Consider the following 57,671-nt stretch of genomic DNA (forward strand, 5'->3'; position numbering starts at 1 on the left):
CTCTACTACTTATAGTGCCCCACTAAAAGTATCGCAAGATTGAATATTGCCACTCTCTAAACCACGGGTAAACCACTGAACGCGCTGTTGACTGGTACCATGAGTGAAATTATCAGGTACGACTGCCCCACCACTGGCACGCGCCAAGCGATCATCACCGATTTGACCGGCAGCATTGATGGCTTCATCGATATCACCGGCTTCTAAAAACTGCACGCGCTCTTGATTACGCTGTGCCCAAACGCCCGCAAAACAATCCGCCTGTAGCTCTTGTAATACTGACAGCTTATTGGCCTGTGCGCGCGTAACTTGACGACCGGCTTCATTTACTTGTTGGGTAATACCGAGCAAGGTCTGTACATGATGACCAACCTCATGAGAGATCACATACGCTTGGGCAAAATCTCCGGCCTTCCCTTGGTTTTCGCTATCACCTGAGCCTTGCTCATCGCCTGTAATGCCTAAGTTTTGGCGCATCTCTACAAAAAACGACGTATCCAAATAAACCGTTTGATCACCCGGGCAATAAAAAGGTCCGGTTGCTGCACTGGCGCTACCACAAGCGGAGCTGACTTGCCCATTAAATAGAATCAAGGACGGTTCTTTATAAGTGCTGCCGGCCTCATTGAATATCTGATGCCAAACTTCTTCCGTATCCGCCAAGACTACTTTGACAAACCTTGTATCACGGTCGTCACTGGTCGCAGGCTCAGTAGAGGTATTGCTGCCACCACCTGCAACCACTTGACCGGTCTGTAGTGCAGTCATTGGGTTGACCCCAAACACCAACCATAAGATACCGGCGATGATAATCCCGCCGATACCGCCACCGATCATCTTGCCGCCACCACTACTTGTGCGCACATTAGAGCTGCCGCGTCTGCCTTGCCATTTCATAATATCTCTCCTAAAAAATACCATAGTCATCGCTATGCGTATCGTCGTTAGTCTTGTTATATAGTTATGGATATTTAATAATTTTAAGCTCAGTCCCTTGATTGCCTATTTTATTTAGCTATTTTTCATTTTTCATTTAGCCATTAACCGTGAAAAACGAGGTCAAACAACGCTTCTTATGCTGCTATTGTTTTGTTGCTAAGACTTCGTTTATTACTACTTTTATAGACGGTTTTTATTGATAGCTTTTACGAATACTACCGCTATTTATACCCTGCTAATATTCATCATTCAATGACTGTATTTGATGATAATTGTACTGACAATAGGCCATAAATGGGTATAAACTAGCACCTTAGTCATGACAGAAAACCTTTTATAGGGAAACCCTTAAATCGTACTGATGTCATTGATTATACGTCGATTAATTTGGCTTGTTGTATTAAAAGTTATATTAAGTAGACCATGTAAACCCCTATTTACAATTTTATTGTTACTTAATTGTACAAGCTCTTTCCATGCAGAAAGAAATCATATAGAATGCGTGGAAGCTGAGTAGCTGCGATTAATACTAGTTGAATTCTGAGACATCTCGGATATTCAACCTTTTTTGCTGCTACTGATCATTTCATTTTCCCGGAGAAAACCTTATGAACTTAAAATTACTTGCTCTAGCTGGTATCATGACTGCAACTATGGGCCTTACTGCCTGTGACAGCAACAAAGAAAACGCTGCTGAAGATTTATCTGACGCACAAGAAGAAGTGCAAGATGCTTCTGAACAGTTAGACGAAGCTGCTGCTGAAGGCGAAGCTGTTCCTGCTGATGCAGAAGCTGCTGTTGCTGACGCTGAAGCTGACATCGCTGATGCACAAGCTGCTACTGCTACTGACGAAATCGATGCTGAAGTACCTGTAGACGGTACTACTACTAGCGTTGACGTAGCTAGCGAAACTCCTGCAGTAGACGCAGCTGACGAAGTTGTAGTTGAGCAACCAGCTCAGTAATTTTTATTTTTCATAATAAAAAGTACTGCAGTAAAAAAAAGAGAGCTTATGCTCTCTTTTTTTATGTCTGTTATTTAGGATTTTATTAGCGCTTCAAAGGTTAGGTAGAAAATGCGTTAGGCTATGGTGCTACATAACATTGACTACCCTATCTTGTAAATCATTTGCTTGATAAATCTAAAAAGCCAATAGAATGACTTTCATCATCGCTATTGGCTCAACAGAGTAACTTATTACCAAGTCTTACTCATCAAATAAACGTTCATCAACCTGCTGACGAAATTTTTGACCGGTTTTAAAGGTAACCACACGGCGCGCAGACACCGCAACAGGCTCACCTGTCTTTGGATTACGACCGGGACGGCTATTTTTATCTTTCAGCTCGAAGTTGCCAAAGCCTGAAAGCTTGACCTCTTTGCCATCAATCAAACTCTCTGACAATTCATCGAAAAAGTTCTCCACCAAACAGCGGCCTTCTTGGCGTGTCAGGTTAAGATGACTCATCAAATGCTCAATCATGTCAGATTTGGTTAAGGTGCTCACAGTACGACTCCTATGCTATGTCGTGATGTCGAATATCATGGTTTAGCGGTATGAGGATTAATGTTAGCTATTATAAAGGTTTTTTGCCGTCATTTTAATAAAGTCTGCAATAAAATCCTTTATTAATAACCACTTAACTTAATTTATGCCTAAAACTTTCTATCAGCTAATCTTTTTCATCAATAGCAAAGCGCCATAGCCTCGCTTATGAGGAGGCTATGGAGGATTTTATATTTTTAGGATTAGATATTAGCTGTCACGCAACTGAGCAGCGTGCTGTTCGGTTAGAGCTTGCACTACCTTATCGGTCGCTGTCTTTACCGCTTCATCAGAGAGTGTCTGTGTTCTGTCTTGCCATATCAGCGCAAAAGCTAATGAGCGTTGACCCGCTGGCACTTTATCACCTTGATACACATCAAATAGCCACATATCTGTCAATAACTCACCGGCTGCGGCGCGTATCGTCGCCTCTAACGTCTGTAAGCTAATATCGCTATCGACTAAGATGGCAATATCACGGCGTACTTGCGGGAATTTGCTTGGAGTGGTGATGGCATGCTGTTCACGTACAAGGGTTAATAATGGCGCAAGTGATAATTGAGCCACCCATGTAGCTGGCAGATCCAACTGTTTAGCGGTATTAGGATGCAATTGACCCAACCAACCGACATACTGATCATCGATATAGAGCTTGGCACTTTGACCCGGATGTAAGAAAGCAAGCTTACTACGCTCATAGCGGATACGCGCACTATCCACTTGCGCAGGTAATAACTGCTCAATATCATGCTTCAAATCATAGAAGTCTAATGCCCGGTTTTGATACGCTTGCTCGTCCCAAACATCGCCGACTGCGACCAATGCAATACTTGGCGTTTGTACCAATTCGCTAATGCTTTGACCGACAAAACTAAGACCAGTTTCAAAGAAACGCACGCGCGGCTGCTGACGATTGAGATTGTATTGCACACAAGGCAATAAGCTTGACAGCAAAGTACGGCGCATTACCGCTAAGTCGCTAGAGATAGGATTGGCCAGTGCCAACACTTCTCCTAGTGCTTTATCATCGAGTAATGCTTCTATCTTTGCATCACTAAAGCTAAAGCTAATCGCTTCCATATAGCCATTATCGACCAATGCCAGCTTCATTTGATGCGTTAGGTCTGCGGTATCGTCATAATCCATGCTGACTTGCAAATGCGGCAAGACACTTGGAATATTGTCATAGCCATAGATACGCGCAATTTCTTCGATTAAATCCTCGCGGATACTCATATCAAAGCGATACGATGGCGGCGTGCAAATCAGGCTATCTGCTTGCTGCGCTACCTCAAAGCCCAATTGATTCAAGATACGTACCATGACTGCTGGTTCAATCTCAATACCGATGACATCACGGACTTTAGTGATTGGCAACATAATAGGCGCACGTGCTGGCAGGTTTTCAGTACTTTCTGCTCTTACTATTTGCCCTGCTTGACCGCCAGTAACGCTAGTAATCAAATCACAAGCGCGTGCCAGTGCTAGCTCTGGCAATTCAAAATCGACACCACGCTCGAAACGTTGTGAGGCATCAGTATGCAGACCAAAACGGCGTGCACGTGCAGCGATTGCCAATGGGTTAAAGAAAGCGCTTTCTAAGACGATATTGGTGGTGCTATCAGTAACGCTACTGCGTTGACCGCCCATGATACCCGCGAGCGCAAGTGCGCCTTTATCATCAGCAATGACCAATTCATCACCCGTTAGAGTAATGGTTTGCTCATTTAATAAGGTAATGGTCTCGCTAGGCTCTGCCAAACGCACAACGATATCGCCAACAATGGTATCGGCATCAAACGCATGTAGCGGCTGACCCAATTCCATCAACACATAGTTGGTCACATCAACCAAAAAGTTATGCGAGCGTAATCCTGACTGGACTAGCGCATCTTGCATCCACTTTGGGGTGTCGATGCTACGATCAATATTACTGATTGATTGTAAAAGATAGCGTGGGCACGCCTCAACCGCACTGACTGTCACCGCTGGCGTTGCGCTGTTATCAGTAGCTGCTACATTGGCAGGAATCTCAGGCTGCTGCATCGGCAAATCGTTAATGACTGATATCTCGCGCGCAATACCGCGTACGCTAAAGCAATCACCACGGTTTGGGGTGATAGAGATATCCAGTATCTGATTGTCTAAACCTAAATACTCACGGATATCCATACCAATCGGTGCATCAGCTGGCAATTCAAGCAGACCATCGATGCTATCGGTTAAATCAATTTCAGACGCGCCGCAAAGCATACCGTTAGAGTCGACACCGCGTAGGTTACCGTTTTTAATTTCAAAACCTGCACCATTATCAGAAGGCAAAATGGCACCAACGGTCGCAACAGGCGCTTTCATACCGACCGTTACATTGGGCGCACCGCAAACGATTTGTAACGGTTCAGATGCACCAATATTCACCTGCGTAACGCGCAGTTTATCGGCATCTGGATGCTGCTTAACACTGATGACTTCACCAACAACCACACCACTAAAGGCACGGGCAACCGCGAAGCGATCATCAATCTCAAGCCCTGCCATGGTGAGTTGTTCGGCCAATTGCTCACTGCTATTGTTGGGATTTACCCATTGACGTAGCCACTGTTCGCTAATTTTCATAAATATCTCGGATCAGAATTTTATAATAAAGATTTTGAATTAAAGGTTGGACTATTAACCTGTCATATTAACAAGGAGCACTTTTGATATAAACAAAGAGCACTCTAGCCAAACTGTTTTAAGAAGCGTACGTCGTTTTGGAAAAACAAGCGCAAATCGTCGATACCGTAATACAACATCGCAAAGCGTTCAATACCCATGCCAAAAGCAAAGCCGGTGTATTTATCGCTATCAATACCGCAGTTGGTCAGCACTTGTGGGTGTACCATACCGCAGCCCATGACCTCAAGCCATTTGCCATTATCATCGAGGATATCGACTTCAGCAGAAGGCTCAGTAAATGGGAAGAATGACGGACGGAAACGCACGGTCAATTCTTTGGCAAAGAACGCTTCTAAGAACTCACTAATCAAGCCTTTTAGCTCAGCAAAGGTACTCGACTCGGTAACCATTAAACCTTCTAGCTGATGGAACATCGGCGAATGGGTTTGATCCGAGTCATTACGATAGACGCGACCGGGACAAATAATACGAATCGGCGGCTCATTTTTTTCCATGGTGCGAATTTGCACCGGACTGGTATGCGTACGTAATAAATAATGCGCATCAAAATAGAAGGTATCGTGCATCGCACGTGCTGGATGATGCGAGGGAATATTAAGTGCTTCAAAGTTATAGTAATCACTCTCAACTTCAGGGCCAGTAGCGACATTAAAACCCGCTTGAATGAAATACTGCTGCATACGCTGGGTAATCATCGTCACTGGATGCAAATGACCTTTTTGACCACCGCGAGCAGGCAAGGTGATATCAATGCTTTCGTTTGCAAGCTTAGCATTTAATGCCGCCACTTCTAGCTGCTGCTGCTGCGCGGTCAATGCATCTTGAATACGGCTACGGACTTGATGTAACCAGCCACCGTAAGTTTTTTTATCATCGCTGCTCAGTTTGCCCATCTGCTTTGACCAGCCAGTTAAGGGGCTCTTTTTACCCGTCAATTGCACGCGCAAATCTTGTAATAAGCGGACATCATTGGCTTGTAGGATTAAGGCTTCAGCGGTACTGGCAAACTCAATCAGCTGGGCTTCAGTTAGCTCGCTCAGTTCTGAGGATAAGGTCGGTAGCGCCGACAAATCGGTGGTGGCAGCAGGGGTAGTCATAAGACGCATTCTTCCTGATTTAAACGGACTATTAATTATAGTGATAGGTAATTGTAGGGATTTGACCAAATATTGCAAACCATTTACCCATTCATTTTAATATAAGGGCGTGTAATATGAATGGCTTGAATATTTAGACAATGAAAGGTGCAACTTTATAAAAAGCATGTTGCATCTTAGCGGTGATAAACTGACCATAAAATAATTTAATATAAAAAAAGCCACCGACCAGCGGTAGCTTTTATTAATATCGTACTATTAATCAATATTAGTCCTATCCATTCAAGCAATCAAAAAAGCTGAATACCTAAAGGACGGTTAATATTTAGGCCAATTCCGCTTTTGCTTTTTCAACCAAGGCGGTGAAAGTCGCTGCATCATGCATAGCGATGTCAGCAAGTACGCGACGATCGATTGCAATGTTAGCTTTTTTCATGCCATTGATAAAGCGGCTATAGCTTAAGCCGTTTAAGCGTGCACCAGCATTGATACGTGCAATCCAAAGACGACGGAAAGTACGTTTTTTGTTGCGACGGTCACGATAAGCATATTGACCAGCTTTGGTCACTGCCTGTACCGCTACGCGGTAAACACGTGAACGGGCACCGTAGTAGCCTTTTGCGCGCTTTAAGATTTTTTTGTGACGGCGATTTGCCTGTACACCACGTTTTACACGGGCCATAAATTACTCCAAGATATTTTTAATCATTATTAAACGAATCACGATGTCATTAAATAGTTGAATAATAGACATCGTTATCAGATTGCAAAGTCATATGTTTTTAATTCAGTCGCTATTTATTAAACAGCGCTTAATTAAAGATAAATGACGATAGCCTTATTAGATGTATGGGCACATACGACGAACTGCTGCTTCGTCAGACTTGTCCACCATCTTAAGACCGCGCAACTGGCGAATACGCTTAGCTGATTTCTTGGTCAAGATATGGCTTTTGAATGCTTGCTTACGCTTAAAGCCGTTCGCTGTTTTTTTGAAGCGTTTAGCTGCACCGCTTCTGGTTTTCATCTTAACTTTCATGATGATTTGCCTCTTTGTCTTTGATAGAACCTGGTCGTCAAATAGTCAATAACGAATAGCGGCTGTAAAAACAGGCACTAAACCTCTATTTGCCTCGAGGTGGGAGGCGCCATTTTAACAGATCATGCGCAGTTTTGCCAAGGAAAGTTTCAGCTCGGTTTAGCGTATGTTGTTCTTTCTAATCACAAATACTATGGGGCTTATTTTAAGTAGTTAAACCTTGGTCTTTAGCCACTTAAAATTCAAGCTTCGAAATAGAAACTAAGCTATACAAACTTAATAAAACTAAGGTTAGCTGAGTCTAATTTACAATTATTATTTTATCAAAATCCCGCTCAGGTATAATTGTGCTTTATTTACTGCTTTAACATATTGAATGTCAGCCTAAGCTGTGTTTAAGTAGAGAGTGAACACTGATAAAGCGCTCTCATAAACGATAGATAGGCTGCATAGCGCTTAATGAGCTTTTTTATTGATGAGTGCTTTTTATTAAAACCTATTTTTTATTATTAATTAGTTTGTATGACTAATTACTTTCTACTTATAAGACGATAGACGATGACTTTACCTGCTTGGCTTGCCGCCGTAAATTTTAATGCTGATGGTTTGATTCCTGCAATTGCACAAGATTATGTGTCAGGGCGTATTTTGATGATGGCGTGGATGAACGCCGAATCCTTACAATTAACCGCGCAAACGCAGACGGCGGTGTACTTTTCGCGTTCGCGTGGCAAGTTATGGCATAAAGGCGAATCTTCTGGGCATACTCAGCGCGTGCATGATATTCGTCTAGATTGCGACGCCGATGTGATTGTCCTTAGCGTCACTCAAGCCGGTGGTATTGCTTGTCATACCGGCCGCGAGTCTTGTTTTTATCAGCGTTTGGATTTGTCAGGGCAAACACCTGAATGGCAAACAGTCGATAAAGTATTAAAAGATCCTGCAGAGATTTATCAGACAAACGCCGCTGCAAAAGCCACGCCTGAAATTAATGAAGCGACTGCGGAAGATATAGACCATGCAGACACCCATCAAAATAACAACCTTGCTACCACTCATTCTATTTTGCAGCAGCTTGATAAAGTATTGGCCGAGCGCAAACAAGCGGATGCTGATAGCTCATATGTAGCCAGCTTATACGCCAAGGGTTTAAATAAAATATTAGAAAAAGTCGGTGAAGAAAGTACCGAGAGCATCATCGCTGCTAAAGACTTTGCCAATTGCGATGAAAGCACTGATAAAACCCAATATGACGAAGCGCGTCATGAGCTTATCTATGAAGTCGCTGATGTCTGGTTCCATACCTTAGTAGGTTTGGCTTGGTTCGATATCGAGTCAGAGGCGGTATTAAATGAATTAGGTCGACGCTTTGGTCTCTCAGGTATTGATGAAAAAGCGGCGCGCTAGCGTTTTTTAAGCTTAGCCATTACCCTGTTTGATTATTGTTGCTTTCACCTTTTTGTCATAACGGCAGGTTATAATAGTGTGACGTGTTACTTCGCATAAGCTGTCGATAGCTTTTGTGCACGACAGCAATATTCTATACACTCAACGTATTCCTATAAAGACTGAAAACCAAGACATAAGGATAGCATTATGGGCAGTTTTTCCATTACGCATTGGCTGATTTTATTGGTGGTGGTGGTTGTCGTATTTGGCACCTCCAAACTAAGAAATGCTGGCAAAGATTTGGGCGGCGCGGTCAAAGGTTTTAAAGAAGCCGTCAAAGACGAAAATACTGAACATGCCAAAAAGCAAGTGGTGCTCGACCATGATGGCAAAGCACACCCTGAAGATCGCCCAACAACCACTAAGGTTGATGACAAGCATAATGTATAGCATTTAGACAGTGACATCGGAACATTATGTTTGATATTGGGTTTTCTGAATTATTGCTTTTTGGCGTCATTGCCTTAATCGTCTTGGGGCCAGAAAAGCTGCCCCAAGCGGCGCGCACTGCTGGACAATGGTATGCCAAAATTCGCCGCACGGTTTCTACCTTGCAGTCTGAAATTGAAGCGGAGCTTGACTTAGCTGAGACACGCCAGCAAATGCAAAAAGAGCTGGCCAAAATTCGCCAAACGGAAGCAGAAATGCGCCGTGAAATGGCAGAGATGCGCGGCAGTATGCAAGAGTTTTCATCCTCGCAGAATCAGCATCTAAAAGCAGCGCATCAGCCTACAACCGATAAAGTGGATAATACCAATAATAAAAACGATGGTGAAAAAGGCGATAATTCGTCCGCGGCGCCAAAAGAGTTTGACTATGCCTATGACAGTGATGGGTCAGATAAAAAGTTAAAAGAGCCTGAACTTTCAGAGACTCAAGGTAATGATGATAGCGACACTCAACACATCACTACACAAACAACTCAAAGCAACATTCAAAATATCAGCACCAAACCGTGGGAAAATATGTGGTTCCGTCTGGGCGCTTATGATAAAGCAAGGCGTCTGCCGCAAGCGCCCTATTTACCCAATTATAAAGCCGATATTTTATTAAACAGCCCTGCCATCCATTTGGACAGCCCTTTACCCAAACAGGCTTCTGTTAATAAGCAGGAGAATAATTAGTGGGCTTATTTAAACGTAAAAAAAGCCGCCAAGAAAAAATAATGGATGCAGATATTAAGGCTGCAACAGAAACCCTTGATAGTAATACCGATAGTGAGAACGTCGATAACAGCAATGAGGACTCTGGCGATATCTTAAGCTCACTTGGCGATATGCCGATTACCGAGCATTTGATTGAGTTACGTCGGCATCTGATTAAGATATGCGTCGCGGTATTGGTGATATTTTTAGCCTTGGTCGGATTTTCACGCGAGCTCTATGATTTTTTATCTGACCCATTGGTTGCTCAGTTGCCCGCCAACTCGACAATGATTGCGACCGATATCACCTCTAACTTTATGGCACCGATACGCTTGACCATATTTGTCGCGGCATTTTTTGCGATGCCGTATATTTTGTATCAAATCTGGTCGTTTGTCGCACCCGGTTTATATAAAAAAGAGAAAAAAGTCGCCATTCCGGTACTGATGTCCTCGATATTTTTATTTTATGCGGGCGTGGCTTTCTCTTATTTTATTGTACTCAAAGGCGTGCTTAAGTTTTTTATCATGTTTGCGCCGCAGAACGTCTTGCCGATGACAGATATCGACAGTTATTTAAGTTTTGCGCTCAAATTATTCATGGTATTTGGGCTGACGTTTGAGATTCCGGTGGTCACCTTACTATTGATATTGGCGGGTGTCGTCTCCATTCAGAGCTTAGAAGATAAACGCCGTTATATTATCGTCGGCTGTTTTGCCGTTGCGGCGGTCGTTACACCGCCTGATGGCGTATCGATGTTGATGCTCGCGATTCCGATGTGGTTATTGTTTGAGCTGGGATTATTTTTAGCAAAAATTTTAATCAAAGAAGAGCGCAGCCTTGATGCAGCAGACGATATAGAATTGAAGAAAGAATAGCTCTACTTATCAGACACTTATTGCAAAACAGCCAACGCGCTAATCTGTTAATATAACCTGCTTATTTCCACCTTTATTTTCCACTAACTTTTTTATTATTGTCCTGTGCGCTTGCATTTTTTTTGCAATCAATATCGTCATCATGACCAGTCGGCCATTGTCTATGCAGTGGCTTTTTTTACCCCCGTTATTTTTGTCCCCATTCTAGTTTTTTAGGTAGCTTTATTATGTCCGCATCTATGCCAGCTTATATGAGCGATCCCACCGATGAGCAGCTGAACGCGCTAAATATGGCGATGGATCACAAGTCATTTAAAGTGGTCGCTTATGCGGGCGCAGGGAAAACGACGACGCTCAAATTAATCGGTGAGCGTCTGCGTGGCCGCGGCTTATATTTAGCCTTTAACAAAGCAATTGCCAACGATGCACGGCAAAAATTCCCCGGTCACGTCGACTGTCGGACGTTTCACTCACTGGCTTATCGTCATGTACCACGTGATATCACCGCAAAATTGTCGTTGCCAAGATTTTCACCCAAACGTCTGGGTGATGATTTGGGTCTGCAACCGGTACAAGTCCGTCGGCAAATGGATGGGATGAATAAATATATTACCCTCACGCCAGCGCGCTTGTCGCGGTTTGTCAGTGATGCGGTGAGCAATTTTTGTAGTACCCACGCCAGCTATCCTGCGCCAAGGCATATTGAATTTCCAAGCTGGCTCGATGATTCTGATGCTGAGCAGCTGCGTGAAATGCTCTACCCCGCCGTTGAGCAGCGCTGGTTGCAGTCGATTGATGCGCGCCATCCTGCTGGTATCGGGCATGATATTTATCTTAAATTGTGGGCATTATCGAAGCCCAGTATTCCCGCAGATTTTATCTTATTTGACGAAGCGCAAGATGCCGATCCCTTGATGATGGGCATCTTGACCCAACAGCCACGGCAAGTGATTTATGTAGGCGACGCCCATCAGCAGATTTATGAATGGCGCGGTGCGGTCAATGCGATGAAAAAACTGCCGTTGCCGCAAACCTTATTAACGCAGTCGTTTCGTTTTGGTGAACCGATTGCTGAGATTGCCAATACCTTGCTCAAAGCTTTACAGGAAGATGTGCCATTAAAAGGCAATCCAAATAAGCAGTCTTCTACCGAAAAAGGCATGGTTCATAGTAAAAAAGACGCCATTCTTTGCCGCACCAATGCTGCTGCTATGTCGCAATTGCTAACAGGCTTAAAGCTTGGTCATAGAGTTGCTCTGCAAGCGGATACCGATCGTATGCTTAAATTCTGTCAGGCAGCCGAAAACTTAAAAAATGGTAAATCGGCGTATGGCGTACCTGAGCTGGCATATTTTTATAATTGGGGTGACGTTCAAGAATATTCTGAAACCAATGAAGGTAGTGACCTTAAAACCTTGGTCAAATTGGTCGATGATCATGGGACTAATGTGCTCAGCCAAGCGGTGAATAGTTTATCCAGTATTGAAAATGCCGATTATGTCATCTCAACCGCGCATAAAGCCAAAGGGCTTGAGTGGGGTAAAGTACAGCTAGATGATGACTTTTATTATGATGTGACAACCAATGCAGTCAAAATCAGCCCAGAAGAGCTGCGTCTGCTCTACGTTGCTTGCACACGGGCACAGAGCAATTTAGATATTCATAATATTAAAGACTTGATATCAGGATTACAGACGGGTAAAAAGGTGGTTTTTGGTAATTCTTAGTTTTCTCTTTTATCTCACACCTCATAGTCTTTGCCGACCTCAATTTACAGTAACAGCTTACCAATCATGAATAACACCCCATCTTTATCTCAAGCACTGCAAGAGCGCCAACACACTATTCAGCGCTTGTTTGCCAATCCCGTTCGTCTCCTTGCGCCTATGGAAGGCTTAACCGACCCATTAATGCGCCAAATCCTAACCCAAATTGCGACAGACTTGGGTCGCCCTTATGATTGGTCGGTCAGTGAATTTATTCGCGTCACTCAGCATGTATTGCCAGCACACGTTTTTTATAAATACGTGCCAGAATTACATCATGATGCCAAAACCGCATCCGGTACGCCGATTCATATTCAGCTACTCGGTAGCGAAGCGCAATTGATGGCAGAAAATGCCGCCTATGCGTGTGAGCTTGGTGCGCCGGCGATTGATATTAACTTTGGTTGTCCGGCTAAAACGGTCAACAGCCATCGCGGTGGTTCAGTGCTACTTGATGAGCCCGAAGTGATGTATGAGATTATCAGCGCCGTACGCCAAGCGGTTCCTGCTCATCTTCCCGTATCCGCAAAGATTCGCTTGGGCTATACCGATACCAGTCGCATGGATGATATCAAAGCTGCCATTGCTGCGAGTGGCGCCGATTGGCTAACCATTCACGCACGTACCAAGACCCAAGGCTATAAGCCGCCGGCTTATTGGGATAAAATTCAGAATTTTAATACCTTAGATATTCCAGTGATTGCCAATGGCGAGATTTGGAATAGTGAGCATGCGCAAAACTGTATGGCGCAGTCAGGTACGACGCATCTGATGCTTGGTCGCGGAGCCGTTACCCGTCCCGACTTGATTGCCCAGCTCGATACTGACAGTAGTCAAAACAACAGTAGTCAAAACTACAGAAACCTAGAAAATACGGCGACATTATTGTGGCAAGATTTAATTACCCATCAGATTAAGTTTTTAGAAGGTGCGGCGAAAAGCGATGTGGTTTTAGTCGGTCGTTATAAACAGTGGTTAGCGATGCTGACCAAAGGCTATAGCGAGGCGAAAACAGTATGGGACGATATCAAACGAGAAAAAAATAAAGCAGTGATTATCAAGGCGCTACAAGCAAGCGTTGCTTAATGAATCACTACCTTATTGATAACATACTCTATTGCTAAAACAGCGCGTTTTACAACAGCGCGCTCAGGCTAATCGACTTACATACTGACCCGAATCGCTAAATAAAATAACATCAATGAGCACGCCATCGATAGCGTCCAAAGAATAGAGCGAAAGGTAGCTAAATTGGTAATATAGGCCACGCAAAAACCAATACGAATCAGCACATAAAGCCAAGCGATGGTATTAATAATTAATTGCGGTACAAAAAACAGCATCGCAACCAACACTGCCGCCAAAAATATAGGCAAGGTCTCATAGCTGTTTTGCTGGGCGGCATTAGCCCGCGCCGCAGCTCCCGTCGTCCTTTGTAAAAAATCGCGCGGATGGGCATTGTCAGCCAAATTAAAGCCACCAATTGCTTTTGCCGTCAGCGCCATCACTAGGGGCAGCAAACTTGCCACCACCATTGCCCAAATACCTGACACTGCGCTATCGGGAATCAACCCAAAGAATAGACTCATTAGTATAATCTTCCCTATCCTGCAATGACTTCAAAATCGTGAGTCACATTGACGCCGCCCTGTACTAGCATCCGACTGGCTGAGCAGTATTTTTCTGCAGACAGTTTGATTGCCTTTTCGACTTGGCTTTCTTTGACATCTTGTCCGGTCACCACAAAATGCATATGAATGTCAGTATAAACGGCTGGCACGGTTTCGGCACGCTGCGCGGTCAGCTCACAGCGTACGTCTGTCACTTCTTGGCGCGACTTTTGTAAAATTGCAACCACGTCATAGCTTGCACAGCCACCAAGCCCTAATAAAATCAGCTCCATTGGGCTGGCGCCTTTTTCTTTATCGGCATCGATTTGGACGTTATGTCCTGAGGGGGACACACCCATAAAGGCTTTGTTTTCTTGCCACGTAACGCTTGCTTTTGACTCTGACATCTTAAATATTCCTTGTTTTAATTGGTACGATTTTGAATGCGCATGCTTCTTAATTCACATGATTTTTAATTTGACATGGTTTTTAATTTGAATAGGAACGGTTTCTTATTTTTCGAAGAACAATATCTTTTGGAAAAATAATGTCTTTTCCTAGTGTAGCATAAGCCAAAACGAGATTTATAAAGCCATATCCTTGTTTACCTTTTATAAACCGTTTCAGCACATGTCTTTTAGAAATCACCATTTCACCCTGAATCTGATTGTTAAGTATTTATCACGGTAATATTATTCAAACTTATTACTCTTATAAAATCCATCATAAAAAACTTACAAAAGTCTAATTATAACCCACTGATTTTAAAGTATTAATCTTGTGAAACATTTTATAGCAAAATACTGTTACACATTTGGGTTGTTTCTTGGTTTAATAACGGTAATGAATCTTATTTTGCCATGGTATCGATAACAGTCACCCTATAATAATTATGATTGCTGTCACTGTACCTTGTTGAAATAAGCTATTTTTAAACAATTTAAAAGGGTTTAGTCATGATAGATGCAGACGGCTTTCGCGCCAATGTCGGCATCATCTTGGCAAATACACAAGGGCAAGTTCTGTGGGCAAAACGTATTGGTCACAACGCTTGGCAGTTCCCTCAAGGCGGCATCGACCGCGGGGAGACGCCGATGGATGCGATGTATCGCGAGCTCTGGGAGGAGGTCGGCTTACGTCCGCGTCACGTGGATTTACTGGCGGTCACGCAAGATTGGTTGCGCTACCGCCTGCCGAAACGCTATGTGCGTCATGGGCAGTATCCTTTGTGTATTGGGCAAAAACAAAAATGGTTTTTGCTGCGCTTAGATGAGCCGAATACTCAACATATCCGCTTTGATGAGGGTAAACCAGAATTTGACCATTGGCAATGGGTCAGCTACTGGTATCCACTCGGACAAGTGATTCATTTTAAACGTGGGGTATATCGTCGCGCCTTGCAAGAATTGGTGCGCGAACTACCGCTTAAACAAGAACTGATTATTCCAGAACAAAACAACCATTTGTTGGTGGAATAAACAGTTGGATTTATTGTTTTAGTAGTAAATACGAAAAAGCCTGTATCACTCGATACAGGCTTTTTCGTATTTATAATTGCTAAAATCATGGTTTGATAGCAACTTTTAAGACCCCATCACGCTGATGCATAAATAAATCGTATGCTTCTACAATATCGTCTAGCGCATAAGTATGTGTCACCATCTCTGATAGATCCACACGACCTGACTCAATGACATTCAGCAAACGACGCATGCGTTCCTTACCACCTGGACAAAGTGCCGTACGAATCGTATGATCGCCAAGACCAGCAGCGAAATTTGCTATTGGAATGACTAAATCCTCAGAATAAACGCCAAGACTTGAAAAAGTTCCACCCGGTTTTAATATCTTGATGCACTGATTAAAGGTAGCTTGCAAACCTAATGCTTCGATACTACTATCGACACCACGCCCAGCAGTGATTTTCATGATTTCATCAACCACATCAACTTCTGTGAAATTAAGCGTAATGTCCGCTCCTAATTTCTTCGCCATCGCTAGACGCTGATTGTTACCATCAACAGCGATAATCAGTGACGCACCTTTGAGCCTTGCCCCAGCAGTAGCACATAAGCCAATAGGCCCCTGTGCAAAGATAGCGACAACATCACCGATCTGAATATTAGCGTTTTCTGCCCCCTTGAAGCCTGTTGACATAATGTCAGGACACATCAGCACTTGCTCATCCGTCAATCCATCTGGCACTGGACATAGATTGGCCTGTGCATCAGGCACTAGTACATACTCTGCTTGCGTACCATCAATGTGATTACCAAAGCGCCAACCGCCGGTTGCTTTATAACCATGACAAGAGCATTTGCCATCGGCATCAAGATAGCCTCCATCTTGTGAGGGGAAGCCATCTTGGCTAGCATAAGAGGTAAATGTTGGACAAATCGCGCCAGCAATGACTCGTTGCCCTTCTTTATAACCCATCACTGCACTACCTAGCTTTTCAATAATCCCTACCGGTTCATGCCCAATTGTCAATCCTTTTGCAACAGCATACTCACCTTTAAAAATATGAATATCGGTACCACAAATCGTCGTAGTGGTAATTTTTAATAAAGCATCGTTCGGGCCGACATCAGGAATTTTCTTATCAACAATTTCAATTTTACCTGGCTCAACGAATATTAATGATTTCATCATAGTCATATCGTACTCCTTGTTAAACTGACCTCTGATTAGAGGGTAGTAGGCATTATTAATGGCGCTTAAATGACCTATATATCCAGTTTATGTCATCAGAGTCACTATTAACAGGTAAATCCCTAAATATATTGGGGATTTACAATTACCTCTGCAATAAGGCTTAAATAACAACTAGAAAAGCCTAGCCATAAGTCATAGTAAAATGACAATATATAAATTACTCATATTCTCGACTCTGTAGTTGAGCACGTAAGATAGGTTCGGCATCGATAGGACTAGGAGATTGATTTAAAGTCAGAATACTTTGGGTGCGAGTACCGTATGTCGGGACGGTAGCATCCATGCTAAACAAAGCAATGGGCTCAATATAAATAGAAGATAGTGCTCGCTCAATCTGCTTAGCAATACCCGTTTCGGGTAATTTATTTTCTGGCGCTGGCGTTTTATCAGACATCACTGCAAACGCCGCTTCTTGCCAATACTCAGGAGCGCTATTTTCAGCAATCAAAGGCAATACTTCCTGTCTTAAACGGCCACGTAGGCGCTCGGTTTTAAACCACTCTTCCTCAGGCTGACCGTTTGAGAATACATGCAGCCCCGAGTGTAAGGCGGTTGGTGCATGACCACGATTATTGACAATCACCGCTTGCGCCGCATCACCAATAATAAGGTTAAAGCCTGCATAATCTTGCAGGCTGATTTGCCGAGCAAAATCCATCGGGCTTACAGTACTGGTCAAGAAATCGGTGACCAATGCACCGCGCGAGCGTTCGTCATTACTTGCTTGCACGCCATCTCGAAAGTTTAATACCGCCGCCCAACGACCATTTTGCTTGTGAAAATTGCCATATTGCTCTTGATGTATACCAAGCCATGTGCCGCCACTTTGCTTATCACGCCCTGCATAAACAGGCTTATCCGCCCACTGATGGAGCGGCTCTGTCGGACGCTGCAAAAACTCATCACGATTGGACAGTAAGACCAAAGGCAGCTCATCAAATAACTGCCAAGCAATGGCGACAATACACATAGTTTTCCTTTTATAAGATTATTAGGTGGTGTTTCAATATAAAAGAAGGTCGTTAAAAATAGCGTTCTGCTGGGATAAATTTTTCTCGCTTGCTGTGCGCTTCGCACTCCAGAGGCTTCACAAAATTTATCCCAGCAGCACTCCCATCAGCACTGTATTCTTTTTAAATTGAGTCAATTATATGGTTCTGGTTTAACATTAATTCGTGCTTAATTTTTTATCGGCAGGGTAGCTGATTTGATACGTCGATTGCACGACTTGCGCTTGTTTACTTGGTAAATCAAACTCCCAAGCGACCATGCCTTTATTATCATTCCAGTCTTTTTGGCTAATAGCTGGCGTGTGCGCCGCGGTGACTTTAATGCTGTCATCGCTACTAACCGGCTCAGCGCTTAACACTTGCAAGCGCACGCTACGATTGTGCTGATTGGTAAACTGATAAGCTTGGGTGATGGTTTTGGTTTGCTGACGGTTAAATACACCTTTATCGCCTTGCTTATTTTCATCGGTCAGCTGCTTCACCAGTAAACTTGGGTCAATACCAAAACCTATGCCCTGCTCTTTTAGGTTTTGATAGTTGTAGCGCGATTGTCCGACATAGTTATCATCGCGGTATAACTGCAACGAACCATCCGCCCAAGCAGGTGTCAAAAATGGCGCGGATGCATACCAATAAGCAGCGGTCTCGGCACTTGGCGTGCTACGTAGCCAAAGCTTACTGGTGCCAGATTGCTCATCAATGACCGTGCGTACGCGCCTGCCATCACTTGGAATACTGACCCGCTGCGGCAGTCTATATTCGGTAATGCCATTTTTATTTTGACTGCTGACGCTAAAGCTCGGTAGCGGTGGCATCTCTGCAGCCCCTGCTCCACCATAATTGTCTCTTGCAGACACGACCACTGGCGCTGCTTCCATCATTGGTTGTGCATAACGGCTTAACTTAGCCTGCTCTTCCTCATATAACGACAAGCGCTCAACTCTTGGCAACTGGCTGGTCGTCGTTTGATTGGGATTAACGGTGCTTAGGATAACCGGCACGTTGCTCCAGTTCTCTCCCGTTTGTTGGGCGATGATGGCAGAAGCGGTGATATTCAGCTGCTTACTATCGGTATTTAAGCGCGCTTGATAAGTCGGCTCCCAACTGGCACCGCGCACTTGATAGTGCAGTTTAACGGTGCTTGGCGTGCGACTGGCAGTACGTACACTGACCTGGGTCACACTATTCTGTTTCGAGGTGGTACTGCCCGCCAGCAGCTGATTGAGCGCATCTTTCGCTTGCGCTTCTCGCTGTTGTAGCTCGACTATCCTTTTATTAATACTTGCCGCTTGCATCTCTAAATCACGGGCATTATTCGCAAGAGTACCAGCCGTATTAATTTGCGTCACTTTAGTAAGGTTTTGCAAATAGGCTTTGGTTAAACGTGCCGCTTCTAATTCAGCGCTGATATCGGTGAGATTGTTTTTTTGGCTCTGTATTTTAGTGTCGCCTTGATATTGGCCATATTGACATTGTGCCGCTTGCTCAGCGCTTAACGTTTCGATACTGACTTCGCCAACATTGACATTGCCCAATGCTTGTACGCTGATACTTTCTGGATCAATAGTCGGCGATAAGCAAGAAAAAACCAACGTCTGCTCGCCGCTACCGCTGATTGGCAAAGTACGAGTCACGCTGGCTAAGCCTTGATAAATAGTGATGTTCTCAATATTGCTCATCGCTGCTTGTGCATTCATAGGAACCCACAGCGCTAGGCCTGATGCTACTACGCCTAGCAAGGATAGTTTCGATAAATATGGCTGCATAAGGGTTCCTTAAAAATTGAGGCGCTTTTTTTCATCTTATCGGTTTTTGCGGCGCTTTGCTATCCATTCAATTAACCATTCACTTATCACAGTATTCGCAACGGATGAATTTTGCTATTATGAGCTACATTCCATTATCAATAATATGATGCTCTTATGATGATTCACCCTCAGTATGATCCCGTAGCGCTATCTTTGGGACCAGTAGAAGTGCACTGGTATGGCTTAATGTATCTGTTGGCCTTTGCTGCCGCTTATGGTCTGGCGTGGTATCGCAGCACCAAACGCGACAATTGGACCACCGATATGGTCTCTGATTTGGTCTTTTATGGGGCGCTTGGCGTCATTTTAGGCGGTCGTATTGGCTATGTGCTGTTTTATCAATTCGGCGAGCTTTTACAAAACCCTGCGTATTTGCTACGAGTTTGGGAAGGCGGTATGTCTTTCCACGGTGGTTTTATCGGCGTCATGCTAGGCATGTGGTTCTTTGCTCGTAAGTATAAAAAGACTGCTTTTCAAGTGTTCGATTTTATCGTGCCTTGTGTGCCGACGGGCTTATTATTTGGTCGTATCGGTAACTATATCAATGGTGAGCTATGGGGGCGCGTCTCAGACGGTGGTTACAACTGGCTGACTTATTTCCCGCAAGCCGCTGCCTTTGATATGGAGCAATTACAGAGCAATCCTGAGCTACAAGAATTGATGCTTGAGGTAAATGGACAGTATTTACTACCGCGCCATCCATCGCAGCTATACGAAGCCTTTGCCGAAGGTCTGCTACTATTTATCTTTTTATGGTGGTATTCATCAAAACCGCGCCCACGTATGGCAGCATCCGCGGTCTTCTTATTGGGCTACGGTATCAGCCGCTTTATCATTGAGTTCTTCCGTCAGCCAGATGCCGACCAAGGCTTTATCTTATTAGGCTGGATGACCAAAGGGCAGCTCTTAAGCGCACCGATGATTATCGCAGGCTTAATCATGTTGATTTACGCTTATAAACGCGGTATTTATGATTGGGGTAAGCAGTCAGCTTATTAAGCCCTACTTAGCAACAACTACCCTATTAAAAGCTATATTAAGCATTATTTTAAGAACTATATTTTAAAGTCTATGTTTTAAAAACTATATTTTTAAGAACCATATTCTTGAGAAATAAATTAAAGATACGTTTTCACAGCGTAAAAGAGCAATTTTATGAGCAGTCATTACCATAACAGTAAAAATGAGCAAGCCTATTTAGATTTGCTACAACACGTCCTTACTCATGGCACTGAAAAAGGCGATCGTACTGGCACCGGTACACTGAGTCACTTTGGCGCGCAGCTACGTTTTGACTTAGCCGATGGATTTCCCTTATTAACCACCAAAAAAGTCCATTTCAAATCCATCGTTTATGAGCTATTTTGGTTTTTAAGTGGCAGCACCCACGTCGATTATTTACAAGAAAATAACGTGCGCATCTGGAACGAATGGGCGACCGCTGAACAAACCGCGCGCTTTAACCGTCCTGCGGGCGACCTCGGTCCTATCTATGGTCATCAATGGCGCAATTATGGCGCGACCAAGCGTGAAGATGGCAGCTATGAGAACGATGGCGTCGATCAAATTACCCAAGTTATTGAGCAAATTAAGAACAACCCCAACTCGCGCCGCTTAATCGTTTCTGGTTGGAATCCCGCTGAAGCGGAGCAAGTTGCGTTGCCGCCTTGTCATACTTTATTTCAGTTTTTTGTCGCGGACAATAAACTGTCATGCCAGCTCTATCAACGCTCAGCGGATTTATTCCTCGGTGTGCCATTTAATATCGCCAGCTACGCCCTGCTTACCCATATGGTGGCGCAAGTGTGTGGCTTAGAAGTTGGTGAATTTGTTTGGACGGGTGGCGATTGTCATATTTACCAAAACCATCGCGAGCAAGTTGAGCTGCAACTGACACGTGAGCTTTATAGCTTGCCAACTTTGACCCTGAATCCTGATGTGACCGATATTTTTGCCTTTAACTATGATGATATCAGCGTCGATGGTTATGAGTCGCATCCTGCCATTAAAGCCAAAGTTGCCGTCTAAGTTTTTATCGCTTGAATGTTAAAAAACAATAAAAAGGATATCTTATGAGTTATGCCAATACCGAAGTTGCCCAGATTGCGGCTATCAGTAGCAATCGCTGTATCGGCAAAGGGAATGAGCTGCCTTGGCATATCTCAGCAGATTTGCAACATTTTAAGAGTATGACGACCAAGCAAAGCGATGGCGCGATACAAGGTATCGTCATCATGGGTCGTAAGACTTTTGAGTCGATGGGTAGCCGACCACTGCCAAAACGTATCAGTTTTATCATTACCAGCCAATTAGATTATGCTGAGCAAAGTGGCTTGGTTGGTAGTGAAAAAGCTTATGTGATGCATAGTTTAGACGATGCACTCACCCAAGCAGCAAGTTTGGCTCATGGTGCGCATCTTGATACCATTTGGGTCATCGGCGGCGAGCGCGTGTTTAAAGAAGCGATGATGTATACCGACCGTGTCGAGCTAACGCATGTCGATACTGACATTACGGATGGCGATGCCTTTTATCCAGAGCTGCCAAATGAGTTTGTAGTCGCAGCAGAATCTGAGCAGATGCACGATGAGAAAAGTGGGCTAGATTTTAAGTTTGTGACTTATAAAAGAGAAGCTACTAAATAATAGCAGTTCATGTATTTAAAATATTAACAAAAAGAGGCTGTCCTAGATAATTCTAAGACAGCCTCTTTTTGTTATTGGATTTTGTTAGCAGAAACTTAAATTCAGCACATATTACTAAAATTATTCATGCAGCACTTTATAAACAGTTTTCGCCAATATCGGACCAATTCCCTGCACGCCAGCCAGCTCTTGCTGTGACGCGCCAAGCAATTGCTGCATACCACCAAAGTGATTAAGCAAGTCACGACGACGCTTTTCACCCAGCCCCGGTATGACCTCTAGCACTGATGACGAACGGCGCTTATCACGCTTCTTACGGTGCGCAGTAATAGCAAAACGATGCGCTTCATCGCGAATATGCATCAATAAATGCAGCGCCTTACTATCCATCGGCAAATCAAGCGGCTCGTGGTCAAGGAAATGCAATACCTCAAGCCCAGCCTTACGCCCCTCGCCCTTTGCCACACCGATAAGCAAGGTATCGCCTAAAATGCCCAACTCTACCAGCACCTCTTTTGCCATACTGAGCTGACCTTTACCACCATCAATCAGCAATAAATCAGGCAATGGCTGCTTTTTATAACGACGCGTTAGCACTTGCTTCATCGCCGCATAGTCATCACCGCCGACAATATCATGAATCGCATATTGGCGATAATCACGGCGGCGCGAGCCACCTTGGTCAAAGACCACACAGCTACCGATGGTCGCCTCACCCATGGTATGCGAGATATCAAAACACTCGATACGGTCAATGGTTCGATCAGTAACCTCTGCTAGCACCTCTTTAAGCGCGCCAAAGCGCGCATGCAATTCTAAATAATCGCCAAGCTTGGTTTTTAGTGCATTATTGGTATTAAGTTTTGCCAAATCTAACCACTCAGCGCGGTGCTCACGGACATTGGTTTTAATAACAACCTTGCTACCAAAATGCGTTGCCAGTGCTTCACTAACTGCCGTCTGATCGGGTAGCTCATGACTGAGTATAATTTCTGCTGGCAAGTCATCGGTCACCTGAAAATAAAATGAGGTAATAAACGCTGATAAATTATCGGCAAGCGGCTCATTGCTATCAACATCAGGGAAATAGTTCTTACCACCGAGCACGCGCCCGCCACGCACCGTCAATACATTGACACAGGTCATGCCTGCTTGGCTGGCAATAGCTATTACATCGGCCTCACCTTGTACGGTATAAACAGCTTGCTTTGCTTGTACTTCACGCAGCATAGACAGCTGATCACGATAAAAGACCGCCTTTTCAAAATCTAACACTTCAGCCGCGCCTTCCATTTTTTCAATCAGCGTACTATGGATATCGCTAGAATCACCTTTTAGGAAACGAATGGTATTATTGACATCTTCTGCATATTCTTCTGGTGACACCAAACCAACACAGGGCGCACGGCAACGCTTAATTTGATACTCAAGGCATGGGCGCTTACGCTGTTTAAAAAAGGTATTGGTACATTGGCGCATCTGAAACATTTTTTGCATGAGCACCAGCGTCTCTTTTGCCGCATGCGCAGAAGGGAAAGGACCAAAAAACCGTCCTTTTTGGTGATTGCCCTTACCGCGCCCATAAGCCAATCTGGGATAAGGTTTATCCGCTGAGATAAACACATAAAGGTAAGATTTATCATCACGTAGTAGCACGTTATAAGGCGGACGGTGTTCTTTAATCAGATTTTGCTCGAGCAGCAGCGCTTCGGTTTCACTACGGGTAATAATGGTTTCGATATTATGAATCCGCGCGACTAATGCTCGCGTCTTTGGATGGTCAATAGTCTTAGCAAAGTAGCTATTGACGCGACTTTTAAGCGACTTGGCTTTACCGACATAAAGAATATCGCCATTTTTACCGAGCATTTTATATACCCCTGGCAAATTTGGCAGGCGCTGAATCAAATGCTTAAGACGGGCTTTTTTATCGTCGACGGGACTCGATGCTGAGACATTAACCATAGAATTTACTGCTCTCAAGATACTGATATATAGCTATTTATGGGGCGATAGTGAGCGTTTTACAAGAACCTTTATCAGCTTAGCAACAACCATAAAAAAAGCCAGCACCAAGGCTGACTTTTTGCAGAAAAACAACCCTACAGTGCGACTAGTGACGGAAATTTGGTAATAGTGCTGGGATACCTGGCAACATACCAACGATTGCCATAACCCCTGTTAATATCACAAACGTGACCACAGGAATAATCCAGCGGCTCATTTTGGTCAGATTGGCACTACGCTCTTTCGAGCCAATTAAGCCTAAATTATCCAGTACTAGGGTAATGGACCAACCAAAAGCTGGATTTACCAAGGCTGATGCAAAGACAACAATAGCGGCAGACTGAGTGGTTTTGCCCTCGCGTGTCATCTCCATCCCAGCTTCAAGCAATGGGATAAAGACACCAACAATCAGCGCCACACACATCACCGGTTCCCAAATGGCCAAATCCATTGGATAACCCCAAATACCGGCAATAAGACAAAATACGCCCGTTAATACCGCACCGGCTGGAATAGGACGCTTGGCAATTGCCGCAGGTACAATATACGTGCCCCATGACGATGCAAAGTTTGCACCGCCTAATAAAGAACCTGCTACCTGACGAATAGATGCACTGGTCATCGTATCATCGATATCCATAAGCACGCGCTCAGTGCGTTTTGGATAGCTGATTTTTTGAAAGACTTGATGACCTAAAAAGTCTGGCGACCACATGGCGACGGCCAACACCGCAAAGGGTAACACCACAACGAAGCTTTCAATGGTTGGCAATCCAAGCATCCAACCGGTATCTTCACCCCACCAATACATAGGATTCATGTGCGGTAAACCCGGTGCCGTTTCAAAGGCAAAGGGCGCGCCCATCGCAAAAGCAACCCCGCCACCTAATAGACAGCTCAGCGGCACTGCAAGCCAGCGCTTTTGGAAGTTCTCTAACACCGCATACAATATAATCGTCAGTAGAATGACCACAAAGGCGATATGCGCCATGCCAATGCCTTCTGCCCACGCAAATAGGTTTTTGACTTGCGAGATGGTACCAATAAAGCCCAGATACAGTAGCAAGCCACCGCACACGCCTTTACTGGTCAAGTTTGCCAGCAGACTGCCCCCTTTACTGATGGCCAGTAACAAGCCAAAAGCACCGATAAGCAGACCAAAGGCCATTGGGTGACCACCAGCGGCAACGACGATAGGAATCAGCGGAATCAGTGGACCATGCGTACCAGCAAGGTTGGCGGTCGGTAGCAAAAAGCCTGAGAATAAAATGACAAAAAACGCCACGATGAGCAGCTCATAACGCACGTTTTCTAGGACAAAAGCATCGCTCAAACCAAGAGGACCTGCAAAGGTTGCCGCAATGGCGCCCACCATCACGACTTTACCAATGGTCGCCGCCATCGCCGGAATCGTATCTTCATATTCAAAACGATAATCACGGAACGGCAGATTAGGTCGCCAGCGTTTCGGCTGCATGATTTGCAATTCATGATTCAGATAGGCGTTACGATTTTTAAAACTAGAATTGGGCTTATGTAAGTCTACATAGCTGTCTTGCAAATCACTATCAGAAGGGGTTGGTTGCTGCGGGTTGGACCCTGAGGCGGGAAGCTGTGTACCACTCATCACATTTCCTTATGTCGACTGAGGTTTGAGCGGCGCTACTACCCTAAGAGCGGGTAAATATGACGCTGCCCAAAACAAAATTGCGGCTATTGTAAGGCATCGGCAAGGATAATGCGAGGTTTTATACATGAAAAGATACCATACGTATCGTTATGAAAAGTATTTATTATGGCTTAGCCGGTAACACCCATACAAATGTAATGAATCCACGTAAAGGATAAGCGGTATCATGGTCATTTTGCGCTTGTTACGCTTTAAAGCTGGTGAGCTTAGGTGTTTTTCACTATGATAAATATCTTTTTATCGCTCATTGCTTGGTAGCTCTCATTTAAAAGCAGCAAGCACGGCGGTCAAGGTTGACTGCATACAATAAAAATACTCCATACGATAAAAAAATCCATACGATAAGATTAGCAAAACCGGAAAAGCCAATAGGAAATATTGATGAGTTTACTGCCTAAAAATCTTGAAACGCTGAAACGTAATGCCAAAAAAAACATCATGCCATTACTCACCCCTTATTTGCTTAAATTGCGTATCAACACTTATGCGCCCTACATCGGTGCCGGTATCAAGATTGAGCATATCAACCTAGACCAAGGTTTATGCGTGGTCAACATGGGGCTAAATAGCTTAAATAAGAATATCGTTGGCACTCAATTTGGTGGCAGTCTATATTCGATGGTTGATCCATTTTATATGCTGATGCTGATGCACCAACTCGGTAGCAGCTACGTGGTTTGGGATAAAAGCTCACATATTGAATTTATTGCCCCTGGCAATAGCAAAGTCACCGCGCGCATGAAAATCCCTAGCGCCGAGATTATTACTATTCAAGAATTGGCGAAAGAAGGTGAGCCGGTATTTCGTGAATATAAAGTCGATATCGTCGATGAACAACAAAAAGTCATCGCGACTGTGACTAAGACCCTTTATATTCGACTGCGTAAGTACAGCAAATCTAAAGACCAAACTAACCGTATAGACCACCTTGAAAGCTAACGTTAAGTTTAAAGCGTTCAATTAAAATAAAGCCCCACATACAAAAACCCCAATCTGGCATGCGCACAGATTGGGGTTTTGTCTTTTTTGGTATGGCCCGCTTATTTATAAATAAACCTATGAATAAGGGCTTGTATCTACTTTTACTTCACAACGCAGTCGTACAATAGACGGCTGAATCATATAAGTAATTTTAAGCGCGATGCTTAAAATCAGATACTCAGTACAGTCTAAGCGTCAGTTTTTTTCTGAGCCGCTTTAGGAGCACGAGCAACCAACTTTTCGCGGATACGTGCTGATTTACCAGAGCGCTCACGTAAGTAGTATAGTTTCGCACGGCGAACTGCGCCACGGCGTTTCACTTCAATGCTATCAATGATTGGTGAATGCAATTGAAATGCACGCTCAACACCAACACCGCTTGAAATTTTACGAACGGTAAATGCTGAGTTTAGACCGCGATTACGCTTAGCAATTACAACGCCTTCAAAAGCCTGTAAACGCTCACGCTCACCTTCACGTACTTTTACTTGAACCACAACGGTATCGCCGGGTGCAAAGCTTGGGCGCTCAATCAATTGAGCATTTTCGATGACCTGAACCAATGGATGCTTGTTGCTCATGAGAGTTATCTCCTCACATTAGATAATAGAGGCTTGACGCATATCACCTGTTTGTAATAATTAATCATAGCTGTTATTAATATCTTGGACTAATAATAGCTACAACGTAAATGGGTTATGACAAACGGCCATTATGCTATGACTCGTTTTATTACTGCTCAAAATTTTATTGCTTAACTGTTTATGTTTTTAACCGCTATTAACGTGGCTTTTTATCTGCTTTAGCCAATGCTTTGAGCCACTTTGCTTGCTCTACCGTTGGGGTAAACGCTTGCCATAAATCGGGACGCCGCGCTTGCGTGCGGCTGACCTGTTGGCTAAAGCGCCACTTAGCGATATTGGCATGATGTCCTGAAAGCAATACTTCAGGAACCGCCATACCAGCAAACTCATGCGGCTTAGTATAATGTGGACAATCAAGCAAGCCATCGACGAACGAGTCTTGCTCAGCTGACTTATCATCACCCATAATATCAGGCAGACGACGTATCACACTATCCATCAGTACCATGGCTGGTAGCTCACCACCCGTTAAGACATAATCACCGAGCGATATCTCCATGTCGACATACTGCGACAGTAAGCGCTCATCAATACCTTCGTAACGACCGCATAATAAAATCATGCCATCGTACTCAGTCATACTGACCACACTACTCTCGCTGAGCGTTTTGCCTTGTGGTGACATATATATCACCGGACAATGCTCACTATCGACACGGCAGCCGTGCTGACTGGCTCGTAGGCGGGCATCCTCAATGGCTTGGGATAATGGCTCAGCCATCATCACCATGCCAGGACCGCCGCCATACGGGCGCTCATCAATACGGCGATAATTATCAGTGGTATAATCACGCGGGTTGATGCATTCAATCGTGACTTGCTCCTGAGTGACTGCCCGTCCCGTGATTCCAAACTCACGAATCGTGGCAAACATTTCAGGGAAAATACTAATCACGGCAAAATACATCTGATGTCTACTTGCACAATGGATAACAGTGGCTAAATAAATCGGTGTGACTATCAACAACCTTTAACGATAAAGTCGAAACTTATCTCACTACAGCTTGTCTTAATAAGACCTTATTAACCATTACTGATTAATAATCACTTATTATTAATAATCACTTGGCCATGCCACAAGCACCGTTTTCTCGGTCATATTGACTTCAATCACTGTTTGCTTATGCCACGGTATCAGGCGCTCTTCTTTATCCAAACTGTCTGAATTTGCCGTTACGAGCATGATGTCATGGGCTCCGGTTTCAAACATTTCAGTAATATTGCCTAGATACTCATCTTGCTCGTTTATCACGCGCAAGCTGACCAAATCCGACCAATAATATTCGTCTTCCGCTGTTTCTGGCAAAACGTTTTGTTCGACCCAAAGGGTTACCCCATTCATGGTCTCAGCAAGGTTACGGTCAGGGATTTGCTCAAATTGAGCGACAATACCTGTCCCTTGCTCACGCCAAGCCTTTACGGTCAAAGGCTTCATGCCAGTAGCAGTTTTCATCCACCAAGGCTGCATGTCAAATATTGCCGTACGATCATCCGTATCGCTAAATACCCACAGCCAGCCTTTAATGCCATAAGGCTTTTTTAGCTGACCGATTTTCATAAGTGCACTAGCGTTTGGAACAGATGACATAACGGCTAACCTAACGATGATTAAAACAGCAATGCTGAATACAGTTCAATCAAAAGCGATAAACGCAATCAAAAGTAATAAACAGTTAATGGCGCACCCTGGTCAGACCAGTTACGCTATGTTTTCTAAAGCCGACTAATAAACGCAAACATCACGCTATCAGTACTTAGTAGCCAAAACTTAAGCAGTTGCTTCAGTTTGAGCTACAGACTTGTTATAAGCTTTTGCTAATGAAGCAACGCGATCTGAAGGTTGTGCACCTTTAGCGATCCACGCATTGTACGCTTCCATGTTTAGGCGTACTGCTTCTTCAGACTCTTTAGCGAGTGGGTTAAAAAAGCCGATGTTTTCAATGTAGCGACCGTCACGCGCGCGGCGTTGATCAGCAACAACTACTTGATAAAATGGGCGTTTCTTGGCACCGCCCCGTGCTAAACGAATAACAACCATGTGAATTCTCTCTTTCGCAGGTATACCAAAAAGGGCATAATTATAGCACAGTCTTGTTTTATTGAAAACATAAACTGTGCTTATTTAATTATTTATTAACAATAGCTTAAATAGCAATGCATGTAAAACATAATTCATAATTCGTGGTCTATTTATTGGGCTTGACCCTATTAAATTGGCTACTAATTCTATCGGTAAAGCCAACAACCGCATTATTTGATTATGCTATCCTACAAGCAAACGCTAAGACCAAACCCTACTATCAAACCGCACAACTTGGACTCTTATGACTACACCAAAATCGCAACCACGGCGCAAAGGTCGGCTTGCCCGCTCCTACTCCAACACTTGGCTGACCACCTTAATGGTGGCGTTTATTGTCATTATCAGTGTTGGGGTATCGATTTCGTTTTTTTGGCGTAGTCTGTATTTACCCGAGCTTAAAAACCATGCGCGCTATCTGACCAGCGAATTACGCTTAATGAACAGCGTTAACCAAGACTGGAAACATAACCCTGCCGTGCGGCAATGGATTTATCAGCACTCGCACGTGGTGGTGGTCAATAATCCTAGCGACTTTCCAACGATAGAAGATAAAGCCTTTGTTGGCGTGTTTACCGATGTATTGCAACGCGAAATTGGCGCACAGTTAGGGCGTCCAGTAGAAGTGTATTTTAAGTTTAAACCAACGCCGCAGCTGTGGGTGCAAGACAGCCGTGATACCAGCTTTTGGATTCGCGAACCAGTGGTATATTACTCGCAATATAGCCCTGCGCTACTATGGTTATTCTTAGTAGGTCTGCCTATTTTGACCTTGCTGACTATTATTTTATTGGCACGGCAATTAAATCGTCCGTTACGGTATTTGCAGCGGGCAGCAACCAATTATATTCGCTTGGGTCATGCCACTACATTACCGACCCATAACGGACCGACTGAAATACGCCAAGTTAATATGGCCTTTAACCGTTTATTTACCACTCTAAATCAAGCGCAAAAAGAGCGGACGATTATGCTAGCCGGTATCTCGCATGATTTGCGCACACCGCTGACCCGTATGCGCTTGACCGCTGAGATGCTGCCCGACGATTTTTTTCGTGAAGGTTTGATTTACGATATTGAGGATATGGATGCGATTTTAGAGCAATTTATCTCATTTATGAAAGATGGTTCCGATGAACCGGTACGTTTGACCAATTTAGATACCATCTTTAATGAAATCATGGTGCAATTTGCGCCGCTGGAATTCATTTACCAGTCTGAATGTCACAAAGTGGTTCCTATACGGCCGATGTCAATTAAACGCTTGGTTATAAATCTGGTCAATAATGCCAAGCGTTACGGCAAAGCACCGATTTATTTATCAGCGACCGTCGTACCGACCTTTATAGAGACGGCTGAGATAGAAGACAGTGATGTGGTGACTGAAAACGAGGTCAATAAAGAAGCAAAAGAGCAATTGGTGATATGTGTGCGCGACTGTGGCGATGGGGTCGCAGAAGACCAGTTAGAGCGTGTCATGCAACCGTTTGAGCGCGGCGAATCAGCGCGTACCACGCAAGGTAGCGGGCTTGGTCTAGCGATTGTCGACCGTATTGCGCGCTTACATCATGGGACGGTTGAGGCGATTAATCATCCAGATGGCGGGCTACAAGTTTGTGTGCGTATCCCACTCATCTCTAAAGTGGCAGGTGAGCCGCCATTAGATGTTGAAAACGACAAATCATCTATCCCTGATGATAATATAAATAATCTGTAGATAAATGATCTGTAGATAAACAATAATGACATCACAGCCAAAGTTTGGTTAATAGCTATTCATTGTGAATTATTCATTGTTAGCCAAACGAGCCGTACTACTCTCTAGTACCAATGATAGGCGGAATATACTCCGCACTATTGGTAAAGGCTAAAGGCTGGGTTATTTCATTCTGCGCAGCCTTTAGCGTCTCAGTGCTGGTTGGCTGCTGCAAGAATAAATAATAACCGAGTGCTGCTGCGTTCAATACCACTAAACCACCAAATAAATACGGCATCCTTTGCCCTCCTCTATTTTTAATCTGCTTTAAAAGCTGTCATAAACCATCAGTTGTTAATCAACCATTAATCACGGCTGTTTTAGCCAATGATGTATCAGCTTCTACCAGTCACACTACCAAAACAAGTTTAAGCACTTTTAATGCCTAGTAATTATTGCCATTCAAATAGACTTAATTAAGCATCAAAATCACGGTCGCTTTTTTCTTGGGTAAGCTCATCGGCGGCAAGCACTTGAGTCAACGGTTTGATAGGCCAAGTCATGACAAAGCGGGCGCCGCCAAGCTCCCGGCTCTCGCCGACTTTCATATTGCCATTAAACCAAAAGGCGATACGCGACACAATAGACAGACCTAAACCATAGCCACCAGACGCTCGTGTACGGCTATCGTCCAAGCGTGAAAACGGAATAAAGACTTTTTCGCGATCTTCTTCTGGAATACCATGACCGTCATCTTCCACACTGACAAAAGCATTGCCTTTTTTGACCCCAGCACTAATGATAATGGTCGTCTCTGCATAACGTAGCGCGTTACCAGCAAGATTCTGAATCACCCGATGCAGATAACGTCTATCGGCAACCGCCGTTACTTTAGCATTGGGCAGGTTGGTCACTATCTTGATAGGTTTCCCTAAAGCATTGGTCTCACGCTCAATTTGCTCGAGCAATTCTCGCAAATTGACCGGCTCTAAATCTAGTTTCGGTGAGCCCTCTTCAAGCTTGGCGTAAGTTAAAATCTCATCAATCAAGCCGTTAAGCGCTTCGATATCCTCATCAATAAAATCACGCTGCATAAAACGTGAATCTTCATCATCGGTATCTGCCAGCATATCAACAGCAAAACGAATACGAGCAACAGGCGTACGCAGTTCATGCGATACCGCACGCGTCAGCTCACGCTGCGATTCAATTAAGCGCTTGATATGTGCTGTCATCGCATTAAAGGTCGCGGATAAGCGCGCAATTTCATCTTGACCGATAACCTGTACTTTAATATCAAGATTGCCTTTACTAACTTCGTTGACACCGACTTGAATCAATTGCAATTTGCGCTCGAGCGGGAAAATAAGCGCATATACGCCCAAACTGATTAAAAACATACTGATCAAAATCATACTAACAATCAGATTGAGCGGGAACCAATTAAATAACGGCACCGGACCAATTAAAATCGCCATATCATTGATTTCAGACGGTACAACGACTTTGATTGAGGAGTTACTTTTACTGGTATTGGTATCTTGTAATAAAATGACCACCTCATCGCGGCGCAAACGTGCCATCTGATCAGGATCTAAATTGAGCGTAGTGACCGCTTTAAATTCTAAGGGAAAAGCAAACTTTTTCTCTAGCTCAGCCAAGCGCGCCCGCTTATCAGACAAGGTAGCATGGTACGATAAGTCATCGAGCAAAAATACAGCGATGGCACGTACTTGTTGTTCGGTCACTTGCGATATGCGCGCCGTTAAAACATTTCGATTGTCTGGCAAACGATAATAGACATCGGCATAAACAGGCTGGCTGACATAGCGAACGACAGTATTGCCTTTCTCAAAGCGCCGCAGCTCACTGGCATTAAAATCGACCTCATTAATCGGCACAATACTAAATTCTGCGCCAAATAAGCTACTCGCATCAGACAACCAATATTCGCGCTGAGAGTCACTCTCTTGATGCGCAATGCCTTCACTGACAATATGAAAGGCACCCGTCGCCATGTTTTCACGGTAAGACTGCACGCGTTCTTTATTGATGGTGTCCATCAATAATTGGGCGAACAATGCCACACACAAGCAGACTATCAATAGTCCGGCATAGATACGAACAAAAATACTATGTTTAAGAGAAGAAACTAATGACATACGTGCCGTGACCAACCTAATTTAGAAAAATTATTAATAGATAATAAATGATTATGGCATTTTTTACCTGATACTAGATATCTAGCATCGATAATTATCGCTCAATTAAAGCACATAACACAGCATTTAAGTTTAAAAATTAAAATTTAGGCCATAAAAAACCAGCATGATGCTGGTTTTTTATTAAAAGGTGATACAGACTAAATACTTATATCAAAGATAAAGTATTAATTGCCTTCTTTAACGAACAAATACCCTTTACTACGGACGGTTTTGATACGCTTAGGATTTTCTGGATCATCGCCGATTTTTGGACGGATACGCGAGATACGCACGTCAATTGAGCGATCTTGACCATCATATTCGATACCGCGTAGGCGCTCAAAGATATCTTCACGTGACAAGATACGACCAGCATTAGAAGCCAATAACCATAATAGGTCATATTCTGCACTGGTGAAATCAACCAGCTCATCACCTAGATTCACTGAACGACCACCATTATCGATGACCAATTCACCAAACTCTAAACGCTGTGGCACATCTTCTGATGGCGCGTTTTCTGAGCGACGTAATAATGCACGAATACGCGCGAGCAGTACACGTGGCTGCGCAGGTTTGGCAACATAGTCGTCAGCGCCCATTTCAAGACCCAATACCTGATCCATATCTTCTGTGCGCGCGGTCAGCATCAAAATTGGGTTCTGATAGTGTGGACGTACCTCACGGCATACGGTCAAGCCATCACTACCAGGAAGCATGACATCAAGCACGACCAAATCTGGTTGTTCGTTGACAATACGACGAATGGCGCGATTACCATCAGTTTCAATTGCCACTTCTAAACCGTTCTTGACCAAATAATCTTGGGTCAACATGGCCAGACGCTCGTCATCCTCAACAATCAAGATTCGGGGGGTGTTGTCTTCTTCATTCGTTGTCATTGTTATATCCTCTAATACATCTAATTTAAAAGCAGTAAAAGTAAGAGCGGTAAATTAATAGCACCGTAACTTAATCGATCCGTAACCTGTTGCAATCGATGCCGTTATAGCGGTTACAAACTTGGTAGCACAGTATACTATTAAACACACAGCTTCCTATACTATAGCTTATAGTTGTTAACAAAACCTATAAACTACACCCATTAAAACTTTAGTTTGCGTCCAAAAATTATACCCTTTATCCTGATAAAAAGGCATCAGGCATTATTTATATGAAATAAGCGTTTGCTATTAATCATTCAAACGTCCTGCCCTACTGAACCTCTCACTCATATAGATATAATTAGGACACTCTTTTAAGAATGCATTTTATAAGAATGCATGTAACGAAAATCTGTGTAAGAAACTTTTATCGTGAGCAAATTTTTATCTAACCCCTAATATAACCATATATTGTCATTGTCGCTAGTGACTTCTCATTCATTTACTAAAAATTGGTTGGTTATTAAGAATTCTTGAATAATATAACTAATTTCTATGTATAGTCCGTGCAAATCAAAACCGATACGTTAACAGAAAAAATTACTAGCTATCAGAACAACAGGTATAAAAAAACAGCCCATGATGGACTGTTTTTTTATTATTGTAAAAAAGTTAAAGAAATACTCTAACCTTTGCTACAAACTATAAGACTAAGCGCGGTTTTTGTATTTACGGATAGTCTGTAGCTGGGCGACTGACTCAGCCAATGAAGCCAAGGCAGCATTGGTCTGTACAGTATCAGTTTGGTTGACCAGCATTTGCTCAGCTTTCTTACGTGCTTCAACGATTTTACTTTCGTCAAGGTTATGTGCACGCATGGCAGTATCAGCAAGTACGGTGACCATTTTTGGCTGTACTTCTAACACGCCGCCTGAGACGTAAATCACTTCTTCTTCACCGTTAGGCGTTTGGACGCGCATTGCACCTGGCTTTAGCAAAGTAATAAGCGGAGTGTGACCTGGCAATATACCAATCTCGCCTTCGGTACCACTAGCTATTAACATGCTAATTTCGCCTGAATACAACTCTTCACGAGCACTTACGACGCGACATTGTAACGTTGCCATACTTAATTCCTTACCATCAAAGCGCGATCAAAAAACAGTAAAAACTGCGATGCGTGATTGAAGAGTAGATACAAGGTTTATATTATACCTACTCATTAGTCAATACGAGTACAACTTACGCTGCAGAAGACTTCATTTTTTCAGCTTTAGCTACTACTTCGTCAATGCCACCAGCCATATAGAAAGCTTGCTCTGGTAGGCTATCATACTCACCAGCGATGATTGCTTTAAAGCTTGCAATGGTATCGCGTAGTGGGACATATTTACCAGGTGCACCGGTAAATACTTCAGCGACGTGGAATGGCTGTGATAAGAAGCGCTGAATCTTACGAGCACGATAAACGACTAGTTTATCTTCTTCTGATAACTCATCCATACCCAAGATGGCGATGATGTCTTTAAGCTCTTTATAACGCTGTAGAACTTCTTGAACACCACGAGCAACGTTGTAATGCTCTTCACCAATAACCAATGGATCAAGCTGACGTGACGTTGAATCTAGTGGATCAACTGCAGGGTAGATACCTTGTGAAGCGATATCACGGCTTAGTACCACTGTCGCATCTAAGTGAGCAAACGTCGTTGCTGGTGATGGATCCGTCAAGTCATCCGCAGGTACATATACCGCTTGTACAGAAGTAATAGAACCTGATTGCGTTGACGTAATACGCTCTTGCAGCATACCCATCTCCTCAGCTAGTGTTGGCTGATAACCAACCGCTGATGGCATACGACCTAGTAGTGCTGATACTTCAGTACCGGCTAGTGTATAACGATAGATGTTATCAACGAATAGCAATACGTCACGACCTTTGCCAGTGGCAGGATCTTTGGTATCACGGAAGTACTCAGCCATGGTCAAACCAGACAGCGCAACACGTAAACGGTTACCTGGTGGCTCATTCATCTGACCGTATACCATCGCAACTTTAGATTTGCTAAAGTCTTCAGTGTTTACAACGCCAGCTTCTTGCATTTCGTGATAGAAATCGTTACCTTCACGCGTACGCTCACCGACGCCAGCAAATACTGACAACCCTTCATGTTTTAGAGCGATGTTGTTGATCAATTCCATCATGTTGACGGTTTTACCAACACCAGCACCACCAAACAGACCAACTTTACCACCTTTAGCAAACGGGCAAAGTAGATCGATAACTTTAATACCAGTCTCTAGTAGTTCAGTACTGTTTGACTGATCCGCGTAGCTTGGCGCTTCACGGTGAATAGACCAACGCTCATCTGCGGCGACCGGACCTTCTTCATCGATAGGACGACCAAGAACATCCATGATGCGACCTAGGGTACCCATACCTACTGGTACAGAAATAGGTGCGCCAGTGTTGGTCACTGGTAGGTTACGCTTTAGGCCTTCGGTTGAACCCATCGCAATAGTACGTACGATACCATCACCTAGCTGTTGCTGTACTTCTAGGGTGGTTTCAGTGCCGTCTACTTGCAAGGCATCAAAAATCTGAGGAACTTCGTTACGGTTAAACTCAACGTCAAGAACCGCGCCAATAATCTGTACAATACGACCGCTACTCATTGCGTTCTCCTTGAACTTCTGTATATAGTTGGTTTTATAAAGGGTCTCAATTATGAAACAGCAGCAGCACCGCCAACGATTTCCGAGATTTCTCGGGTAATCGCCGCTTGACGCAGCTTGTTATAAACCAACTGTAAATCGTTAATTAGGTCACCAGCATTATCTGTCGCCGCTTTCATCGCAACCATACGTGAAGACTGCTCAGAGGCAATGTTTTCCATTACCGCTTGATAGACAATCGACTCGATATAGCGACCAAGTAATTGGTCAATCAAGGTTTTGATGTCAGGCTCGTAGATATAATCCCAGCTCAATTCTGTTTGAATACCGCTTTCTTCGTCACCAAATGAGCCCTCTGGTAGAGGCACCAATTGATTGACAATCGGCTTTTGGGTCATGGCGTTTACAAACTGGTTATAGACCACGTAGATACGGTCGATTTTACCGTTACTGTAGTCTTCTAACATTGCTTGGACCGGCGCGTTTAATTGCTCAAACGTGGGTTTATCACCATAATCAGTCACAGCTGAGGTGACTTTACCACCAAAGTTTTTGAAGAAGCTGACGCCTTTAGCGCCAATCACTGCAAACTCGGCTTGTACAGACTGGTCTTGATATTGCTGAATACTTTTAGATAGAGCTTTGAATAGGTTAATATTCAAACCACCCGCCAAACCACGGTCAGATGTGATGACAATATAGCCAACTTTATCAACTGGACGCGTTACCATGTACGGATGTTTGTAATCTGATGAGGCATGCACCAAATGCGAAATAACCCGGCGCATACTATCAGCATACGGGCGACCCACTTCCATGCGCTCTTGGGCACGGCGCATTTTACTGGCGGCTACCATTTGCATAGCGCGAGTAATTTTCTGGGTACTTTTAATACTGGTGACTTTGGCACGTATCTCTTTTAAGCTTGCCATAATGATTCCAATATAAGAGGGTTAAAAAGCATGGGCGTATGCAACAATCATTTAATATAAAACACTGAACTTATTGGATAATGTCTTTACATTTTGTAGCATGACGCAATCTTAGACCATTGCTGGTTAAAACAGTGGCGCTGCTATCTTAAAAGAGNNNTCAGATAATGCGCCACTTTTTGCACCCTAAACTAGAGTGCTAACCAACTCAGGCTTAACCCGTTAAATTAATAACTGTGATTTTGTTTAAAGGTCTCTAAAGATGACTTTAAACGACCTGCGATATCATCATTGTAATTCGCAGTGTCATCAATCTCACGCATCAATTCACTCTGCTCATCATGCATATAGCGTAAGTAAGCTTCTTCAAAAGAACCGATCTTTTCAACAGGAACGTCCGCTAAGAACCCTTCGTTCGACGCATAAATAACTGCGGCTTGCTCAGAGATAGACATTGGCTGATACTGTTTCTGTTTCATCAATTCAGTCACGCGCTCACCATGATCAAGCTGTTCACGCGTTGCGTCATCAAGGTCTGATGCAAACTGAGCAAATGCAGCCAATTCACGATACTGAGCTAGAGCGGTACGGATACCACCAGACAGTTTCTTAATAATCTTAGTCTGAGCAGCACCACCAACACGTGATACCGAGATACCAGCGTTAACTGCTGGACGGATACCTGAGTTGAATAGGCTAGATTCTAAGAAGATCTGACCATCAGTGATTGAAATCACGTTGGTTGGTACGAATGCAGAGACGTCACCAGCTTGGGTTTCAATGATAGGTAGCGCGGTTAAAGAACCGGTTTTACCAACCACTTCACCGTTGGTGAATTTTTCTACGTACGCCGCGTTTACGCGTGATGCACGCTCAAGTAAACGTGAGTGTAAATAGAATACGTCACCAGGATAGGCTTCACGGCCTGGCGGACGACGTAGCAATAGTGAAATCTGACGATAAGCAACCGCTTGTTTTGATAAATCATCAAAAACAATCAGTGCATCTTCGCCGCGGTCACGGAAGTATTCGCCCATCGTACAACCTGAGTACGGTGCGATATACTGTAGTGCTGCTGGCTCTGACGCTGAAGCTACAACTACAGTCGTATATTCAAGGGCACCAGTTTGCTCAAGCTTACGTACCACGTTAGCGATGGTAGAACGTTTCTGACCGATTGCGACGTATACACACTTAATGCCAGATGATTTCTGCGCAATGATCGCATCGATAGCCATCGCGGTTTTACCCGTCTGACGGTCACCAATGATAAGCTCACGCTGACCACGACCGATTGGAATCATGGTATCAACAGCTTTATAACCAGTCATTACTGGTTGATCTACTGATTGACGGTCGATGACGCCTGGAGCGATTTTTTCGACTTTATCAGTCATCTTGGCATCGATAGGACCTTTGCCATCAATAGGGTTACCTAAAGCATCAACAACACGGCCTAGCAACTCAGGACCTACGGGTACTTCCAAAATGCGACCAGTACAATAGGCTTTTTGACCTTCTTGTAGTTTTAGGAAGTCGCCTAATACTACCGCACCAACAGAATCACGCTCTAAGTTAAGCGCCATTCCGTAGATTTCACCTTCAAACTCAATCATTTCGCCGTACATGGCATCTTCAAGACCATGAATCTGCACGATACCGTCAGATACTTTGACAATCGTGCCTTCATTCTTTGCAGTTGCACCCGCATCAAGGTCTTGAATACGCTGCTTAATCAGATTACTGATTTCCGCTGGATTCAATTGTTGCATTGCCTTGTTTCCTTTAATTTATGATAACCCGCCACTGACTTAAATGCTCTTATATCACGCAAGCTTTATTAAGCTGCACTGATGATTGGCATTAGGCAGTTAGCTGTGTTTTTAACTGTTGTAACTTGCCACGCATCGAATCATCGATGATTTTGTCACCGACTTTAATCGTAGCGCCCGCCAAAAGACTAGGATCAACCGACTCATGAATCACCACGCTCGCATTGAGCGAAGCAGCAAGACGCGTCTGCAGCGTATCACGCTGGGCATCGGTTAATGGATAAGCAGAGGTCACATAAGCGTCAAGCTGCTTTAAGCTTATTGCCTTGTGACGGCGATAATGCTCATAAACTTCAGGAAGCAGCGCCAGACGCTCTTGTTCTGATAACTGTTTAACGAAGTTACTAAGTGCTACTGATACTTTTGGATAGCTGGCGTTGCTGTCATGACGAGCCCCTTGGGTCTCGACTAATAACTGCTTAAAAGCAGAATCATTCGCGCTAGCTACTTCTGTATCATAAAGATCGACCAAAGCAGCTGACTTATGCTCAGCAGAAACAGCTGGATTGTCTAGCCAAGTACTGAACGACTTGTCACTGACAACGGTGCTGGCAATAAATAAGAAGTTTTCCCACTCATTTACTACCCCGTTTTCATTGGCATAGTCAAACGCGGCTTTAGCGTACGGTCGTGCTAAGGTTGATAAGTCAGCCATGATATCCTCACAATTACAGCTTCGCCGCCAGTTGGTCTAACATACTGGCATGTTTTTGCACATCGACTTTGTCTTGCAAAATCTTCTCTGCACCAAGTACAGCCAGTTCAGCAACTTGGGCACGCAATGATTCGCGCGCTTGATTGATTTCTTGGTCGATAGAGGCTTGCGCTTGTTGACGAATGCGCTCGCCTTCCGCTTGGGCTTGCGATTTTGCATCTTCAACAAGCTGATTGGCGCTCTTGTTCGCTTGCTCAATTAGAGCAGCAGCTTTGGTCTTTGCAAGATTAAGCTCCTGCTGTACATCTTGCTCCGCGGTCGCTAAATCTGCTTTTGCTTTTTCTGCGGCGTTTAAGCCTTCAGCAATTTTACGCTGACGCTCATTAATGGCACCGATAAGTGGTGGCCACACGAATTTCATGCAAAAAATCACAAATATTGCAAAAGCAATGGCTTGACCGATGAGGGTAGAATTGATATTCACGTGATCACCTCTTTGTTAATGAAAAATCAGTTTCATTGATCATATTTGATAGCCAAACTTTGGCTATGTTTAATATACAAACTTTGACCACCAAACATTTACAACTGAGCTTTCTGATTAACCTGCTAGAGGGTTAGCGAACAACAATAGCATAGCAATACCAACACCAATCATCGGTACGGCATCAAGTAGACCTGCCACGATGAACATACGAGTTTGCAGCTGTGAACCAAGCTCTGGTTGACGTGCAACACCTTCTAAGAACTTGCCGCCTAGAATAGCAAAACCAATGCCTGTGCCAAGTGCGCCAAGACCGATAAGCAGTGCTACTGCGATAACTGTGTAACCACCTAATACTGGATCCATTGATGTATCCTCATTTACCTATTGAATGTATAATTAATGTTCAGTTGATGATGCAAGCGACATATAAACTATCGTCAACATCATGAATACGAACGCTTGAAGGGTAATAATTAAGATGTGGAAAATTGCCCACGGTACAGATAACGCCCATTGAATCCAAAACGGCATCAGGGCAATCAATACGAAGATCAGCTCCCCAGCATACATGTTACCGAATAGACGCAAACCTAATGAGATTGGTTTGGCAATCAGAGTAACAAACTCTAAGATAAAGTTGATGGGGATTAAAATAATTTGCATGATTGGGTTTTTGGCGCTAAACGGATGCAGTGTTAACTCACCAACAAAGCCGCCCAACCCTTTTTCTTTAATACTATAGTAGATAATCAACGCAAAGACAGAGAACGACATGCCAAGGGTGATATTAGGATCAGTCGTTGGAACAATCTTGAAGAACACATGATGTGGATCATGACCCATCGCAGCGCCAACTAGGCCTGCAAGACTTGGAATAAAGTCAATAGGTAATAGATCCATCAAGTTCATCAAGAAAATCCACACAAAAATGGTTAACGCCAAAGGCGCAATCAATTTTGAGGTACCACTGTAAGAATCACGAACGTTGTTATCAACAAACTCAACGATCATCTCAACCGCTGCTTGAGTCTTACTTGGTACGCCTGAAGTAACTTTTTTGGCAACCATCCAAAAGATGGCACAAAATAAAATACCCAGACCGATTGACCATAACATAGAGTCAAGGTGGATAGCTTTAAAACCCATTAAACCTGCTTCTTCAGCAGTATAGGCAACTTTCCAACCTTCGCCCGGCAGATAGCCGTACGTCCAATTCGTTAAGTGGTGAGAGATATATTCTGATGATGTTTGCTCGGATGCCATAATGTAAGCTTCTTATTAATCAACGATTTAATCAACTACCAAAAAATATGGTTGTCATCTGATGAGGTGTTGGCGGTTTTAGTGAATCTACTACTCAGTAAATCAATAAATCCTGCGACAGCACTCATGTAACCAATAACATCCAACCCATAACTATCTAATTAATCTGCTATTACTCATTAACCAAACTGAATAACCAATGTACGACTACTGCTCAATTCGATAACGCCCGATAAATTTTAGCTATCAAAAAAGGGCTTATGATGATTCAGTAATAGCCCTTGCATGTGTACGCAAAAATGTCATATATGTGTCTGCTTATATCGTTTTATCACGATAAACGCTCAATACAGCGCTTGTCAGCAAGATATTTAGCTGCCTATATTAATGCAGCGTGGTATTCGTGTAAAGTCAATTATGACTTTTTTATTTACTGTATGAATACGTTAATCGCTGTTAACGTTAGCTTACATAGCTTTGCGTCTATAATACAATATTGATAATTTAATTATATCTGATAACCCTGTTTAGATAAGGGGTTAGTAATCGCAATTATTTGACGCTTTACGCTGAGATAAGCGCTATATTCATATTCTTATTGTAAAAACGGTTCTGAGTCATTTTATGATATATTAATGACGTTATAACAGTAATCGTAGAGAAGTTGGACCGCAGGATGACAAACTAACGTTATTTATAATATTGACCATTAAAATGATAATCGTCTATAAATACTAGCGTATATGCCACAACATCCAACTGTGACTAATCTGCATTACCATAAAACCGATGAATAGCGCAGGCGCTGATAGAGGTTGTATGGTAATAAAAATTAGTGCGAAACCGAACACGGTCAGTAGCCATTTGACCATCTGACCACGATATAGCTGGCTGACAATGTGTCTGCGCGCGCGATATCCGGTATACCAAAAGATAAATCCAGCAAACACGGCTTGGGTGGCAAAACTGAGTAGCGCACCAATGGCGTTACTCTTTGCAATAACCAGCGTGTGATTATCACTACCCAGCCAGGCGACATCTACTATCCAGCCAAGCACAATAAGGATAAATAAAATCCATGCTTGGCGTTTTAGGTAAATACCAATTTTATCTTTTTGGGTGCGTTTGGCAGGCTTGGTCATCGATATTTCTATAGCTCTATAACGTGGGGATAATGTAGCACAGTTGCGACAAAGTTATCCGTGAATGGCTCACTCTACAGACGTTATCTTTTAACCAAATTAAAACGCCACTTATTATAGGGAGCAAGGCAATTTTAAGCAAGTAAAATATGCCTTTTATCAAGCATTTACTTATCTGGCAATAAAGAGTGCTCTACAGAGTGAATAAAGTCTCGCGAATACATTAATAACAAGGTGTTTATATCGACGCATTTGCTAATGATGATTAAGCAAATGCGCCTTACGTCATTTTTAATTACTTGTTTACCGAGTCTTTTAAATAGCTTTTTTGAATAGCTTTATAAATTACCATCGTGCAAATCATTTATAGAAAAGTATTTATGCGATACATTGGCGAATTTGCTGCGCCATCGTCTGCCAACCGCTGACAAAGTCTTTACTGTTGCTCATATCTTCTGCTTGTACCGTACTTTTAACCGGTTGGAGCTTGGCGAGCAGACCTTTGGCAGGACTGCTTGGACTGACCAAACACATTTGCTTGGCTGGGCGCTGATCATGTAGCCAGCGTAGTTGACTGGCTTTCGGCGCTAAATGATGATCGGTACTTAAGCTGCCAATCAGCTGTAATTTGGCGCTGTCTTCCATATATTGATAAGCATCGTGATAGGCCCAATACGGCAAAGGTTTTTGCGCGTGGTTTGCATTGGCTGCGGCCACTGCCCTATTCATGCGCTGGGCAAATTTTTGCGCATTGGCATGATAAAGCGCTTTATATTGCGGATTGGCATGACTATGAATGACGGCAAGCGCACGGGTAATGGCTTTTGCATTGTCAGGATCGAGCCAAATATGCGGGTCAAGCGTGCCAGCGAGTGGTTTACCTTTAATATCACGAAGCGGATGACGTTTAAAGGCATCAAACTTAAATAAAGCAATTGCATTGGGCGCGCTATTTAGAGTGCTGGCTAAGTTGTTCTCTAAGGGTTCACCAAACCAGACCACAAACTTACTGTCCTGAATCGCTTTGATATCGCCCGGGCTGATACTACCGTGATGCCCCACCTCCCCTGCTTGCAATAACTGCTTGGCAGATGGCGCACCTTCTGTGACCGCTTTGCTTAATAAAAACAGCGGATAATTACTCACACTGACCGTTGCCGCTTGCGCGCTCATCATTAACGAGCCAAATATAATGACGCCTGTCGCTAATAAGCGCTGTAAGCCCATCGGTAAACGTATAAAACTTTTAAAAAATGAAATCATAATGGCTGCTTTTAAAGGTCAATAAATAATAATAGTGCGAATAATCGTTTTCAGACGTTATTTTGATTAAAATAGGCGTATGTACCGATAGGTTCAAACGCGATATCCGCCTTTGCATATTATTATGTTATACTATAACAATATAAAAAACCATCATAAATTGTGCCTTATACTAAAGTGCCTTGTAGATATAAAGGTGATAATTATAAAAGCGCTGGGTCATTTTTAGGAGCTTGCTTCATGTCTAGTCACTCACCCGTTTGCGATCATGTACACGATGTGCAAGATTTTACGCCGTCCGATGTGAATGAGCGCCTTATGGCCGCAAAAGAACAATGTCGCGCAAGCGGTGCGCGCTTTACGCCGTTGCGCCAACAAATCTATCAGTTAGTGTTAGAAGCCAATAAGCCTGTGGGTGCATATGATTTAATCACGCAGCTGCAACAAATGCGCCTGACCGAACCTGAAGCCAAAACTCCTGCTTCAGCTAAGCAGAAAAACAGTCAGACGCCAAAAAACGTCGCGCCGCCGACTGTGTATCGCAGCTTGGAGTTCTTATTAAGCGAAGGTTTGATTCATCAGCTAACGTCTATCAATGCTTATGTGCCTTGCTGTCATCCACGCGCCCAGCATACAGCAGCATTTTTAATCTGTGCCCAGTGTCAGCGTGTGCAAGAATGCAGCAGTTTACCAGTACAAGAAATCATGAGCTTTGCACAACAAGATGTCGGTTTTATGGTGGAGCGCAGTGTCATTGAGCTCAGTGGTCGCTGCCAAGCGTGTCAATAAAATAGTTGATTGCCAATATTTTAGGTTGACGCTTTTACCCTTAGCGATGCTTTTATCCCTATTATTGTGGTTCCATTACTCACTTATCACCAACATATCAGTACTGCCCTATGAGCCTAGCGACTTCCCCAACCAAGCCATCCTCTGCCATTAATATGAGTGATAAGACGATGAATAATGCCACCAAACTGCTGAGCTTAAGCGATATCAGCTACCATATCGGGCAGCAACGCATCCTCTCGCATATCGACATTGATATTGCCGTCAATGAAACGGTCAGCCTTATCGGTCCTAATGGCGCGGGCAAATCGACGCTGGTAAAGCTGGTTTTGGGTTTGATCGAGCCAACGAATGGACAGATAACACCGCACCAAAAGTTACAGCTCGGTTATGTGCCGCAGCGCTTTACGGTCGCGCCCATTTTACCGTTACGCGTGTGCGATTTATTGGCCCAAGCAGATAAAAAGCGCTTAACCGCTGAGCAGCGTCAATTTATATTTGAAAAATTATCCTTAACGCATCTGCTATCACGGCAAATGCTGCACCTGTCAGGCGGTGAAACCCAGCGCGTATTGCTAGCGCGTGCTTTGTTGGATAAACCCAATTTATTAATTTTAGATGAGCCAATGCAAGGGCTTGACCTTGATACGGAAGTTTGGCTGTATCAGTTTATTGATGAGCTGCCGGAGTTTTTACGCTGCGCCATGTTAGTCGTTTCGCATGATTTGCATTGGGTGATGAAAGGTAGCAGGCGTGTCATTTGTCTCAATAAACATATCTGCTGTGAGGGACAACCAAGCGAGCTTGCTATTAGTTCAGAGTTTCAAAAGCTCTTTGGACATCATTATGAGCAGCCGTATGTCCATCAGCCGCACGCCTGCGAGCATCATGCGCCAAGCGAGATATAATTAACAACCAAGCTTATTCAGGCAACAACCGCCTTATTCCTTTTTCTAAAAATGTTACGGATATCTATTATGACCGCTTGGTTAGCCATCATTGCCCCTGCCTGGATTGCTGGCAGCATTTTAGCCTTACTTTCTGCGCCTTTAGGTTGCTTGGTATTATGGCGCCGCATGGCGTTTTTTGCCGATGCACTGGCGCATGGGACATTGTTAGGGGTAGCGTTGGCAGTATTATGGCAATTACCTATGGGCATTGGTATTGGCATTGTCAGTGTAATGGTGGTACTGGGACTGGTATTAATTGATGATGAGCGCTTGCCCGTCGATGCGGTGCTAGCCGTGGTTGCAGTGTCGCTACTGTGCTTAGGGTTATTAACGTTAACCCAGCTGACCGACCAGCAAGCCAATGTCTTAGGCTTCTTATTTGGCAATTTACTTGAGCTTGATTGGGCGGATTTACCTTTAATTGCAACCAGTGTTTTGGTGGGCTTAGGATTACTTATTTATATATGGCCGGCGCAAATCAAACTGGCTACTCATGAGGCTTTGGCACGGATTCAAGGTATTAATCCGACTCGTCAGCGGCTGTTTTTTATGGGCGTATTGGCGGGGTTTTGTGCCATTGCCTTGCAAGCGGTTGGTAGCTTATTAATCAGTGGTTTATTGGTATTGCCCGCGCTGACCGCCCGTCTCTGGTCAGCCTCGCCAAAACAAATGGTTATTATCGCTTTAATCATTGCCCAGCTCGGCGTCACGCTTGGCGTCTGGGGCAGTATCTGGTTTGATATCCAGACCGGACTTGCTATCGTTTTAGTCCTCGCTATTTTATTTTTTATTGCGCTGATTATCTCAAAGCTAATAGGCATAAAATCAGGTACAAAATCTCTGATGGCAAAATTTTGGTCGCCACGCCACTAGTCGCCACGCCACTAGTCGCCACGCCACTAGTCGCCACGCCACTAAATATCCAAATATCTGGCAGCGCTTATGGCGGTCGCAGCAGTTATTATCACCGTCATAAGAAAGCTATTTACTTCGCCTTTATCGAACTTTATTTCATCAATATTGCTAGAGCTTTACTCGTCATAATGTTATAAACTTTCTCTAATATTATCAAGAATATAGTTAACGACTTTTATAATAAAATAAATGCTTTCTACGGTGTTTTGATTGAACGCGATTTTGATTGATAAGGGACTAAATCCAATGCTTAGCTATCCTGCCAGCGCCATCAGCACGCCAGACGGACAGGTAAATATTCTGCAAATCACTGATTTGCACTTATCATCCCATGTGCCTGCGGCGGTTGACGAAACCAGTAGTGAAGTGGCGATTTGCCAGTACAGCTTTGAGGCAATTATCAAACAAGCGTTAAGCGAAGACCGGCGCTGTGACTTAATCATTGTCACAGGCGATTTGGTCAATAAAGTACAAACTGATATTTACGACCATATTTTTAAGGTGTTGCAGGCGACCGGCATTCCTTTTGCTTGTATCGCAGGCAACCATGATGTCACCGATGAAAATGACAGTGAGCTGCCATTTTTTCAGCGTGAACTGATTGCCAGACCTACCGATGAGCGCCTGCTAAGCCGACATATGATTGAGACGGAGCATTGGCAGCTGCTGCTATTAGACTCGTCCATCACTGGTAAAGTAGCAGGAGAGGTGACAGCGACCGACATTGATTGGCTATGTCAGCAGCTAGAGACTTGCACGAAGCCTGCGCTCATCGCCTTACACCATCACGTGATACCGGTCGACTCTGACTGGATTGATCAGCATATGGTAAAAAATGCCGATACTTTTTGGCAACGGATGGCGGCATTTGAGCATCTAAAAGTGATTATCAGCGGGCATACCCATCAAGAGCAAGTCCGTCAGCGGCAAGGAGTGACGGTGTATAGCACGCCGTCTACTTGCTATCAGTTTCAACCTTTTGAAGACGATTTTGCTTATGATAAAAACGCCCTACCCGGATATCGTTGGTTGCAATTAGCCAACAATGGAGAGGTTGCAAGCTGGGTCGAAAGACTAGATACTTGACGACCAGTTTTATTGGCTAAAATTTGGCTAGAATAATATCGCCAGAGCCTGTATCTTATACTGTTAGACAATGTAAGAAAAATAAGCATGGTCTAAGCTTTATTTAGACAAAATTATAATAGCTAGGATGGCTAACTTGACCACAAGCTAAGTTTTCACAGTCAGGGATTTGTCTATTTATTTAACCGTAAGCATTTAAATAAATAAATTCATGACAATATACCTGACCATTGATAGGTCGCCCGCGTCCTATCGAGATAACCGTATTATTAGATCAGCTGTGTTACTTGTGTTACTAAGTGGTAAAACGTTTTATAAAGGGACAATTTATAGCGTTTGATAAATTTATAACGTCTTGTCTTTTGATATGTCGTTTTATTGAATTAATTTGAAAAAGTAGGATACCCATATGAGCACCCTGACCACGAATCCGAGTGATGTAAAGTTCACCCCTTATGAACCTGCCAAAGACGAAGAGTATATGTCTGATGAGCAATTGGCGCATTTTAAGGCAATGTTATTAGATTGGAAGCACCAACTGATTGGCGAAGCGGATCGTACTAAGACTTATATTCAAGATGAGTCTAGCGCCATGCCAGATATCAATGACCGCGCCACGCAAGAAGAAGAGTTTGCTTTGACCTTGCGTACGCGTGACCGTGAACGTAAACTGATTCGCAAAATCGATAAATCTCTCGCCGAAATTGAAAACGATGATTACGGATTTTGTGAAACTTGTGGCGTAGAGATTGGTCTGCGTCGCCTCGAAGCCCGTCCAACAGCAACTCAGTGCATTGACTGCAAGACTTTATCTGAGATTAAAGAGCGTCAAAACCAAGGTGCTTAAATAAGGTGCTTAAATCCAGATAGTTTAAAAGTCATTAATACTCTAATATAAAAACGAGCGACCATTTATTGGTCGCTCGTTGCGTTTTAGGTTCTTGTTTTTTATTTTCCTGCCTTTTATATATCGCCAGTTATAGATGAACTTGATGCTTATTGACACGCCACCAACAAAATAGGCATATTTGATAAATATCTTTTTGGCGCTATATTTATTATTCTATGTTTTTATTCTACTGATACTGCCTACTTTGAAAACCATCCATACTCCTATGCCAATTCAAATTTCAACTCCAGCCGCAGCCGCATCGTCATCACAGCCTATCGGGCGTTTTGCCCCGTCACCCACTGGTGAGCTGCATCTTGGTTCATTAACGACAGCGCTTGCCAGCTTTTGTCATATCAAATCTATCGGTGGTAAGTGGCTCTTACGTATCGAAGACACTGATACTGAACGCTGCGATAGCCAGTTTACTGAGCAGATTTTGATTGATTTGGAGGTGCTCGGGCTACACTGGGATGGCGATGTCATCTACCAATCTGAACGCATTGATATTTATAATGATTACTTATCTTCAAGTCTCTATCCGCTGACCTACGGCTGTCAGTGCTCACGCAAAAGTCTTGAGCGTTATTGGGAGCGAAAAGCGATAGGAGAAAGTATTGACCCGCAGCAGGCAAACCAAAAACTTCTAAACAGACAACGTTATCCGCGCTGCTGTCTAGATGTAGGTTTTGATAAAGCGCAAAATAAGCTACGTATACAGTTGCCAAATTATCGCATGGGCTTTAAAGATGGCATTCAAGGCATGCAATGGGATAACCCGCAGTACACCTTGGGAGATATGGTGGTACGTCGCCAAGATGGCATGATTAACTATATTTTAGCAGCCAGTCTTGATGATGGACTGCAAGGTGTCACGCATATCATGCGCGGCTTGGATATTTTACCGATGACCACCGCCCAAATCAGCATTATGCATGCCGCGCGCTTACCGGCTATCGACTATTGGTATCATTTGCCGCTGATATGCAGTCCTGACGGTCAAAAGCTGTCGAAACAAAACCTTGCCCAGCCGATTGATACTCGCGACCCAAGTAAGCTAATTACTCATGCTTTACAGCTATTGCAGCAGCCTGCCGTTGATAGCGATACCCCAACAAATATGCTGAAGCAAGCGATTGCACAATGGGATAATTTGCCGCTACAAAATATGCAGTCTTTAAATATGCCGAGCATTTAATAACATAGTCCTAAGCCCTAATAGAAAAAACGCCGCTATTAGCGACGCTTTTTTTATAGTTAATGATTAGAGTGACTTAATAATAACGACACTGGCTTTTCTCAATCTCAGGGCTTTCTTTATAAATCTTTAGCAGCACCGCCACCATCACCAAGCTAATCAGCATCGATGAACCGCCATAACTAAAGAATGGCATGGTCAAGCCTTTGGTCGGAATCGCGCCCATATTCATCGCCGCATTAATAATGGTTTGGGCAATAAACACCACCGCGATACCAAAGGCGGTATAACTCATACGCATTTGGCGACGTTTAAGGGCATTATAACTGATGCGCATGGCACTACCGATAATGAGCGCCTCCAGTATCAAGATCATCGTGACGCCAACAAAGCCCAATTCTTCACCGGTAATCGCTAACAGAAAATCCGTATGCGCCTCTGGCAAATGCGACAGTTTTTGTACACTTTCGCCATAACCGACACCGGTAAACTGACCACGACCAAAGGCGATTAAGCTGCGTGCCAACTGATAATCGGTATCTTGCACATCATCAAAAGGGTCCAAAAACGACATCACACGTACGAGTCGATATTGTACGGTCGCTACCATTAATACTGCGCCACCAACGGCGACAGCACCGAGCGCGATAAACTGCTTATAAGGCGCGCCAGCAATATAAAATATCGCAAAGACAGTACCGATAATAACCACAAACGAGCCAAAATCTGGCTGCGCTAGTAACAGAACGGTAATTAGCCCGACCACTATCGCAATGCGTAAAAAGCCATCCCAACCATTACGTACCTCAAATGAGCGCCGTACCACAAAGTCTGAGACAAATATAATCATCACCAGCTTTGCAAGCTCTGCGACCTGAAAGTTAAAGCCGCCGAGCGTTAGCCAACGCTTCGAGCCGTTAATAGGCGTACTAAATAAGGTGGCAAATAACAAGAGCCCGGTAATCGCCAACAGCATAAACTGGGTTTCAGTTCTATAGAGCCTTTTTAGCGATACCAGTTTATAAGAAAAACCGGCGATAAACAGACCAATACCCATGTAGAGGAGCTGATTATAGAAAAAATTTAACTCGCTCATGCCGCGACTGAGCGCAAAAGGAATAGAAGCAGAAGCCACCATCAATAAGCTAAGCACCAACATACAGCCGACGCTCGATAATAAAATTGCGCGCGCTGATGGCATAGACAGAATACCATCTGAGCCAGTAGCTTGTGGCGATTGAGAGTTCGAACGAAAAAGAGAAGAGAGCGCCATAATTTTATATACACTAGCAAACGAAAAAACACGGCGTTTATAAAACGCCACCGTTTAAAAAATATGAAATAGATTTTATTTAAAAAGATAATAGCAGACAGCTAGTTAGTGACAAACCACGCTTTTTGGCAGTTTACCGTGTCAATATTCAGTACTGACATGGCAAGGTGGCTGGGTTACTGCTTGGTTCGTCACCTGATTCATCACTTGGTTTACATAAGCCTTACTGCTTATATTTGACAGTAGCAGCAATTTATAAGCAAAACAATCATTTATCAAAAAACGCCTGCCATTTTTACAACGATAAACGAAACAGTATAAAAGCTGATGGTCGTGCTATCTAGCGACAAGCTCTTTTATGGCAACTTATCTCACGACCAACTATCTGATGACACACTATCTTATGAAACATTATCTTAATAAACACTGCCTTGTGAGACAGTGTCTAACTGCTTAACAAGCTGACTAAAGTGCTCGCCTCGGGCAGCAAAACCACTAAACTGATCAAAGCTGGCGCAAGCAGGCGATAAGAGCACCGCTTGTACTTGCGATAAGCTACTTTCTGTGACTTGTTTAATCATCGCAAAAGCGCCTTCTAACGTCTGGCACTGATGTAATGAAACATCGTCAGCACGGATGCCTGCTGCTCGTAAATGCTGCTCAATCTGTTGGCTGTCTTCGCCAATAAACAGCATTTGGCTGACATACTGATTGATAAACGGCGTCAATTCACCAAATTGCTGCCCTTTGCCCTGCCCGCCTAGGATTAATAATAGCTTACCGTCTTTAGGTGCGTATACCGCCCCTAAGCCCTCGACAGCTGCCATGGTTGAACCAATATTGGTGCCTTTAGAATCATTAAAATAATCAATCCCATCGACTGTGGCGACATATTCACAGCGATGCTCAAGCCCTGTGAATGCTTGCAAAGTATTAAGCATACTATCAAGTGGTAAACCAGCAAGCTCACCCAATGCCAAAGCTGCTTGCGCATTAAGCAAATTATGACGACCTTTAATGCGCAGTTTATCCGCCGAGAGCAAACGCTCTGTCCCGCGGGCTAAATACGTCTGCCCTTCTGAGTCGGTAATCAGCCCATATTGACCTTTGTCAGGAGCGTGAATGCCCGTGCTCAAACGTGGCAAATTATCCGCCACCAGCGGGCGCGTCAAGGCATCTTCGCGGTTGATAACCACTGACTTGACACCTTGAAAGATACGATGCTTGGCTTGATGATAACCGAGCATATCGCCATGACGGTCTAAGTGGTCAGGCGACATATTCAGTACCGTTGCCACTTGTGCGCCTAAATTGGTGACGGTCTCTAATTGGAAACTTGATAGCTCCAGAACTGCCAACTCCATCTCGCTATTAGACAGCAGAGTCAGTGCTGGCACGCCAATATTGCCGCCCACGCCAACATTCACCCCTGCATCCGCCGCCATTTGGCCAACCAATGTGGTTACGGTACTTTTAGCGTTAGAGCCAGTAATGGCAATAATCGGTACGCGGCACGCTTCACAAAATAATTGAATGTCGCTGACGACCGGAATATTCGCCTCTTTCGCCGCGGCAACTGCTGCTGTTTTTAATGAGATGCCAGGGCTGATGATAATTCGAGCGGCTTGTTGCAATAACTCTGCATCTATCGCCCCAAATTGGCGAATCTCAACAGCAGCAGGTAATTGGTCTGCTAAAGTGGGACTCACTTGATTATCAGTCACAGCGACTTGGTAGCCTTGCGCGGTCAAATAATGCGCCACCGACAGCCCCGACTGCCCCAAACCGACCACGACTTGTAAACCACTGCCTTTATGAAGTAAGGCTTCTTTTGCGGTGCTGGCGGTCATATCTATTCCTTCTATCTATTGGACGAAAAAAATTGTGTCAAGCATACGGGTTTCATAAGCAGCTTTATAAACAGCTTTTATAAGTAGATTCTATAAACAAACTGCCTATAAACTTAGCTCTATAAATAGGCGCTATATATAGCCTGCGTAAGGCGCTTTAGATGAACAGCATCATAAAGGTATCACTCGGATTTCGGTACTGGTTTTTTGAGACTTTGTGTTATTATGCGCCTGTTTTTATATTGAGTCGCTAATGCTATAATAGCTGCCCTAATAGGAACCGCTAGGTTAAATAGCTATTTTGACCAAGTATGCAATCTAGCATTTTAGTTTAGCATGTTGTCACACGTATCGCGCTATTGTCACATCTCTTCAGCAACGATTCATATGGTGATAATGGTATGACAGGCAAGCACTGCCCTATATTGTGGCGTTTTCGTCTGACAGATTATTTATCTTCTTCTACCGCAATAGATCATCGCGGACACTTATTCATCATTTTAAAGACTGTCATCATATTGATTATGGGTGATGGCATTTGCGATACCGTTATAAAGGTCGATAGCTAAGTAGTTAGCTAATATTCAAGCAGATAATTACTTAAGCAGGCAATTACTCAAGCAAATAATAGTGCCACAGCCATATGACTGCATGAGTACCTGTTTACAGAACGATTATCAGCATCTATCACGATGACTGATTTTTATAACGTAATTATGGTCGATATCATCTCGACATAGTTAATCACGATGCAATCCTTTTATCGCTAAGCGTTAACGCTCAATGATGAACGATTGCTTTTTTTGCCTCTAACCCTATGCAGTTTACTTATGACATCTTTTTTTGGCAGTTTACGTGAAGAGTGGTTTTCCAATATTCGCGGTGATACGTTATCAGGTTTGGTCGTCGCACTGGCCTTGATTCCAGAAGCGATTGCCTTTTCCATTATCGCCGGTGTCGACCCAAAAGTCGGTCTGTATGCATCGTTTTGTATCGCCGTGGTGATTAGTTTCGTTGGTGGTCGTCCCGGTATGATTTCAGCGGCGACCGGTGCCATGGCGCTGGTCATGGTTGATTTAGTTGCCGAGCACGGCTTGCAGTATTTGCTAGCGGCAACCTTATTTTGCGGCGTTATCCAGATAATCATGGGTATCTTTAAGCTTGGTAACTTAATGCGCTTTGTATCGCGCTCGGTGGTCATTGGTTTTGTCAATGCGCTGGCGATTTTGATCTTTGCTGCTCAGTTGCCCGAGCTGAACCCGATGACTGAGCGCGTCGGCATGACGGTTTATATCATGACCGCAGCCGGTTTGGCCATTATCTACTTGTTTCCGCTGATTCCTAAAATCGGACGCGTGATTCCATCGCCACTGATTTGTATCGTTGGCCTAACCGCGGTCGCCATGTATATGAACCTTGATATTCGTAACGTCGGTAGCATGGGCGATTTGCCAGATTCTTTACCGGTATTTTTATTACCTGATATTCCGCTCAATTTGAATACCTTATTGATTATCGCACCTTATTCTATCGCGCTTGCCGTCGTAGGTTTATTAGAATCTATGATGACCGCAACCATTGTCGATGAATTAACTGACACGCCAAGTGATAAAAACAAAGAATGCCGTGGTCAAGGTATCGCCAACGTAGTGTCGGGATTCTTTGGTGGGATGGCAGGTTGCGCAATGATTGGACAGTCGATGATTAACGTCAAATCTGGCGGTCGTACGCGTTTATCAACGCTCATCGCTGGCGTGGTACTGCTTATCATGGTGGTATTCTTAAGTGACTGGGTCAGCCTGATACCGATGGCCGCACTAGTGGCGGTGATGATTATGGTTTCTATCGGCACCTTTAATTGGCAATCTATCCGTGAATTTAAAACCCATCCGATGTCCTTTAATATCGTTATGCTAGCGACGGTTTTGACCACCGTCTTTACTCATAACCTAGCGTATGGCGTCGGCGTTGGGGTATTGTTATCTGCCTTAGCATTTGCCAATAAAATCGGGCAATTCTTAACCATCTTTAGTGAATATGACGACAGCAGCAATACCCGCTATTACTACGTGCAAGGGCAGGTTTTCTTTGCTTCAACGACGCAGTTTTTGCAGAGTTTTGATACTAAAGAAGCCTTGGACAGCGTACATATTGACGTCAGCCAAGCTCATTTTTGGGACGTCAGTGCCGTTGATACCTTGGACAAGCTGGTCATGCGCTTGCAACGTGAAGGCATTGATGTCAAAGTGGTTGGACTCAATAGCGCCAGCCGCACCCTTATCGATCGTTTTTCGATTCATGATCGCCGAGATATTGGGCTCTTGGATTAAGCAAAACTGCATGGGTGTTATCAAGCTGAGATAAACGTTTGGTTTATTCATCAGCAATTATATTGGTATATAAAATCAGGCTCGCTGGTTAAAGGATGACTTTAACCAACGGGCCTGTGTTTTCATTATTGAGATATGTGGTGCCTTTATGAGTAATTTGAAGCCAGATAGCGTGATTGCTTGCTTGGACTGTCCCGATCATGTGCAGGCCGTATTGGATGCCAGTATGTGGGCATCTATTCGTCTGCAAGCGCCCATTGGCCTGCTCCATTCCGTACCAAGTTTACAACAAAAAGCCGCCGTTGATTATTCCGGCTGCCTAAATATTGATGATGAAAATGTCTTGCTCGATCAATTTACGGCAAAAGAACACTTCAGTAATAGCGAGCTAAAAGCCCAAGGTAAGCTGCTGCTACACCAAGCAACCACTTACTGCGAGCAGCAACCTCATAAGTTTAAAACCTATACATTACATCGGCATGAAAACTTGAGTGATAGCATTGATTACGTCGATGACAAAGCACAATTAATCGTCATCGGTCATCATGTCACCTGCAAATCAACCTTAAGCCAGCTTATCCGCTTAAGCCACTGCCCCATTTTGGTGACTCATGCACCATTTTTGCCCCCAACCACGGCATTATTTGCTTTTGACAATAGCCCTACTTCGCATAAATTGCTCAATTGGCTGTGTAAAACGGCTCTTGTTCGGGCGCTGACCGTGCATATCGTCATGGTTGCCAAAGAAAATTCAGAAAACTGCGATGCACTGCGGGAAGCGTATGCACGCCTTAAGCAAGCTGGCATCAAATGTAAAAAGGCCTTGCTTGACTGCCGCGATGTGACTGCCGCCTTAAACTATTATCAAAGTAAAAATGATATTGGTCTGCTAATGACCGGGGCTTTTGGGCAACCACGTTTGCTTGAACTGCTAAAAGGTAGCGAGACCAAAAAACTGCTTGGTAGCACCAAGACCCCGTATTTACTATTCCCCAAGGCTTAAGGCCGCTCGTTTATTTGAATACAGAGGCTGAATATTAAGCGTGATTCATCGCGCTTTACTATCGTATTTAGCTTAAGCCTCTGTAACCTCTTCCTGTTACGCCTCCTCGTTTCTTTGCCCTCACCTTTTATCAAATCATCACATGAAATAAAGTGATAGCCTCCCCAAGTGCTTAAAAAGTTGGTTATAATAAAGTTTTCGTTCATGCAACGTTAAAGGTTGATTTCTCTAACTTATACCAATAACTGTGCTATTTATTGTTATGGTATAAGCGCTATTTTTTGTCATACTGATGAGTGTTTTTGAGCGCATGTGCGCAAACCTACCTACCCCCTTGAGTAGGTTTGGCACAGTTCTTGAAGCGCTAACCATAAGCATGACAATAATATGCGGCAGCAAACTGCCTCTATTAACCTGCGACATCACCCATATAAGGATTTTTTTATGAAGCTAATCACTGCGATCTTAAAACCGTTTAAGCTCGATGATGTGCGTGAAGCGCTTTCTGACATCGGTGTGAAAGGTGTCACCGTCACCGAGGTTAAAGGTTTCGGTCGTCAAAAAGGTCATACCGAGCTCTATCGCGGCGCCGAGTACGTGGTGGACTTTTTACCTAAAGTAAAAG

54 protein-coding genes (1 of these 54 running past the window's edge) are annotated in these 57,671 nt (G+C 43.8%); 22 read left to right on the forward strand and 32 right to left on the reverse strand.

Going from position 1 to position 57,671, the window contains the following annotated elements; translation table 11 throughout:
- Positions 1-9: 9 nt before the first annotated feature.
- Positions 10-897: a KPN_02809 family neutral zinc metallopeptidase gene (locus B3Q63_RS04890; protein WP_271134628.1), complete on the reverse strand. Its 888-nt coding sequence runs from the start codon at positions 895-897 to the stop codon at positions 10-12.
- 650 nt (positions 898-1,547) lie between these two features.
- On the opposite strand from B3Q63_RS04890, the gene B3Q63_RS04895 reads away from it, so the two are divergent.
- Entirely contained in the window at positions 1,548-1,904 is a 357-nt protein-coding gene (locus tag B3Q63_RS04895) for a hypothetical protein (RefSeq protein ID WP_201624978.1), read from the forward strand.
- Between the two features lie 243 nt (positions 1,905-2,147).
- Here B3Q63_RS04895 and B3Q63_RS04900 read toward each other — a convergent pair whose 3' ends face one another.
- From B3Q63_RS04900 to rpmI, 5 genes are all read right to left on the reverse strand, one after another.
- Entirely contained in the window at positions 2,148-2,447 is a 300-nt protein-coding gene (locus B3Q63_RS04900) for an integration host factor subunit alpha (protein ID WP_079692789.1), read from the reverse strand.
- A gap of 249 nt (positions 2,448-2,696) precedes the next feature.
- On the reverse strand, positions 2,697-5,102 hold the full coding sequence (gene pheT / locus B3Q63_RS04905) for a phenylalanine--tRNA ligase subunit beta (protein ID WP_296174418.1): 2,406 nt from the start codon (positions 5,100-5,102) through the stop codon (positions 2,697-2,699).
- A gap of 104 nt (positions 5,103-5,206) precedes the next feature.
- The gene (pheS, locus tag B3Q63_RS04910) at positions 5,207-6,262 is read right to left on the reverse strand and encodes a phenylalanine--tRNA ligase subunit alpha (protein WP_296174419.1); all 1,056 of its coding nucleotides are present in this window, start codon (positions 6,260-6,262) and stop codon (positions 5,207-5,209) included.
- A 325-nt stretch (positions 6,263-6,587) separates the two neighbouring features.
- Positions 6,588-6,944, reverse strand: a complete 357-nt coding sequence (rplT, locus tag B3Q63_RS04915; RefSeq protein ID WP_011281252.1) for a 50S ribosomal protein L20 — start codon at positions 6,942-6,944, stop codon at positions 6,588-6,590.
- A gap of 159 nt (positions 6,945-7,103) precedes the next feature.
- The gene (gene rpmI / locus B3Q63_RS04920; protein ID WP_011281253.1) at positions 7,104-7,301 is read right to left on the reverse strand and encodes a 50S ribosomal protein L35; all 198 of its coding nucleotides are present in this window, start codon (positions 7,299-7,301) and stop codon (positions 7,104-7,106) included.
- 558 nt (positions 7,302-7,859) lie between these two features.
- Between rpmI and hisIE the strand changes: the two genes are divergently transcribed.
- From hisIE to B3Q63_RS04950, 6 genes are all read left to right on the forward strand, one after another.
- Positions 7,860-8,708, forward strand: a complete 849-nt coding sequence (gene hisIE, locus B3Q63_RS04925) for a bifunctional phosphoribosyl-AMP cyclohydrolase/phosphoribosyl-ATP diphosphatase HisIE (RefSeq protein ID WP_296174423.1) — start codon at positions 7,860-7,862, stop codon at positions 8,706-8,708.
- A gap of 189 nt (positions 8,709-8,897) precedes the next feature.
- Positions 8,898-9,140, forward strand: coding sequence for a Sec-independent protein translocase subunit TatA (tatA, locus tag B3Q63_RS04930; RefSeq protein ID WP_296174424.1), 243 nt, complete (start codon positions 8,898-8,900; stop codon positions 9,138-9,140).
- A gap of 26 nt (positions 9,141-9,166) precedes the next feature.
- Positions 9,167-9,874 carry a Sec-independent protein translocase protein TatB gene (gene tatB / locus B3Q63_RS04935; RefSeq protein WP_296174426.1) on the forward strand — a complete coding sequence of 236 codons (708 nt, stop codon included), beginning with the start codon at positions 9,167-9,169 and terminating at the stop codon, positions 9,872-9,874.
- Positions 9,874-10,773, forward strand: coding sequence for a twin-arginine translocase subunit TatC (gene tatC / locus B3Q63_RS04940; protein ID WP_296174427.1), 900 nt, complete (start codon positions 9,874-9,876; stop codon positions 10,771-10,773). The genes tatB and tatC overlap by 1 nt, the downstream gene beginning before the upstream one ends.
- A 227-nt stretch (positions 10,774-11,000) precedes the next feature.
- A complete protein-coding gene (locus tag B3Q63_RS04945) occupies positions 11,001-12,500 on the forward strand; it encodes a UvrD-helicase domain-containing protein (RefSeq protein ID WP_201619619.1) in 1,500 nt (499 codons plus the stop codon).
- 66 nt (positions 12,501-12,566) lie between these two features.
- Entirely contained in the window at positions 12,567-13,625 is a 1,059-nt protein-coding gene (locus tag B3Q63_RS04950; protein WP_296174430.1) for a tRNA dihydrouridine synthase, read from the forward strand.
- A gap of 77 nt (positions 13,626-13,702) precedes the next feature.
- On the opposite strand, the gene B3Q63_RS04955 is transcribed toward B3Q63_RS04950, so the two are convergent.
- The gene (locus tag B3Q63_RS04955) at positions 13,703-14,128 is read right to left on the reverse strand and encodes an MAPEG family protein (RefSeq protein WP_296174432.1); all 426 of its coding nucleotides are present in this window, start codon (positions 14,126-14,128) and stop codon (positions 13,703-13,705) included.
- Positions 14,129-14,142: 14 nt separating this feature from the next.
- On the reverse strand, positions 14,143-14,556 hold the full coding sequence (locus B3Q63_RS04960; protein WP_055125345.1) for an OsmC family protein: 414 nt from the start codon (positions 14,554-14,556) through the stop codon (positions 14,143-14,145).
- A 549-nt stretch (positions 14,557-15,105) separates the two neighbouring features.
- Between B3Q63_RS04960 and B3Q63_RS04965 the strand changes: the two genes are divergently transcribed.
- Positions 15,106-15,627 carry an RNA pyrophosphohydrolase gene (locus B3Q63_RS04965; protein WP_296174435.1) on the forward strand — a complete coding sequence of 174 codons (522 nt, stop codon included), beginning with the start codon at positions 15,106-15,108 and terminating at the stop codon, positions 15,625-15,627.
- An 85-nt stretch (positions 15,628-15,712) separates the two neighbouring features.
- Here the strand turns inward: B3Q63_RS04965 and B3Q63_RS04970 are convergent, their stop codons facing one another.
- The 3 genes from B3Q63_RS04970 to B3Q63_RS04980 form a co-directional block, all read right to left on the reverse strand.
- Positions 15,713-16,807, reverse strand: coding sequence for an NAD(P)-dependent alcohol dehydrogenase (locus B3Q63_RS04970; protein WP_201563649.1), 1,095 nt, complete (start codon positions 16,805-16,807; stop codon positions 15,713-15,715).
- 214 nt (positions 16,808-17,021) lie between these two features.
- On the reverse strand, positions 17,022-17,834 hold the full coding sequence (locus B3Q63_RS04975) for an NRDE family protein (protein WP_296174437.1): 813 nt from the start codon (positions 17,832-17,834) through the stop codon (positions 17,022-17,024).
- A gap of 198 nt (positions 17,835-18,032) precedes the next feature.
- Positions 18,033-19,640: a DUF4139 domain-containing protein gene (locus B3Q63_RS04980; RefSeq protein WP_296174439.1), complete on the reverse strand. Its 1,608-nt coding sequence runs from the start codon at positions 19,638-19,640 to the stop codon at positions 18,033-18,035.
- A 156-nt stretch (positions 19,641-19,796) separates the two neighbouring features.
- Between B3Q63_RS04980 and lgt the strand changes: the two genes are divergently transcribed.
- From lgt to B3Q63_RS04995, 3 genes are all read left to right on the forward strand, one after another.
- On the forward strand, positions 19,797-20,681 hold the full coding sequence (lgt, locus tag B3Q63_RS04985; RefSeq protein ID WP_201563655.1) for a prolipoprotein diacylglyceryl transferase: 885 nt from the start codon (positions 19,797-19,799) through the stop codon (positions 20,679-20,681).
- A 156-nt stretch (positions 20,682-20,837) separates the two neighbouring features.
- The gene (locus B3Q63_RS04990; RefSeq protein WP_201563657.1) at positions 20,838-21,710 is read left to right on the forward strand and encodes a thymidylate synthase; all 873 of its coding nucleotides are present in this window, start codon (positions 20,838-20,840) and stop codon (positions 21,708-21,710) included.
- A gap of 44 nt (positions 21,711-21,754) precedes the next feature.
- Positions 21,755-22,327 carry a dihydrofolate reductase gene (locus B3Q63_RS04995; RefSeq protein ID WP_296174443.1) on the forward strand — a complete coding sequence of 191 codons (573 nt, stop codon included), beginning with the start codon at positions 21,755-21,757 and terminating at the stop codon, positions 22,325-22,327.
- 120 nt (positions 22,328-22,447) lie between these two features.
- Here B3Q63_RS04995 and uvrC read toward each other — a convergent pair whose 3' ends face one another.
- Positions 22,448-24,292: an excinuclease ABC subunit UvrC gene (uvrC, locus tag B3Q63_RS05000; protein ID WP_296174446.1), complete on the reverse strand. Its 1,845-nt coding sequence runs from the start codon at positions 24,290-24,292 to the stop codon at positions 22,448-22,450.
- Positions 24,293-24,440: 148 nt separating this feature from the next.
- Entirely contained in the window at positions 24,441-25,961 is a 1,521-nt protein-coding gene (locus B3Q63_RS05005) for a DUF3360 family protein (protein ID WP_201619608.1), read from the reverse strand.
- A 444-nt stretch (positions 25,962-26,405) separates the two neighbouring features.
- On the opposite strand from B3Q63_RS05005, the gene B3Q63_RS05010 reads away from it, so the two are divergent.
- Positions 26,406-26,963, forward strand: a complete 558-nt coding sequence (locus B3Q63_RS05010) for a DUF4442 domain-containing protein (RefSeq protein ID WP_296174449.1) — start codon at positions 26,406-26,408, stop codon at positions 26,961-26,963.
- A 230-nt stretch (positions 26,964-27,193) separates the two neighbouring features.
- Here the strand turns inward: B3Q63_RS05010 and rplS are convergent, their stop codons facing one another.
- The 4 genes from rplS to rpsP form a co-directional block, all read right to left on the reverse strand.
- Positions 27,194-27,586 carry a 50S ribosomal protein L19 gene (rplS, locus tag B3Q63_RS05015; protein ID WP_191690714.1) on the reverse strand — a complete coding sequence of 131 codons (393 nt, stop codon included), beginning with the start codon at positions 27,584-27,586 and terminating at the stop codon, positions 27,194-27,196.
- 199 nt (positions 27,587-27,785) lie between these two features.
- Positions 27,786-28,556, reverse strand: coding sequence for a tRNA (guanosine(37)-N1)-methyltransferase TrmD (trmD, locus tag B3Q63_RS05020; protein ID WP_201619606.1), 771 nt, complete (start codon positions 28,554-28,556; stop codon positions 27,786-27,788).
- A 147-nt stretch (positions 28,557-28,703) separates the two neighbouring features.
- Entirely contained in the window at positions 28,704-29,237 is a 534-nt protein-coding gene (gene rimM, locus B3Q63_RS05025) for a ribosome maturation factor RimM (RefSeq protein ID WP_296174454.1), read from the reverse strand.
- Between the two features lie 180 nt (positions 29,238-29,417).
- The gene (gene rpsP, locus B3Q63_RS05030) at positions 29,418-29,687 is read right to left on the reverse strand and encodes a 30S ribosomal protein S16 (protein ID WP_010197931.1); all 270 of its coding nucleotides are present in this window, start codon (positions 29,685-29,687) and stop codon (positions 29,418-29,420) included.
- A 286-nt stretch (positions 29,688-29,973) separates the two neighbouring features.
- Between rpsP and B3Q63_RS05035 the strand changes: the two genes are divergently transcribed.
- On the forward strand, positions 29,974-31,446 hold the full coding sequence (locus B3Q63_RS05035; RefSeq protein WP_201624962.1) for an ATP-binding protein: 1,473 nt from the start codon (positions 29,974-29,976) through the stop codon (positions 31,444-31,446).
- Between the two features lie 97 nt (positions 31,447-31,543).
- Here B3Q63_RS05035 and B3Q63_RS05040 read toward each other — a convergent pair whose 3' ends face one another.
- The 13 genes from B3Q63_RS05040 to B3Q63_RS05100 form a co-directional block, all read right to left on the reverse strand.
- Positions 31,544-31,723: a hypothetical protein gene (locus B3Q63_RS05040; RefSeq protein WP_183621012.1), complete on the reverse strand. Its 180-nt coding sequence runs from the start codon at positions 31,721-31,723 to the stop codon at positions 31,544-31,546.
- Positions 31,724-31,901: 178 nt separating this feature from the next.
- Positions 31,902-33,587, reverse strand: coding sequence for an ATP-binding protein (locus tag B3Q63_RS05045; protein ID WP_296174467.1), 1,686 nt, complete (start codon positions 33,585-33,587; stop codon positions 31,902-31,904).
- Positions 33,588-33,814: 227 nt separating this feature from the next.
- Positions 33,815-34,531: a response regulator gene (locus B3Q63_RS05050; RefSeq protein WP_021812806.1), complete on the reverse strand. Its 717-nt coding sequence runs from the start codon at positions 34,529-34,531 to the stop codon at positions 33,815-33,817.
- Between the two features lie 692 nt (positions 34,532-35,223).
- Entirely contained in the window at positions 35,224-35,640 is a 417-nt protein-coding gene (locus tag B3Q63_RS05055; protein WP_201563675.1) for a F0F1 ATP synthase subunit epsilon, read from the reverse strand.
- Positions 35,641-35,755: 115 nt separating this feature from the next.
- The gene (gene atpD / locus B3Q63_RS05060) at positions 35,756-37,189 is read right to left on the reverse strand and encodes a F0F1 ATP synthase subunit beta (RefSeq protein WP_201563677.1); all 1,434 of its coding nucleotides are present in this window, start codon (positions 37,187-37,189) and stop codon (positions 35,756-35,758) included.
- A 50-nt stretch (positions 37,190-37,239) separates the two neighbouring features.
- On the reverse strand, positions 37,240-38,121 hold the full coding sequence (gene atpG / locus B3Q63_RS05065) for a F0F1 ATP synthase subunit gamma (RefSeq protein ID WP_201563679.1): 882 nt from the start codon (positions 38,119-38,121) through the stop codon (positions 37,240-37,242).
- Positions 38,122-38,348: 227 nt separating this feature from the next.
- Positions 38,349-39,893, reverse strand: coding sequence for a F0F1 ATP synthase subunit alpha (gene atpA / locus B3Q63_RS05070; RefSeq protein WP_149490809.1), 1,545 nt, complete (start codon positions 39,891-39,893; stop codon positions 38,349-38,351).
- A gap of 91 nt (positions 39,894-39,984) precedes the next feature.
- A complete protein-coding gene (locus tag B3Q63_RS05075; protein WP_201563681.1) occupies positions 39,985-40,608 on the reverse strand; it encodes a F0F1 ATP synthase subunit delta in 624 nt (207 codons plus the stop codon).
- Between the two features lie 13 nt (positions 40,609-40,621).
- Positions 40,622-41,092, reverse strand: coding sequence for a F0F1 ATP synthase subunit B (locus B3Q63_RS05080; RefSeq protein WP_149490807.1), 471 nt, complete (start codon positions 41,090-41,092; stop codon positions 40,622-40,624).
- Positions 41,093-41,209: 117 nt separating this feature from the next.
- Positions 41,210-41,458, reverse strand: a complete 249-nt coding sequence (gene atpE / locus B3Q63_RS05085; RefSeq protein ID WP_025651437.1) for a F0F1 ATP synthase subunit C — start codon at positions 41,456-41,458, stop codon at positions 41,210-41,212.
- 33 nt (positions 41,459-41,491) lie between these two features.
- Positions 41,492-42,358, reverse strand: a complete 867-nt coding sequence (gene atpB / locus B3Q63_RS05090) for a F0F1 ATP synthase subunit A (protein ID WP_149490806.1) — start codon at positions 42,356-42,358, stop codon at positions 41,492-41,494.
- 734 nt (positions 42,359-43,092) lie between these two features.
- A complete protein-coding gene (locus B3Q63_RS05095; protein ID WP_201629341.1) occupies positions 43,093-43,500 on the reverse strand; it encodes an ATP synthase subunit I in 408 nt (135 codons plus the stop codon).
- Positions 43,501-43,878: 378 nt separating this feature from the next.
- Entirely contained in the window at positions 43,879-44,727 is an 849-nt protein-coding gene (locus tag B3Q63_RS05100; protein WP_414706313.1) for a metal ABC transporter solute-binding protein, Zn/Mn family, read from the reverse strand.
- A 276-nt stretch (positions 44,728-45,003) separates the two neighbouring features.
- Here B3Q63_RS05100 and B3Q63_RS05105 point away from each other — a divergent pair, with 276 nt between their 5' ends.
- The 6 genes from B3Q63_RS05105 (at position 45,004) to gluQRS (ending at position 50,590) form a co-directional block, all read left to right on the forward strand.
- Positions 45,004-45,552 carry a transcriptional repressor gene (locus B3Q63_RS05105; RefSeq protein ID WP_296174481.1) on the forward strand — a complete coding sequence of 183 codons (549 nt, stop codon included), beginning with the start codon at positions 45,004-45,006 and terminating at the stop codon, positions 45,550-45,552.
- Between the two features lie 155 nt (positions 45,553-45,707).
- Positions 45,708-46,460 carry a metal ABC transporter ATP-binding protein gene (locus B3Q63_RS05110; protein ID WP_414706314.1) on the forward strand — a complete coding sequence of 251 codons (753 nt, stop codon included), beginning with the start codon at positions 45,708-45,710 and terminating at the stop codon, positions 46,458-46,460.
- Positions 46,461-46,529: 69 nt separating this feature from the next.
- Complete coding sequence (locus B3Q63_RS05115) at positions 46,530-47,375, forward strand: metal ABC transporter permease (RefSeq protein ID WP_201611553.1); 846 nt, start codon at positions 46,530-46,532, stop codon at positions 47,373-47,375.
- A gap of 288 nt (positions 47,376-47,663) precedes the next feature.
- Positions 47,664-48,503 (forward strand): metallophosphoesterase, encoded by an 840-nt coding sequence (locus B3Q63_RS05120; protein ID WP_296174489.1) that lies wholly within the window; start codon positions 47,664-47,666, stop codon positions 48,501-48,503.
- Positions 48,504-48,912: 409 nt separating this feature from the next.
- A complete protein-coding gene (dksA, locus tag B3Q63_RS05125) occupies positions 48,913-49,350 on the forward strand; it encodes an RNA polymerase-binding protein DksA (RefSeq protein ID WP_201563693.1) in 438 nt (145 codons plus the stop codon).
- 268 nt (positions 49,351-49,618) lie between these two features.
- Positions 49,619-50,590, forward strand: coding sequence for a tRNA glutamyl-Q(34) synthetase GluQRS (gluQRS, locus tag B3Q63_RS05130; RefSeq protein WP_296174491.1), 972 nt, complete (start codon positions 49,619-49,621; stop codon positions 50,588-50,590).
- Between the two features lie 76 nt (positions 50,591-50,666).
- Here gluQRS and B3Q63_RS05135 read toward each other — a convergent pair whose 3' ends face one another.
- Complete coding sequence (locus tag B3Q63_RS05135) at positions 50,667-51,863, reverse strand: FtsW/RodA/SpoVE family cell cycle protein (protein WP_227670463.1); 1,197 nt, start codon at positions 51,861-51,863, stop codon at positions 50,667-50,669.
- Positions 51,864-52,279: 416 nt separating this feature from the next.
- On the reverse strand, positions 52,280-53,713 hold the full coding sequence (gene murD, locus B3Q63_RS05140) for a UDP-N-acetylmuramoyl-L-alanine--D-glutamate ligase (RefSeq protein ID WP_296174497.1): 1,434 nt from the start codon (positions 53,711-53,713) through the stop codon (positions 52,280-52,282).
- Positions 53,714-54,543: 830 nt separating this feature from the next.
- On the opposite strand from murD, the gene B3Q63_RS05145 reads away from it, so the two are divergent.
- The 3 genes from B3Q63_RS05145 to B3Q63_RS05155 all read left to right on the forward strand — a co-directional run.
- The gene (locus tag B3Q63_RS05145) at positions 54,544-56,043 is read left to right on the forward strand and encodes a SulP family inorganic anion transporter (RefSeq protein WP_201563699.1); all 1,500 of its coding nucleotides are present in this window, start codon (positions 54,544-54,546) and stop codon (positions 56,041-56,043) included.
- Between the two features lie 148 nt (positions 56,044-56,191).
- Complete coding sequence (locus B3Q63_RS05150; RefSeq protein ID WP_201563701.1) at positions 56,192-57,046, forward strand: universal stress protein; 855 nt, start codon at positions 56,192-56,194, stop codon at positions 57,044-57,046.
- Positions 57,047-57,490: 444 nt separating this feature from the next.
- Positions 57,491-57,671: the 5' portion of a P-II family nitrogen regulator gene (locus B3Q63_RS05155; RefSeq protein WP_011514651.1), read on the forward strand. Its footprint extends 158 nt past the window's final position; only the first 181 of its 339 coding nucleotides appear in the window; it begins with the start codon at positions 57,491-57,493; the stop codon falls past the right edge of the window.

The sequence above is a fragment of the Psychrobacter sp. UBA2769 genome (assembly GCF_002352555.1).
Lineage (GTDB): Bacteria > Pseudomonadota > Gammaproteobacteria > Pseudomonadales > Moraxellaceae > Psychrobacter > Psychrobacter maritimus.

What these genes read in the sequence shown, in the direction of transcription:
- B3Q63_RS04990 (WP_201563657.1), top strand. Translation starts at nt 20,838, where the DNA reads ATGAGCAGTCATTACCATAACAGTAAAAATGAGCAAGCCTATTTAGAT.
- B3Q63_RS04890 (WP_271134628.1), bottom strand. Translation starts at nt 897, where the DNA reads ATGAAATGGCAAGGCAGACGCGGCAGCTCTAATGTGCGCACAAGTAGT.
- B3Q63_RS05105 (WP_296174481.1), top strand. Translation starts at nt 45,004, where the DNA reads ATGTCTAGTCACTCACCCGTTTGCGATCATGTACACGATGTGCAAGAT.
- rimM (WP_296174454.1), bottom strand. Translation starts at nt 29,237, where the DNA reads ATGTCATCTGTTCCAAACGCTAGTGCACTTATGAAAATCGGTCAGCTA.
- dksA (WP_201563693.1), top strand. Translation starts at nt 48,913, where the DNA reads ATGAGCACCCTGACCACGAATCCGAGTGATGTAAAGTTCACCCCTTAT.
- B3Q63_RS05135 (WP_227670463.1), bottom strand. Translation starts at nt 51,863, where the DNA reads ATGGCGCTCTCTTCTCTTTTTCGTTCGAACTCTCAATCGCCACAAGCT.
- B3Q63_RS04975 (WP_296174437.1), bottom strand. Translation starts at nt 17,834, where the DNA reads ATGTGTATTGTCGCCATTGCTTGGCAGTTATTTGATGAGCTGCCTTTG.
- tatA (WP_296174424.1), top strand. Translation starts at nt 8,898, where the DNA reads ATGGGCAGTTTTTCCATTACGCATTGGCTGATTTTATTGGTGGTGGTG.
- B3Q63_RS04950 (WP_296174430.1), top strand. Translation starts at nt 12,567, where the DNA reads ATGAATAACACCCCATCTTTATCTCAAGCACTGCAAGAGCGCCAACAC.
- tatB (WP_296174426.1), top strand. Translation starts at nt 9,167, where the DNA reads ATGTTTGATATTGGGTTTTCTGAATTATTGCTTTTTGGCGTCATTGCC.
- atpG (WP_201563679.1), bottom strand. Translation starts at nt 38,121, where the DNA reads ATGGCAAGCTTAAAAGAGATACGTGCCAAAGTCACCAGTATTAAAAGT.
- B3Q63_RS04895 (WP_201624978.1), top strand. Translation starts at nt 1,548, where the DNA reads ATGAACTTAAAATTACTTGCTCTAGCTGGTATCATGACTGCAACTATG.
- B3Q63_RS05150 (WP_201563701.1), top strand. Translation starts at nt 56,192, where the DNA reads ATGAGTAATTTGAAGCCAGATAGCGTGATTGCTTGCTTGGACTGTCCC.
- B3Q63_RS05120 (WP_296174489.1), top strand. Translation starts at nt 47,664, where the DNA reads ATGCTTAGCTATCCTGCCAGCGCCATCAGCACGCCAGACGGACAGGTA.
- B3Q63_RS05045 (WP_296174467.1), bottom strand. Translation starts at nt 33,587, where the DNA reads ATGTCATTAGTTTCTTCTCTTAAACATAGTATTTTTGTTCGTATCTAT.
- B3Q63_RS05035 (WP_201624962.1), top strand. Translation starts at nt 29,974, where the DNA reads ATGACTACACCAAAATCGCAACCACGGCGCAAAGGTCGGCTTGCCCGC.
- lgt (WP_201563655.1), top strand. Translation starts at nt 19,797, where the DNA reads ATGATGATTCACCCTCAGTATGATCCCGTAGCGCTATCTTTGGGACCA.
- B3Q63_RS04980 (WP_296174439.1), bottom strand. Translation starts at nt 19,640, where the DNA reads ATGCAGCCATATTTATCGAAACTATCCTTGCTAGGCGTAGTAGCATCA.
- rpmI (WP_011281253.1), bottom strand. Translation starts at nt 7,301, where the DNA reads ATGAAAGTTAAGATGAAAACCAGAAGCGGTGCAGCTAAACGCTTCAAA.
- atpD (WP_201563677.1), bottom strand. Translation starts at nt 37,189, where the DNA reads ATGAGTAGCGGTCGTATTGTACAGATTATTGGCGCGGTTCTTGACGTT.
- B3Q63_RS05075 (WP_201563681.1), bottom strand. Translation starts at nt 40,608, where the DNA reads ATGGCTGACTTATCAACCTTAGCACGACCGTACGCTAAAGCCGCGTTT.
- B3Q63_RS04995 (WP_296174443.1), top strand. Translation starts at nt 21,755, where the DNA reads ATGAGTTATGCCAATACCGAAGTTGCCCAGATTGCGGCTATCAGTAGC.
- B3Q63_RS04965 (WP_296174435.1), top strand. Translation starts at nt 15,106, where the DNA reads ATGATAGATGCAGACGGCTTTCGCGCCAATGTCGGCATCATCTTGGCA.
- B3Q63_RS05100 (WP_414706313.1), bottom strand. Translation starts at nt 44,727, where the DNA reads ATGGGCTTACAGCGCTTATTAGCGACAGGCGTCATTATATTTGGCTCG.
- B3Q63_RS05110 (WP_414706314.1), top strand. Translation starts at nt 45,708, where the DNA reads ATGAGTGATAAGACGATGAATAATGCCACCAAACTGCTGAGCTTAAGC.
- B3Q63_RS04955 (WP_296174432.1), bottom strand. Translation starts at nt 14,128, where the DNA reads ATGAGTCTATTCTTTGGGTTGATTCCCGATAGCGCAGTGTCAGGTATT.
- B3Q63_RS05010 (WP_296174449.1), top strand. Translation starts at nt 26,406, where the DNA reads ATGAGTTTACTGCCTAAAAATCTTGAAACGCTGAAACGTAATGCCAAA.
- B3Q63_RS05050 (WP_021812806.1), bottom strand. Translation starts at nt 34,531, where the DNA reads ATGACAACGAATGAAGAAGACAACACCCCCCGAATCTTGATTGTTGAG.
- B3Q63_RS04960 (WP_055125345.1), bottom strand. Translation starts at nt 14,556, where the DNA reads ATGTCAGAGTCAAAAGCAAGCGTTACGTGGCAAGAAAACAAAGCCTTT.
- B3Q63_RS05145 (WP_201563699.1), top strand. Translation starts at nt 54,544, where the DNA reads ATGACATCTTTTTTTGGCAGTTTACGTGAAGAGTGGTTTTCCAATATT.
- rpsP (WP_010197931.1), bottom strand. Translation starts at nt 29,687, where the DNA reads ATGGTTGTTATTCGTTTAGCACGGGGCGGTGCCAAGAAACGCCCATTT.
- B3Q63_RS05005 (WP_201619608.1), bottom strand. Translation starts at nt 25,961, where the DNA reads ATGAGTGGTACACAGCTTCCCGCCTCAGGGTCCAACCCGCAGCAACCA.
- B3Q63_RS04945 (WP_201619619.1), top strand. Translation starts at nt 11,001, where the DNA reads ATGTCCGCATCTATGCCAGCTTATATGAGCGATCCCACCGATGAGCAG.
- hisIE (WP_296174423.1), top strand. Translation starts at nt 7,860, where the DNA reads ATGACTTTACCTGCTTGGCTTGCCGCCGTAAATTTTAATGCTGATGGT.
- B3Q63_RS05095 (WP_201629341.1), bottom strand. Translation starts at nt 43,500, where the DNA reads ATGACCAAGCCTGCCAAACGCACCCAAAAAGATAAAATTGGTATTTAC.
- pheS (WP_296174419.1), bottom strand. Translation starts at nt 6,262, where the DNA reads ATGACTACCCCTGCTGCCACCACCGATTTGTCGGCGCTACCGACCTTA.
- gluQRS (WP_296174491.1), top strand. Translation starts at nt 49,619, where the DNA reads ATGCCAATTCAAATTTCAACTCCAGCCGCAGCCGCATCGTCATCACAG.
- trmD (WP_201619606.1), bottom strand. Translation starts at nt 28,556, where the DNA reads ATGTATTTTGCCGTGATTAGTATTTTCCCTGAAATGTTTGCCACGATT.
- rplT (WP_011281252.1), bottom strand. Translation starts at nt 6,944, where the DNA reads ATGGCCCGTGTAAAACGTGGTGTACAGGCAAATCGCCGTCACAAAAAA.
- pheT (WP_296174418.1), bottom strand. Translation starts at nt 5,102, where the DNA reads ATGAAAATTAGCGAACAGTGGCTACGTCAATGGGTAAATCCCAACAAT.
- B3Q63_RS05115 (WP_201611553.1), top strand. Translation starts at nt 46,530, where the DNA reads ATGACCGCTTGGTTAGCCATCATTGCCCCTGCCTGGATTGCTGGCAGC.
- B3Q63_RS05040 (WP_183621012.1), bottom strand. Translation starts at nt 31,723, where the DNA reads ATGCCGTATTTATTTGGTGGTTTAGTGGTATTGAACGCAGCAGCACTC.
- uvrC (WP_296174446.1), bottom strand. Translation starts at nt 24,292, where the DNA reads ATGGTTAATGTCTCAGCATCGAGTCCCGTCGACGATAAAAAAGCCCGT.
- murD (WP_296174497.1), bottom strand. Translation starts at nt 53,713, where the DNA reads ATGACCGCCAGCACCGCAAAAGAAGCCTTACTTCATAAAGGCAGTGGT.
- atpB (WP_149490806.1), bottom strand. Translation starts at nt 42,358, where the DNA reads ATGGCATCCGAGCAAACATCATCAGAATATATCTCTCACCACTTAACG.
- atpE (WP_025651437.1), bottom strand. Translation starts at nt 41,458, where the DNA reads ATGGATCCAGTATTAGGTGGTTACACAGTTATCGCAGTAGCACTGCTT.
- atpA (WP_149490809.1), bottom strand. Translation starts at nt 39,893, where the DNA reads ATGCAACAATTGAATCCAGCGGAAATCAGTAATCTGATTAAGCAGCGT.
- B3Q63_RS05055 (WP_201563675.1), bottom strand. Translation starts at nt 35,640, where the DNA reads ATGGCAACGTTACAATGTCGCGTCGTAAGTGCTCGTGAAGAGTTGTAT.
- B3Q63_RS04970 (WP_201563649.1), bottom strand. Translation starts at nt 16,807, where the DNA reads ATGACTATGATGAAATCATTAATATTCGTTGAGCCAGGTAAAATTGAA.
- rplS (WP_191690714.1), bottom strand. Translation starts at nt 27,586, where the DNA reads ATGAGCAACAAGCATCCATTGGTTCAGGTCATCGAAAATGCTCAATTG.